The sequence below is a fragment of the Ramlibacter sp. genome (assembly GCF_028291745.1).
GTDB lineage: Bacteria > Pseudomonadota > Gammaproteobacteria > Burkholderiales > Burkholderiaceae_C > Ramlibacter.
The window spans coordinates 1-55,872 of record NZ_JAQGNQ010000056.1 but is presented as its reverse complement, the minus strand read 5'-3'; the positions used below and the strand labels follow the sequence as shown (position 1 = coordinate 55,872).

General features: G+C 68.7%; 51 protein-coding genes, 1 tRNA gene and 1 pseudogene. 35 read left to right on the top strand and 18 right to left on the bottom strand.

Annotation, left to right across the window (positions count from 1 at the left end; all coding sequences use genetic code 11):
• Window positions 1-14: 14 nt before the first annotated feature.
• The gene (locus tag JWP60_RS09335; RefSeq protein ID WP_299789652.1) at window positions 15-3,191 is read left to right on the top strand and encodes an efflux RND transporter permease subunit; all 3,177 of its coding nucleotides are present in this window, start codon (window positions 15-17) and stop codon (window positions 3,189-3,191) included.
• Window positions 3,188-4,711 (top strand): efflux transporter outer membrane subunit, encoded by a 1,524-nt coding sequence (locus JWP60_RS09330; RefSeq protein WP_299789649.1) that lies wholly within the window; start codon window positions 3,188-3,190, stop codon window positions 4,709-4,711. The genes JWP60_RS09335 and JWP60_RS09330 overlap by 4 nt, the downstream gene beginning before the upstream one ends.
• Window positions 4,712-4,963: 252 nt before the next feature.
• Here JWP60_RS09330 and JWP60_RS09325 read toward each other — a convergent pair whose 3' ends face one another.
• A complete protein-coding gene (locus JWP60_RS09325) occupies window positions 4,964-5,416 on the bottom strand; it encodes a response regulator (RefSeq protein ID WP_299789646.1) in 453 nt (150 codons plus the stop codon).
• Window positions 5,417-5,527: 111 nt separating this feature from the next.
• Between JWP60_RS09325 and JWP60_RS09320 the strand changes: the two genes are divergently transcribed.
• The 4 genes from JWP60_RS09320 (at window position 5,528) to JWP60_RS09305 (ending at window position 7,348) form a co-directional block, all read left to right on the top strand.
• Entirely contained in the window at window positions 5,528-6,274 is a 747-nt protein-coding gene (locus tag JWP60_RS09320; RefSeq protein WP_299789643.1) for a response regulator, read from the top strand.
• A gap of 104 nt (window positions 6,275-6,378) precedes the next feature.
• The gene (locus JWP60_RS09315; RefSeq protein WP_299789641.1) at window positions 6,379-6,585 is read left to right on the top strand and encodes a hypothetical protein; all 207 of its coding nucleotides are present in this window, start codon (window positions 6,379-6,381) and stop codon (window positions 6,583-6,585) included.
• 171 nt (window positions 6,586-6,756) lie between these two features.
• Window positions 6,757-7,131 carry a hypothetical protein gene (locus JWP60_RS09310; RefSeq protein WP_299789638.1) on the top strand — a complete coding sequence of 125 codons (375 nt, stop codon included), beginning with the start codon at window positions 6,757-6,759 and terminating at the stop codon, window positions 7,129-7,131.
• Between the two features lie 4 nt (window positions 7,132-7,135).
• Entirely contained in the window at window positions 7,136-7,348 is a 213-nt protein-coding gene (locus tag JWP60_RS09305) for a hypothetical protein (protein WP_299789635.1), read from the top strand.
• Here the strand turns inward: JWP60_RS09305 and JWP60_RS09300 are convergent.
• Complete coding sequence (locus JWP60_RS09300; RefSeq protein WP_299789632.1) at window positions 7,340-7,870, bottom strand: sterol desaturase family protein; 531 nt, start codon at window positions 7,868-7,870, stop codon at window positions 7,340-7,342. The genes JWP60_RS09305 and JWP60_RS09300 overlap by 9 nt on opposite strands.
• 346 nt (window positions 7,871-8,216) lie before the next feature.
• On the opposite strand from JWP60_RS09300, the gene JWP60_RS09295 reads away from it, so the two are divergent.
• The 5 genes from JWP60_RS09295 to JWP60_RS09275 all read left to right on the top strand — a co-directional run bounded on the left by JWP60_RS09295 (window position 8,217) and on the right by JWP60_RS09275 (window position 14,658).
• Entirely contained in the window at window positions 8,217-9,476 is a 1,260-nt protein-coding gene (locus JWP60_RS09295) for a cupin domain-containing protein (RefSeq protein ID WP_299790182.1), read from the top strand.
• Between the two features lie 14 nt (window positions 9,477-9,490).
• Window positions 9,491-10,774, top strand: a complete 1,284-nt coding sequence (locus JWP60_RS09290) for an Nramp family divalent metal transporter (protein WP_299789629.1) — start codon at window positions 9,491-9,493, stop codon at window positions 10,772-10,774.
• Window positions 10,775-11,530: 756 nt separating this feature from the next.
• Complete coding sequence (locus tag JWP60_RS09285) at window positions 11,531-12,745, top strand: VOC family protein (RefSeq protein ID WP_299789626.1); 1,215 nt, start codon at window positions 11,531-11,533, stop codon at window positions 12,743-12,745.
• Between the two features lie 16 nt (window positions 12,746-12,761).
• Window positions 12,762-13,718, top strand: a complete 957-nt coding sequence (locus JWP60_RS09280) for a tripartite tricarboxylate transporter substrate binding protein (protein WP_299789623.1) — start codon at window positions 12,762-12,764, stop codon at window positions 13,716-13,718.
• 7 nt (window positions 13,719-13,725) lie between these two features.
• Window positions 13,726-14,658 (top strand): fumarylacetoacetate hydrolase family protein, encoded by a 933-nt coding sequence (locus tag JWP60_RS09275; RefSeq protein WP_299789620.1) that lies wholly within the window; start codon window positions 13,726-13,728, stop codon window positions 14,656-14,658.
• A gap of 28 nt (window positions 14,659-14,686) precedes the next feature.
• On the opposite strand, the gene JWP60_RS09270 is transcribed toward JWP60_RS09275, so the two are convergent.
• Window positions 14,687-15,604, bottom strand: coding sequence for a LysR substrate-binding domain-containing protein (locus tag JWP60_RS09270; RefSeq protein WP_299789618.1), 918 nt, complete (start codon window positions 15,602-15,604; stop codon window positions 14,687-14,689).
• An 86-nt stretch (window positions 15,605-15,690) separates the two neighbouring features.
• On the opposite strand from JWP60_RS09270, the gene JWP60_RS09265 reads away from it, so the two are divergent.
• The 12 genes from JWP60_RS09265 to JWP60_RS09205 all read left to right on the top strand — a co-directional run bounded on the left by JWP60_RS09265 (window position 15,691) and on the right by JWP60_RS09205 (window position 28,276).
• Entirely contained in the window at window positions 15,691-17,139 is a 1,449-nt protein-coding gene (locus JWP60_RS09265; protein ID WP_299789615.1) for an aldehyde dehydrogenase family protein, read from the top strand.
• Between the two features lie 11 nt (window positions 17,140-17,150).
• A complete protein-coding gene (locus JWP60_RS09260) occupies window positions 17,151-18,932 on the top strand; it encodes a thiamine pyrophosphate-requiring protein (RefSeq protein ID WP_299789612.1) in 1,782 nt (593 codons plus the stop codon).
• 125 nt (window positions 18,933-19,057) lie between these two features.
• On the top strand, window positions 19,058-20,149 hold the full coding sequence (locus JWP60_RS09255; RefSeq protein ID WP_299789609.1) for a porin: 1,092 nt from the start codon (window positions 19,058-19,060) through the stop codon (window positions 20,147-20,149).
• Between the two features lie 25 nt (window positions 20,150-20,174).
• Window positions 20,175-21,254, top strand: coding sequence for an extracellular solute-binding protein (locus JWP60_RS09250; protein WP_299789606.1), 1,080 nt, complete (start codon window positions 20,175-20,177; stop codon window positions 21,252-21,254).
• A 39-nt stretch (window positions 21,255-21,293) separates the two neighbouring features.
• The gene (locus JWP60_RS09245; protein ID WP_299789603.1) at window positions 21,294-22,400 is read left to right on the top strand and encodes an extracellular solute-binding protein; all 1,107 of its coding nucleotides are present in this window, start codon (window positions 21,294-21,296) and stop codon (window positions 22,398-22,400) included.
• 1 nt (window position 22,401) lies between these two features.
• Entirely contained in the window at window positions 22,402-22,887 is a 486-nt protein-coding gene (locus tag JWP60_RS09240; protein WP_299789600.1) for a DoxX family protein, read from the top strand.
• 8 nt (window positions 22,888-22,895) lie between these two features.
• The gene (locus JWP60_RS09230) at window positions 22,896-24,092 is read left to right on the top strand and encodes a c-type cytochrome (RefSeq protein WP_363320835.1); all 1,197 of its coding nucleotides are present in this window, start codon (window positions 22,896-22,898) and stop codon (window positions 24,090-24,092) included.
• 7 nt (window positions 24,093-24,099) lie between these two features.
• Window positions 24,100-24,561 carry a (2Fe-2S)-binding protein gene (locus tag JWP60_RS09225; RefSeq protein WP_299789597.1) on the top strand — a complete coding sequence of 154 codons (462 nt, stop codon included), beginning with the start codon at window positions 24,100-24,102 and terminating at the stop codon, window positions 24,559-24,561.
• A gap of 23 nt (window positions 24,562-24,584) precedes the next feature.
• Window positions 24,585-25,082: a gluconate 2-dehydrogenase subunit 3 family protein gene (locus JWP60_RS09220; protein ID WP_299789594.1), complete on the top strand. Its 498-nt coding sequence runs from the start codon at window positions 24,585-24,587 to the stop codon at window positions 25,080-25,082.
• A 22-nt stretch (window positions 25,083-25,104) separates the two neighbouring features.
• Window positions 25,105-25,470 carry a c-type cytochrome gene (locus tag JWP60_RS09215; protein ID WP_299789591.1) on the top strand — a complete coding sequence of 122 codons (366 nt, stop codon included), beginning with the start codon at window positions 25,105-25,107 and terminating at the stop codon, window positions 25,468-25,470.
• Window positions 25,471-25,479: 9 nt separating this feature from the next.
• Window positions 25,480-27,678, top strand: a complete 2,199-nt coding sequence (locus JWP60_RS09210) for a molybdopterin cofactor-binding domain-containing protein (protein ID WP_299789588.1) — start codon at window positions 25,480-25,482, stop codon at window positions 27,676-27,678.
• A gap of 28 nt (window positions 27,679-27,706) precedes the next feature.
• The gene (locus JWP60_RS09205) at window positions 27,707-28,276 is read left to right on the top strand and encodes an NADPH-dependent FMN reductase (RefSeq protein ID WP_299789585.1); all 570 of its coding nucleotides are present in this window, start codon (window positions 27,707-27,709) and stop codon (window positions 28,274-28,276) included.
• Window positions 28,277-28,487: 211 nt separating this feature from the next.
• Here the strand turns inward: JWP60_RS09205 and JWP60_RS09200 are convergent, their stop codons facing one another.
• The gene (locus JWP60_RS09200; protein ID WP_299789582.1) at window positions 28,488-30,104 is read right to left on the bottom strand and encodes an FAD-dependent monooxygenase; all 1,617 of its coding nucleotides are present in this window, start codon (window positions 30,102-30,104) and stop codon (window positions 28,488-28,490) included.
• A 140-nt stretch (window positions 30,105-30,244) separates the two neighbouring features.
• On the opposite strand from JWP60_RS09200, the gene JWP60_RS09195 reads away from it, so the two are divergent.
• The gene (locus JWP60_RS09195; RefSeq protein ID WP_299789579.1) at window positions 30,245-31,168 is read left to right on the top strand and encodes a LysR family transcriptional regulator; all 924 of its coding nucleotides are present in this window, start codon (window positions 30,245-30,247) and stop codon (window positions 31,166-31,168) included.
• Between the two features lie 289 nt (window positions 31,169-31,457).
• Here JWP60_RS09195 and JWP60_RS09190 read toward each other — a convergent pair.
• The 4 genes from JWP60_RS09190 to JWP60_RS09175 form a co-directional block, all read right to left on the bottom strand.
• A tRNA-Ala gene (locus JWP60_RS09190) sits at window positions 31,458-31,533 on the bottom strand.
• 56 nt (window positions 31,534-31,589) lie between these two features.
• On the bottom strand, window positions 31,590-32,459 hold the full coding sequence (locus JWP60_RS09185; protein WP_299789576.1) for an NAD(P)-dependent oxidoreductase: 870 nt from the start codon (window positions 32,457-32,459) through the stop codon (window positions 31,590-31,592).
• A gap of 59 nt (window positions 32,460-32,518) precedes the next feature.
• Window positions 32,519-33,877 carry a Gfo/Idh/MocA family oxidoreductase gene (locus tag JWP60_RS09180; protein ID WP_299789573.1) on the bottom strand — a complete coding sequence of 453 codons (1,359 nt, stop codon included), beginning with the start codon at window positions 33,875-33,877 and terminating at the stop codon, window positions 32,519-32,521.
• A gap of 1 nt (window position 33,878) precedes the next feature.
• Window positions 33,879-34,760: a phytanoyl-CoA dioxygenase family protein gene (locus JWP60_RS09175; protein ID WP_299789570.1), complete on the bottom strand. Its 882-nt coding sequence runs from the start codon at window positions 34,758-34,760 to the stop codon at window positions 33,879-33,881.
• A 106-nt stretch (window positions 34,761-34,866) separates the two neighbouring features.
• Between JWP60_RS09175 and JWP60_RS09170 the strand changes: the two genes are divergently transcribed.
• A complete protein-coding gene (locus JWP60_RS09170; protein WP_299789567.1) occupies window positions 34,867-35,718 on the top strand; it encodes an alpha/beta hydrolase in 852 nt (283 codons plus the stop codon).
• A gap of 108 nt (window positions 35,719-35,826) precedes the next feature.
• On the opposite strand, the gene JWP60_RS09165 is transcribed toward JWP60_RS09170, so the two are convergent.
• Together JWP60_RS09165 and JWP60_RS09160 are read right to left on the bottom strand one after the other, a co-directional pair.
• A complete protein-coding gene (locus JWP60_RS09165) occupies window positions 35,827-36,804 on the bottom strand; it encodes a GMP reductase (RefSeq protein ID WP_299789564.1) in 978 nt (325 codons plus the stop codon).
• A 122-nt stretch (window positions 36,805-36,926) separates the two neighbouring features.
• The gene (locus JWP60_RS09160) at window positions 36,927-37,586 is read right to left on the bottom strand and encodes a hypothetical protein (protein WP_299789561.1); all 660 of its coding nucleotides are present in this window, start codon (window positions 37,584-37,586) and stop codon (window positions 36,927-36,929) included.
• A gap of 58 nt (window positions 37,587-37,644) precedes the next feature.
• Between JWP60_RS09160 and JWP60_RS09155 the strand changes: the two genes are divergently transcribed.
• A complete protein-coding gene (locus tag JWP60_RS09155; RefSeq protein ID WP_299789558.1) occupies window positions 37,645-40,047 on the top strand; it encodes a UvrD-helicase domain-containing protein in 2,403 nt (800 codons plus the stop codon).
• Between the two features lie 37 nt (window positions 40,048-40,084).
• Here JWP60_RS09155 and JWP60_RS09150 read toward each other — a convergent pair whose 3' ends face one another.
• Genes JWP60_RS09150 through JWP60_RS09135 form a run of 4 tightly spaced genes read right to left on the bottom strand, consistent with a single transcriptional unit; the run spans window position 40,085 to window position 42,615 of the window.
• Window positions 40,085-40,507: a hypothetical protein gene (locus tag JWP60_RS09150; protein WP_299789555.1), complete on the bottom strand. Its 423-nt coding sequence runs from the start codon at window positions 40,505-40,507 to the stop codon at window positions 40,085-40,087.
• A gap of 42 nt (window positions 40,508-40,549) precedes the next feature.
• Window positions 40,550-41,320 (bottom strand): BPSS1780 family membrane protein, encoded by a 771-nt coding sequence (locus JWP60_RS09145; RefSeq protein ID WP_299789552.1) that lies wholly within the window; start codon window positions 41,318-41,320, stop codon window positions 40,550-40,552.
• A gap of 13 nt (window positions 41,321-41,333) precedes the next feature.
• Window positions 41,334-42,305 carry a homoserine kinase gene (locus JWP60_RS09140; RefSeq protein ID WP_299789549.1) on the bottom strand — a complete coding sequence of 324 codons (972 nt, stop codon included), beginning with the start codon at window positions 42,303-42,305 and terminating at the stop codon, window positions 41,334-41,336.
• Window position 42,306: 1 nt separating this feature from the next.
• Window positions 42,307-42,615: a hypothetical protein gene (locus JWP60_RS09135; protein ID WP_299789546.1), complete on the bottom strand. Its 309-nt coding sequence runs from the start codon at window positions 42,613-42,615 to the stop codon at window positions 42,307-42,309.
• A gap of 220 nt (window positions 42,616-42,835) precedes the next feature.
• Here JWP60_RS09135 and polA point away from each other — a divergent pair, with 220 nt between their 5' ends.
• From polA to JWP60_RS09115, 4 genes are all read left to right on the top strand, one after another.
• Window positions 42,836-45,664 (top strand): DNA polymerase I, encoded by a 2,829-nt coding sequence (gene polA / locus JWP60_RS09130; RefSeq protein ID WP_299789543.1) that lies wholly within the window; start codon window positions 42,836-42,838, stop codon window positions 45,662-45,664.
• A gap of 195 nt (window positions 45,665-45,859) precedes the next feature.
• Entirely contained in the window at window positions 45,860-46,384 is a 525-nt protein-coding gene (locus JWP60_RS09125) for a 2Fe-2S iron-sulfur cluster-binding protein (protein ID WP_299789542.1), read from the top strand.
• The gene (locus JWP60_RS09120) at window positions 46,381-47,358 is read left to right on the top strand and encodes a xanthine dehydrogenase family protein subunit M (RefSeq protein ID WP_299789539.1); all 978 of its coding nucleotides are present in this window, start codon (window positions 46,381-46,383) and stop codon (window positions 47,356-47,358) included. Before JWP60_RS09125 ends, JWP60_RS09120 begins: the two co-directional genes overlap by 4 nt.
• Before the next feature lie 10 nt (window positions 47,359-47,368).
• Window positions 47,369-49,594 (top strand): xanthine dehydrogenase family protein molybdopterin-binding subunit, encoded by a 2,226-nt coding sequence (locus JWP60_RS09115; RefSeq protein WP_299789536.1) that lies wholly within the window; start codon window positions 47,369-47,371, stop codon window positions 49,592-49,594.
• A 156-nt stretch (window positions 49,595-49,750) separates the two neighbouring features.
• On the opposite strand, the gene JWP60_RS09110 is transcribed toward JWP60_RS09115, so the two are convergent.
• Window positions 49,751-49,945 (bottom strand): 4-oxalocrotonate tautomerase, encoded by a 195-nt coding sequence (locus JWP60_RS09110; protein WP_299789533.1) that lies wholly within the window; start codon window positions 49,943-49,945, stop codon window positions 49,751-49,753.
• Between the two features lie 140 nt (window positions 49,946-50,085).
• Between JWP60_RS09110 and JWP60_RS09105 the strand changes: the two genes are divergently transcribed.
• On the top strand, window positions 50,086-50,976 hold the full coding sequence (locus JWP60_RS09105; protein WP_299789530.1) for a ZIP family metal transporter: 891 nt from the start codon (window positions 50,086-50,088) through the stop codon (window positions 50,974-50,976).
• On the opposite strand, the gene JWP60_RS09100 is transcribed toward JWP60_RS09105, so the two are convergent.
• On the bottom strand, window positions 50,973-51,317 hold the full coding sequence (locus JWP60_RS09100; protein WP_299789527.1) for a hypothetical protein: 345 nt from the start codon (window positions 51,315-51,317) through the stop codon (window positions 50,973-50,975). The two genes, JWP60_RS09105 and JWP60_RS09100, sit on opposite strands and share 4 nt — an antisense overlap.
• Before the next feature lie 270 nt (window positions 51,318-51,587).
• Here JWP60_RS09100 and JWP60_RS09095 point away from each other — a divergent pair, with 270 nt between their 5' ends.
• From JWP60_RS09095 to JWP60_RS09085, 3 genes are all read left to right on the top strand, one after another.
• Window positions 51,588-53,048 carry a hypothetical protein gene (locus tag JWP60_RS09095; RefSeq protein WP_299789523.1) on the top strand — a complete coding sequence of 487 codons (1,461 nt, stop codon included), beginning with the start codon at window positions 51,588-51,590 and terminating at the stop codon, window positions 53,046-53,048.
• Between the two features lie 74 nt (window positions 53,049-53,122).
• A complete protein-coding gene (locus tag JWP60_RS09090) occupies window positions 53,123-53,755 on the top strand; it encodes a DUF4142 domain-containing protein (protein WP_299789520.1) in 633 nt (210 codons plus the stop codon).
• Between the two features lie 62 nt (window positions 53,756-53,817).
• On the top strand, window positions 53,818-54,381 hold the full coding sequence (locus JWP60_RS09085; RefSeq protein WP_299789517.1) for a DUF4142 domain-containing protein: 564 nt from the start codon (window positions 53,818-53,820) through the stop codon (window positions 54,379-54,381).
• Here the strand turns inward: JWP60_RS09085 and JWP60_RS09080 are convergent.
• Both JWP60_RS09080 and JWP60_RS09075 read right to left on the bottom strand, forming a co-directional pair.
• On the bottom strand, window positions 54,366-54,842 hold the full coding sequence (locus tag JWP60_RS09080; RefSeq protein ID WP_299789514.1) for a DUF4019 domain-containing protein: 477 nt from the start codon (window positions 54,840-54,842) through the stop codon (window positions 54,366-54,368). The two genes, JWP60_RS09085 and JWP60_RS09080, sit on opposite strands and share 16 nt — an antisense overlap.
• A gap of 124 nt (window positions 54,843-54,966) precedes the next feature.
• Window positions 54,967-55,113 (bottom strand): annotated as a pseudogene (locus tag JWP60_RS09075) (DUF72 domain-containing protein); the annotation flags it as partial.
• A 35-nt stretch (window positions 55,114-55,148) separates the two neighbouring features.
• Here JWP60_RS09075 and JWP60_RS09070 point away from each other — a divergent pair.
• On the top strand, window positions 55,149-55,872 hold a 724-nt coding region (locus JWP60_RS09070; RefSeq protein WP_299789511.1), incomplete at its 3' end, for an ATP-dependent helicase.

The following is a 55,872-nucleotide window of genomic DNA, read 5'->3' as shown; positions in this document are numbered from 1 at the left end:
GGACGGCGCACACCATGGCAAAGTTCTTCATCGAGCGGCCGATCTTCGCGATCGTCGTCGCCGTGCTCATGATGCTGGCCGGCGGGCTGTCCATCCTCCGGATGCCGATCGAGCAATACCCCACGATCGCACCGCCCACGATCCAGGTCATGGCCAGCTACGTGGGCGCCTCCGCCGACACCACGACCAACACGGTCGTCCAGGTCATCGAGCAGCAGATGAGCGGGATCAACAACCTGATCTACCTGTCCTCGAATGCCGACGACACCGGCACGGCCACGATCAACCTGACCTTCGCGGCCGGAACCAACCCGGACATCGCCCAGGTCCAGGTGCAGAACAAGCTGCAGCTCGCCGTCCCCCTGCTGCCCCTGCAGGTGCAGCAGGCCGGCATCCGCGTCACGCAGTCGAGCAACGGTTTCCTGCTGATCGCCGGCCTGGTATCGACCGACGGCAGCATGTCGCGCTACGACATCGCCAACTACCTGGTCTCGCACCTGCAGGACCCGCTGAGCCGGGTCAACGGCGTCGGCAACTTCAACGTCTTCGGCACCCAGTATGCGATGCGCATCTGGCTCGATTCGGACAAGCTCAACAGCTTCCAGTTGACGCCGGTCGACGTCAGCAACGCGATCCTCGCGCAGAACGTGCAGGTCGCCGGCGGCCAGATCGGGGGGACTCCCGCGCCTGCGACCCAGCGGCTCACCGCCACGATCACCGAAGCCACGCTGCTGCGCACCCCCGAGGAGTTCGGCAACATCCTCCTGAAGGTCTTGCAGGACGGCTCGCAGGTGCGCATCCGCGACATCGCGCGCGTTGAACTGGGCGCCGAAACCTACTTCATCGATTCGCGCTACAACGGGCAGCCGGCTTCCGGCATCGGGATCCAGCTGGCCCCGGGCGCCAATGCCCTCGACACCGCGAAGGCGGTGCGGGCCAAGATCGCCGACCTGCAGCCGTACTTCCCCCACGGGCTGCAGGTGGTGTACCCCTACGACACCACGCCCTTCGTGACCATCTCGATCACCGAGGTCGTCAAGACGCTGCTCGAGGGCATCGTCCTGGTGTTCCTGGTGATGTACCTGTTCCTGCAGAACTTCCGCGCCACGTTGATCCCCACCATCGCGGTGCCGGTGGTGCTGCTGGGAACCTTCGGCATCCTCTCGGCCTTCGGCTTCACGATCAACACGCTGTCGATGTTCGGCCTGGTGCTGGCGATCGGGCTGCTGGTCGACGATGCGATCGTGGTGGTCGAGAACGTCGAGCGCGTGATGTCCGAGGAAGGGCTGTCCCCGCGCGAGGCGACCCGCAAGGCGATGGGGCAGATCACCGGCGCCCTGGTCGGGGTCGCGGTGGTGCTCAGTGCGGTGTTCGTGCCGGTGGCCTTTTCCAGCGGCTCCGTCGGGGCGATCTACCGGCAGTTTTCGCTGACGATCGTCTCGGCGATGCTGCTCTCGGTGTTCGTCGCCCTGTCGCTGACGCCGGCCCTCTGCTCCACGATCCTCAAGCCGGTGAGCCAGGGGCATGCGGGTCCGAAGAAGGGCTTCTTCGGCTGGTTCAACCGCAGGTTCGATCAGGGGCGGGATCTGTACGTGGGCGGCGTGCGCCACGTGATCCGGCGGCTCGGGCGCTGGATGCTGATCTACGGCGCCCTGGTCGCCGCTGTCGCCTGGCTGTTCCTGCACCTGCCGGCCGGCTTTCTCCCGGTCGAGGACCAAGGGGTCGCCTACGTCCAGGTGCAGACGCCGATCGGTGCCTCGCAGGGACAGACGCAGCTCGCGCTCAACGACGTTTCCAACTACCTGCTGAAAGAGGAGTCGTCCGCCGTCGATGTCGCATTCGCGATCAACGGCCTCAATTTCGCAGGCCGCGGACAGAGCCAGGGCATGGTCTTCGTCCGGTTCAAGGACTGGTCGGCCCGGACGAAGAAGGAGCTGAGCGTGCCCGCGGTGCTGGCGCGCACCGCCGCGCATTTCGCGACCTACCAGCATGCGACCGTGGTGCCGATCAATCCGCCTTCCATTCCCGCCCTGGGGACCGCGTCCGGCTTCGACCTGGAGATCGAGGACCGGGCGGGGGTGGGACACGCCAGGCTGATGCAGGCGCGCGACCAACTGGTCGCGCTGGCCAGGAAGGACCCCAACCTGTCGCTCGTGCGCCCGAACGGCCTGAGCGACAACCCGCAATACAAGATCGACATCGACCGCGAGAAGGCCAGCGCGCAGGGAATCCTCCTGACCGACGTGGACCAGACGTTTTCGATCGCCTGGGGGTCCCGCTACATCAACAACTTCCTGGACACCGACGGCCGTGTCAAGAAGGTCTATGTCCAGGCGGAGGCGCCGTTCCGGATGAACCCGTCCGACCTGGACACGCTGTTCGTGCGCAACACGATCGGCAGCATGGTGCCCTTCAACTCCTTCGCCACCGGGAAGTGGACCTTCGGATCGCCGAAGCTCGAGCGCTACAACGGCGTGCCATCGGTCGAGATCCAGGGGCAGGCGGCGCCGGGCCAGAGCACGGGGCAGGCGATGACCGTGATGGAAAACCTCATGAAGCAGCTGCCGGCCGGGATCGGCCACGAGTGGACCGGCATCTCGCTGCAGGAGCAGCAGTCGGGTTCGCAGGCGCCCCTGTTCTACGCGCTGTCGCTGCTGGTCGTCCTGCTCGCGTTGGCCGCCCTGTACGAGAGCTGGTCCATACCGGTGTCGGTGATCATGGTGGTTCCGCTGGGCATCTTCGGCGCGCTGACCGCCGCCACGCTGATGCACCTGGAGAACGACGTCTATTTCCAGGTCGGCCTGCTGACGACCATCGGCCTGTCCTCGAAGAACGCGATCCTGATCGTCGAGTTCGCGCGCGAACTCCAGGCCCACGGCAAGTCCGCGCTGGAGAGCGCGCTCGAGGCGGCGCATATGCGTCTGCGGCCGATCCTGATGACATCGCTGGCGTTCGTCCTCGGCGTGTTGCCGCTGGCCATCGCCAGTGGCGCGGGCTCGGGCAGCCAGAACGCGGTCGGCCGCGGCGTGATCGGCGGGATGCTGAGCGCCACGTTCCTGGCCCCCTTCCTGATCCCCATGTTCTATTTCCTGGTGATCGAGAAGATCTTCAAGCCCAAGGCCAGGCCCGCAACGCCCGCGCCGGCGCAGGAGCCGGGCCAGCCCGAGTCGGCTGACGGGAGCGCCGCATGACCCGCAGCCACTTGTCCAACCGTGCCCGTCACGCCGCGGTGAAGCTGCGCCGAGGGGCGGCCGCGATGGCCGTCGCAAGCCTGCTCGGCGCCTGTTCCCTGCAGCCGATCTATCACCGGCCCGATGCTCCGGTGACAGGCACCTACCCCGCGGGCGCGGCGTACGGGCCGCCGGGGACCGGCACCCTGCCTGCCACCGAGATCGGCTGGCGCGACTTCCTCACGGATGCGCGGCTGCAACGGATGGTCGAGATCGCGCTGGCGAACAACCGCGACCTGCGGGTGGCGGCGCTCACCGTCCGGCAGGTGCAGGCGCAGTACCGGATCCAGCGGTCCACGATGTTCCCGCAACTCTCCGCAGGGGCGAGCGAAGCGGCATCGCGCACGCCCGGCAGCGTCGGCAGCGCCGGCAGCGTCGGCAGCACCGGTCGCGCGCAGGTCGTCCATGACTACAACGTGGGTCTGTCCGCATCCTGGCAGATCGATTTCTTCGGCCGCCTCGAGAGCCTGAAGGACCAGGCCCTGCAGCAGTACCTCGCCTCGGCGCAGGCGCGCAAGGCCTTCGAGATCCTGCTCGTGTCGCAGGTCGCCGACCAGTACCTGAGCATGCTCGCGTTCGACGAGTTCATCGCGGTCACGCAGCGGACGCTCACCGCGGCGCAGGAGTCCTTGCGGCTCACGCAGGCGATGTTCCAGGCCGGCGCCGGGACCGAGCTGGCCGTGGCCCAGGCCCAGACCATCGTGGAGCTCGCCAGGGCCAACTACACGGCGCAGGTCCGCGGCCGCGCCCAGGCCGAGAACCTGCTGGTGCTGCTGATCGGCCAGCCCTTGCCGGCCGACCTCCCGCCCGCCGTGCCGCTGAACGCGCAGGCGATCGTCGCCGACATTCCCGAAGGCCTGCCCTCCGACCTGCTGACGCGGCGTCCGGACGTCATGCAGGCGGAAGCGTTGCTGCGGGGCGCGAACGCCAACATCGGCGCCGCCCGCGCGGCCTTCTTCCCGGCCATCAGCCTGACCGGCAACCTGGGCACGGCCAGCGCCGCGCTCGGTGGCCTGTTCGGCGCCGGCTCGCTCGCCTGGAGCTTCCTGCCCTCGATCACCGCCCCGATCTTCACCGCGGGCCTGCTGCGGGCCGAACTGGATGTGGCGACCTTGCAGAAGGACATCTTCGTCGCCCAGTACGAGAAGTCCATCCAGGTGGCATTCAGCGAAGTGGCGAACGGCCTGGCGGCGCGCGGCACCTACACCGACCAGCTCGCATCGATGGAACGCTACACGGCAGCCGAACAACGCTCCCTCGACCTTTCCGTCGCGATGTTCAAGACCGGCGTGGCGGACTACCTCTCCGTCCTCACCGCCCAGACCCTGCTGTACGACGCGCAGATGCAATTGGTGGCGACGCGGCTGGCACGGCTGACGGCATTGGTCGACCTCTACCAGTACCTTGGTGGCGGCTGGATCGAGCGGACCGGCGACGCGCCGCGGCCCGCCGACGTCGTGACGGGTGCCCACACGCCTTGACCGACGCGAGCAGGTCCTCGTTCACCTGGTCCCTGTCCGTCGTGCACAGGGCATGGGAGCCGCCTTGGTCGACGTTCGGCGCCGCGGCTTCCATCCGCCTTGGCGGCAGCACTCCGGAGCCGTCCGGCGACAGCGCCGGGTCGTCGCCGCCGTGCAGGACGAGTGTGGGAACGTCGAACTGCTTGAGGTCCTCGGTCTGGTCGGTTCGCGAGCAGGCCTCGATCCGTCACGGCTGAAACGCCGCCGCCGGCGTCAGCCGTCCAGGAGCTCGGCGACGGCCTGCAGCAATTCCCCGCGCCTGAAGGGTTTGGCCAGCACCCGCGAAGCGCCGAGCGCCAGGGCGTCGGTCACATCGATGCCGTGCGCGCAACCGAAATGGCCGGATATGGCGATCACGGGGACTGCGGGGTGCAGCCGCCGCATTTCGGTGAGCACCCCCCAGCCGTTCATTCCCGGCATGTGCATGTCCGTCACAACCAGCCCGGGTTCGACGGAACCGACCGCCGCCAGGCCGGTACTGCCGTCGACCGCCTGGCACACGCCGTAGCCCGCCGCTTGCAGCCAGTCGGACAGGGCTTCCCGCATGATTGCATCGTCGTCGATGACAACGATGGTGGGCGTGGACATGTTGATGCCTGAGGTGGAACGAGCGCCCGGAAACCGCCGGGCCACGCGCAACGCGAACTCACTGCGCATGATGCCCATGATTGAACCCGAGCGGCATTGCCAACATGTGCGGCCCAGCGGCAGGCAGGTCACATCTGTGACCGGGAGCGATGCCGCTGGCTATACTGGTCTCGTCAGCACCCCACCATCATGAAGGCGCCTGCCCCCACGCCACCGACGGTGTCGGCACATGTCCTCGCCGTCGACGACGATCCGATCATCCGTGAGGCCATCGGCGACTATCTCGGCCGCAACGACCTCCGCGTCACGGTCGTGGCCGACGGCCGGGCCATGCAGGCGGTGCTGGATCGCGAGGTCGTCGACCTCGTGGTCCTGGACCTGAAGCTGCAGGCGGAGGACGGGATGGCCATCGCCCGGCGGCTGCGCAACGACTCGGCGATCCCGATCATCATGCTCACGGGCCGGCTGGAGGAGGCGGACCGGGTGATGGGGCTGGAGCTCGGCGCGGACGACTACCTGACCAAGCCCTTCAGCCCGCGCGAATTGCTCGCGCGGATTCGCGCCGTGCTGCGGCGGCGCCGGCCGGAAGTCCAGCAAGGCCGCCCCGAGGGCATTCGTGCGTACCGCTTCGATGGCTGGGAGCTGAACCTCAACACCCGGCGCCTCAAGAGCCGGCAGGGTGACGCGGTGCCGCTCAGCAACGGCGAGTTCAGCCTGCTGGTGGTGTTCCTCGGCGCGCCGCACCGCATCCTCACGCGGGATCAGCTGCTCGACCTGTCGCGCCTGCACGGCGATGACGTCTACAACCGGTCTGTCAACACGCAGATCCTGCGGCTGCGGCGCAAGCTGACATCGGACCCGGCGCAACCGAGCTACATCCGCACCGAGCGCGGCGCGGGTTACCTGTTCGGCGTCCCGGTCGAAATCGTCTACTGAGCTCCGGGCCCGCGCGGCCGCGCGGCTGAGCCAGGCTACCGATGTCACCGAACACCCGGTCAAGGTAGCCGACCCGTCACGGGGGGCGCGCAAATTTGCTCCCCATGACCAAGCCCCCGATCCATGGCGACCGCTGCCGGCGTTGCGGTTGCGACAACGCGTTGATCGCGGGCCCGCGCATGGCCGTGGCGATGGCCGACTACCCCCTGATGCCGATCATGACTCACTGCCAGCGTGAGCAGGTCGCCGACCTCGCGAGCCTCGCCGGCTCGCGCAGCCTCGGCATCGATCGGACCTTGTCCGCCACCTGACGCCTGCGCGCGATCGCTTTTCTCCGAGGAGTTCACATGAACATCAGCCGATCGTATGGGGACAGGCACCTCGTCCTCGAAAAACTTGCAGCGGACCGCGCGATGCGGCCTGGGGCATCGTCCTCGCGGGGCCGCGCGGTGCACCCGCGCGGAATCCACCAGCATCTCGCGATGATCCAGACCTATCAAAGGCAGGGCGGGCTGGTCAGTTGGGACGAGGCAGCGATGCTCCTGGGCAGGCACCGCGACCAGCCGATCTCCGTGCTGGCCCGCTGGATCGTCGCGCGCGACGTGTTGAGCTTCGTGTGGCAGACGGAGACGCTGGTGCCGCTGTTCCAGTTCAGGATTGCCGACATGACGCTGCGGGGCGGTGCAAGGGAGGTGATGGCGGAACTGGCAGGCGCCTTCGACGACCTGGATCTCGCGGCCTGGTTCGCCAGCCCGAACTGCTGGCTGGACAACGTCGCGCCCGTAGTCGTGATCGAGACGAACCAGCCCGCGGTGCTGCAGGCAGCGCGCGCGGACCGCTACCTTGTCAGGAGCTAGAGAGATGAACCGCGAATCGCTCGCCGAAGTGTTCGGCTTCGAAAGCTGCATGGAACGGACGCTGGAGCACATGCCCGGCCAGCTGGCGCCGCTGCATGGCGATCCCGGGGCCTCGAGGCCGAACAGCCGCGAAGCGCAGGTCTTCGCTTGCCTGGCCAAGGCGCTGGCCGAGGGCCCGCACCGCGAGTTCGTTCGCGAGATCGATCGCTCAGCGTGAACGGGTCCGGAACACGTGGTCCCACACCGGGGTCGTCACCCCGAAGTTCGCGGTGGCGTCTCGGTGGTGGTGGATCGCGTGCAGCCGCTTGAGGCGCGACAAGGCGGTGCCGGGCGCCGCATGCCAGTGGTGCACCAGGTAGTGCACGGCCACATACCACAGGTAGCCCAGCACCAGGCCCGCGGTGAAACTGCAGCCGACCGGGACGCCCCATTCGACCAGCGAAGGGGCCATGACCAGCGCTGAAAACGCCAGCAGGCTCAGCCAGGTCGGCGTTCCGACGAAGGCCTTGGGATCGCGGTGGTGCGCGTCGTGCTGCTCGCAGATCCACGGAACGTGGTGGAAGACCCAGCGATGCAGCACGTATTCCAGGAGAGTCCAGCTTGCCAGCCCGGCGCCGGCGGCGACGCCCAAGGCGAGCCAGGGGCGCGGCCCTGGTGCCAGCGCGAGCGCGGCAAGCGTGAGCGCAAGGCCCGGGTAGACATAGAAATCGGCGAGGTAGGCGGCACGCGTCAGTTGCATGAGCGTGAGCCTAGCCAGCCACTGTCGTCGCGTGATTGCGCCGCCTGTTTCGGATGTGATGTGCCAGCCGCGCCATGAAACGCCTGGCCGGTCACCTGTTGCCACAGCTCCGGGAGGGGACGATCTGGCAGCTTCTGAGCGGGGAGTTCGTCTAGCGGCGGCCCGATGCGCGCTGCAGGCGCAACTACACGTGTCGTCGGGTCGAGTTGCCGCGGAAACGGCTTCGACATGCACCGACTGGATGATGGCCACACAGCGCCCCCGGCGCGTGGATCCGCCAACCATCGGAAGGAAAATGGACATGAAGCTGATTTCATCGGACAAGCGCGCTGGCGTCGGCGCGAACATGGAGGTGAGCCTGCCGCGCCGCCGTATGCTGGCCGGCGTGGCGCTTTCAGCGGCGGCGGTCAGCGTGGCCGCGTCCGCGAAGGCGGCCTCGTTCGGCAACCCGGACAGCCCGCCGGAAGGCAGGATCAACGGGCGCAGCCCCACCAGCGTGGACAATCCGGGCCCGCAGAATCCGGCGCTGGCCGGCCAGTTCCCGTCCTTCCAGGACCCTCCGGCAACCGACGTCAACGGGATGCCGATCTTCTGGGCCTCGTTCAACAACGCGCACAAGCGCATCCAGGACGGCGGCTGGGCGCGCGAGGTCACGCAGGCCGACTTTGCGATCTCGTCGGACATCGCCGGCGTGAACATGCGTCTGTCCCGGAACGGCATCCGCGAGCTGCACTGGCACCAGCAGGCGGAGTGGGCGATCATGGTGGACGGCCGATGCCGCGTCACGGCGCTGGACGAACAGGGCCGCCCGCAGGTGGCCGACGTGCAGACCGGGGACCTCTGGTACATCCCTGCGGGCCTGCCGCATTCGCTGCAGGGACTGGGAGCCACCGGCGCGGAATTCGTGCTCGCCTTCGACAACGGCAGGGCCACGGAATTCAACACCCTGATGCTCACCGACTGGATTGCCCATACCCCGCCGGATGTGCTCGCATTGAACTTCGGCGTGCCGGCCGAGGCCTTCGCGAACATCCCGCTGGAGCAAAGGTGGATCTTCCAGGGAGAGGACCCGGGTCCTCTCGCCGCCGATCAACAGGCGGTGAAGGCCGGGCGAGGGGCGCCCCCCCACCCCTTCGTGTTCTCGCTCAGCCGCAAGGCACCGGATCGCCAGACCCGCGGCGGCTTCGTGCAGATTGCCGACAGCAGCAACTTCAACGCGTCGACGACCATCGCGGCCGCCCTGGTGACGGTCAGGCCGGGGGGCATGCGCGAGCTGCACTGGCATCCGCACGCGGATGAATGGCAGTACTACATCAAGGGCGCCGCCCGGATGACCGTGTTCGACACCGGCCCCAGGGCGCAGACCGCGGACTTCCGCCCGGGCGACGTCGGCTACGTGAAAAAGAGCCTCGGCCACTACGTGGAGAACACGGGAAGCACGGATCTCGTGTTCCTGGAGCTGTTCAAGTCCGCCCGCTACGCGGAAGTGTCGCTGTCGGACTGGCTGACGCACGTGCCGCCGCAGCTCGTGATGGAGCACCTGAACATCGACCGGGAAACGCTGGCGCGGTTCTCGCGGACGCGCCCTGACATCGTGCCGGTCTAGCCCGCGCGGCCAGCATGACCGCCGTGACTTCCGCAACCACGCCCCAGACGCAGCTCGCTGCGCGCGACGCGCTGGCCGGCCGCCGCAAGGGGCTGCGCGCACTCCTGCCCCTCGCCGGACCGGCGGTCATGGCGTCGGTGGCCTACATGGACCCCGGCAACTTCGCAACCAACCTCGAGGCCGGCTCCACCCACGGCTACGAGTTGTTGTGGGTGGTGCTGCTCGCCAACCTGGTGGCGATGCTGTTCCAGGCGATGTCGGCGAAGGTCGGCATCGTCACCGGGCGCAACCTGGCGGAGGTCTGCCGGGATGAGTTCTCGCGACCGGTCGCGATCGGCATGTGGGTCGCATCCGAGATCGCCGCCGTGGCCACCGATGTGGCGGAGCTCCTCGGCGGCGCGCTGGGCATCTCCCTGCTGTTGCATCTGTCGCTGCTGTGGAGCCTGGGCATCACCGGCGTGCTGACCCTCGGGATCCTGCAGCTTGACCGCGGAGGCTTCCGGCCGCTCGAACTGACCATCGCAGCCCTGGTCGGTTGCATCGGCCTGGCCTATCTGGTCGAACTGGTGTTCGCGGCGCCGGACTGGCACGCCGCCGTGTTCCACACGCTGGTGCCGCACCTGCCCGGCGGGTCCGGCCTCAGCCTGGCCGCCGGCATCGTCGGCGCCACCATCATGCCGCACACGCTCTACCTGCATTCGGGACTCACGCAGCACAGGACCGTCGCGCGCAACGACGGCGAACGCCGGCGCCTGCTGCGGTTCTCGAACCAGGAGGTCGTGGTCGCACTCGGCCTCGCCGGCGTGGTCAACCTGGCGATGGTGATCATGTCGGCATCGGTCTTCAGCAAGTCGGCGCCGGGATTGGCGGATCTGGGCGTCGCGTACCGGACGCTGATCCCGGCCCTCGGTGCCGGCGCGGCTGGCGTGTTCCTGCTGTCCCTGATCGCCTCCGGGATCTCCAGCTCGGTGGTCGGCACGATGGCCGGCCAGATCATCATGCAGGGCTTCGTGGGTTTCAGCGTCCCGCTGTGGCTGCGGCGCCTGATCACCCTGCTGCCCGCGTTCACCGTCGCTCTCATGTTCGACACGACCCGGGCAATGGTCGTCAGCCAGATGGTGCTGAGCCTGGTCCTGCCGCTGCCGCTCGTGGCGCTCGTCCTGCTGTCGTCGCGCCGGTCCGTCATGGGCGACTTCGCCACGGGCAGGGCGACGGCCATTGCAGCCATCGCCGCGACGGTGCTGATCGTCGTGCTGAACGCCGTCATGGTGGAACAGCTGTTGCACATCGGGCTCTGACCGGCCCGCAGGGCGCGTGCCAACCGGGAGCGGTGTCCGGATGCATTTTTTTGGCCGTTTTTCTGACGAGAGTGGGACCTCTCATCGCGCAATCGGTAGTAGGCGTTGCGGTTGACGCCGTAGCCCGCCGCCAGCTCGCGCTCGGTCAGCAGCTTGGCCCCGCGCGGAAAGCGCCCGCCGAGGATGTCGAGCCGGAGGTCTTCCAGGCTGCGTTGGGCGGCGTTGCCCCGGTCGAGCGGGCGCGATGGGGCCCAGGATAGCTTGCTGGAGGTGCCCATTGCGTTGGCGGAAAAGGCTGCTACAGTGTCACTAAGTCACCAGGTGACTTAGTGACACGACCACAAAGACAACAGCATTCTCTGACATGCCGCCGCCTGCCGCCGCCTGCCGCAGCGCTGCCGCTGGCGACCGCGGCACCCATCGTCGAAGCCGCGCTGCGCGAAGCGCGCGCAGCGAAGCTGCAGGTCGCCGGCGCGGAGTCCACGTCCACGCAGCTGCGTGTCAACGACATGTTCGACACCTTCGTCCGCCACGGCTCGGGTCGCTGGCGCTTCGCGGCGCGACGTCGAGCGCGCGATCGGCCTGACGCTGTAAAGCGGCCGACGGGACGGCGGCTGCGGCGTCGCCGGACGTATGCCGTGCAATGCATGGACCAGACGAAAAAGTCATTGGACCGGTCATACCTGCGTCCCGGACACTGGCGCGCAGATTCATCGACGCGTCCGCTCACCGACGACGCAGGAGACAAGTCCAACCATGCAAGCAAGCACCTTCGACGTCGGGGGGGTCTGGCTGCCCCAGCCCTTCAAGATCCGGCGTCTCGGCCATTTCGGCATCAATGTGCAGAACCCCGAGCGCTCGCTGGATTTCTACCAACGGCTGCTGGGCCTGCGCGTGTCCGACCCGATCGACTTCGGCGCGCGCCTGCCGCCCGAACAGCGCGACCAGCTGGGCCCGACGCGCGGCTATTTCCTGCGCCATGGCACCGATCACCACTCGTTCGTGCTGTTCCCGCGGCGCGTGATGGAGGTCGTCAGCCCGCACTTCCGCGAGCATCCGCAAAGCACCGTCAACCAGATCACCTGGCAGGTCGGCAGCCTGCAGGAAGTGGTGCGCGGCTTCGAATGGTTCGCGGCCAGCGGCCGCAAGGTCCTGCGCGCCGGCCGCGACGTTCCCGGTTCCAACTGGCACTTCTATCCGCCCGACCCGAACGGCCACATCAACGAGCTGTACTACGGCATCGAGCAGATCGGCTGGAGCGGCCACGCCAAGCCGCGCGAGGCGCACAAGCTGCGCCATGAGACGACTCCGGCGCTGCCGCAGCGCTCCGAATATGCGGAGGTCTCCGAGGCGTTGCAGGCGGGTTTGCGGCCGGACGCCGGACTGCGCGGCATGGAGACCGCGCCGGAAGTGCACGACGTCGAGGGCGTGCTGCTGGCACGGCCCTTCAAGGTCGCGCGCGTCGGGCCGGTGCGGCTGTTCGTCGACGATGTCGCGCAGGCCCAGGCGTTCTATCGCGACGCGCTCGGCCTGCGCGTCACCGAGGAGGTCGTGCATGAAGGCCATCGCTGCGCCTTCCTGCGCGCCAACACCGAGCACCACTCGGTCGCGCTCTACCCGCTGGCCCTGCGCGAGTCCCTGCAACTGAGTGCATCGACCACGCTGATGTCGTTCGGCTTCCAGCTTGGCAGCTATGCCCAACTGCGGCAGGCACTGACCTTCCTGAAGGCGGAGGGCGTGACGATCCGGACCTTGCCCGCGGCGCTTTTCCCCGGCATCGACTACCAGTTTTTCGCCATCGATCCGGACGGCAACGCCATCCAGCTGTACTACCGCATGGACCAGATCGGCTGGGACGGCCGCCCGCGGCCTACGCAAGCCATTGAACAGGACCCCGCGGCGTGGCCCGCCATCGCTGCCGCCACCAGCGACGTGTACGAGGGCGAAGCGTACCTGGGCCCCTTGAACTGACTTATCAGGACTCCCGATGAAGACAATGACCCGCCGCTTCCTTGCGGCTCTTGCGCTGTGCTTCTGTGCCGCCGCATCGGCGCAGAAATTCCCGGACAAGCCCATCCACATCGTCGTGCCGTTCCCGCCCGGCGGCACGGCCGACCTGCTGCCGCGCCTGCTGGTGCCCGAGCTCTCGGCCGACCTGGGCGTGCCGGTGGTGGTGGACAACCGGGCTGGCGCCGGTGGCGTCCTCGCCGCCAACGTGGTCGCGCATGCCGAGCCCGACGGGTACACCTTGATGGTGGTCCCGGTCGGCTTCTTCTTCACCGAGCTGCTGTACAAGGTCAGCTTCGATCCGATGCGCTTCATGGGCATCACCATCCTGGCCTCGTATCCGAGCGTGCTGCTCGGAAGCCCCAAGCTACCGGCGAAGGACGTGCGCGAGTTGTTGTCCCTGGTCCGCGACAAGGGCGCCAGGCTGACCTATGCCAGCCCGGGCGCCGGCACCAACCAGCACCTCAGCGCCGAGATGATGAAGAGCGCCGCCCACATCGACATGACGCACGTGCCGTATCGGGGCGTGGCTGGCGCAGCCAGCGACCTGATCGGCGGCACGGTCGACGTCATGTTCGACAACCTGATCTCGGCCACGCCCTTCATCCAGTCGGGCAAGGTCAAGCTGCTGGGCGTCGGCAGCGCCAAGCGCAACCCCGCCTATCCGGACACGCCCGCGATCGGCGAGGTGCTGCCTGGCTACGAGTCGGAAACCTGGATGAGCGTCGTCGCGCCGCCCGGCACGCCGGCCGCCATCGTCAACCGGCTCAACGCGGCGTTCGTCCACGCGCTGGCCAACCCGGCCAACAACCAGCGCATTCGCAGCTGGCAGGCCCAACCCGTGGGCAACACGCCGGCGCAGATGGCCGCTGTCGTCAAGCGCGACGCGGCGCGCTGGACGCAGGTGATCCGCGCCATCAACCTCCAGCCCGAGTGAGCCGCCCATGACCAGCAACTACAGGATCCTGCGCTTCCGTGACGAACACGGCGCCGCCCGCGCCGGGGTGTTGCAAGGCGCCCGGGTCCTCGCCTTGCGCGACCTGGCGGGCTTCGAGGACGCCGATGCGGCCGACCCGCTGGCCGACTGGCCGGCTTTCGACCGGCGCTTGCGCGCCGCGCTTGCGGCCAGCGACAGCGCCAAGTTGCCGTCGCAGCCGCTCGCCGGCACCACGCTGCTCGCACCGCTGGCGCGCTTCGGTGCGCTGTACTGCGCCGGCGTCAACTACCGCGACCATGTGCAGGAGATGGCGCGCATCCAGAACCGCACGCCCGAACCCGACCCCAAGGTGTCGGGCTTTGCGCCCTGGCACTTCATCAAGCCCGCGCGCAGCTGCGTCGCCGATCCGGGCGCCAGTGTGGAGCGGCCGGCCGGCTGCGAGCGTCTCGACTGGGAGGCCGAACTGGCGGTGCTGATCGGCACGGAGGCGCGCCGTGTCGCGCCCGAAGACGCGCTGGCCCATGTCGCCGGCTACATGGTCGCCAACGACCTGTCGGCGCGCGACCTGAGTCGCCGGCCGCAGGTCGGTGCCGAGTCGGCGTTCCGTTTCGACTGGCTGGCGCACAAGGGCTTCGAGGGCTCGTGCCCGCTGGGCCCGTGGCTCACGCCGGCCCACGCCGTCGCCGACCCGCAGCGGCTCGCGATCCGGCTCTGGGTCAACGATGCGCTGAAGCAGGACTCGAGCACCGCCGAGATGATCTACAGCGCCGCCGAACAGATTGCCCACCTGTCGCAGCTGCGCACGCTCTACCCGGGCGACGTGGTGCTGACCGGCACGCCTTCGGGCGTCGGCAGCGCGCACCAGCAGTTCCTGCAGCCGGGGGACGAGGTGATCGTCGAGATCGAGAGCCTGGGCCGGCTCAGGACCCTGATCAGTTGACGATGGACCTCGCAGCCGGCAGCGGGCTTCAGGCCCGCGCGCCGGCGACGGATCGCAGGCAGGCGATGGCCTCATCGACCGCGGCGGAGCGCAACACGTCGCTGCGCCAATACATCGCGACGGTGCCGTGCGCGTGCAGCCGCAAGGGCAGGCGGCGCAGGATCTTCAGCTGCTCGTAACGAGCCGCGGCGCGGTCCGACACGATGCTGAGCATGTCGCTGCCGGCCAGCAACGCCAGGTTGGCGGTCATCGAGTTCAGCTGCAGGTGATCGTCGGGCGCAATCTCACCGGCATGCGCCAGCGCCGCGTCGAAGATGGCGCGGATCGGCGTGCCGTTGGGCCACAGGATCCAGCGGTAGCGGCGCAGGTCGGCCCAACCGAGCTGGCGCCGCCGGTGCAGCGGATGTCCGGCGCGCGCGACGAAGTGGACTTGCTCGTCGTGCAGGTCCTCGGACTCCAGCATTGCCTGGTTGTGCTCCGGCGCCGAACGGCCCACCACCAGGTCGAGCTCGCCGCGTTGCAGTTGCCGGATCAATTCGTCCATCGTGTTCTCCACCAGGCGCACGCGAACTTGCGGCATCGCCTGCAGCAAGGCCAGCACCGCCATCGGCGCCGCGTCGGGCGCGGCGGCGCCGGAGGCACCGATCATCACCAGCCCGCTGGCGCCTTGCCGCAGCGCCGTCATCTCGTCGCGGCCGCGATCGAGTTCGGCTTCGACGCGGCGCGCATGGCGCAGCAGCGCTTCGCCGTACGCAGTGGGCCGCAGGCCGCGCGCGTGGCGCTCGAACAGCGGCAGTCCGATGTCGGTCTCGATCTCCTTCAGCCATTTCGACAGACCCGGCTGGGTCGTGTGAAGCAGTTCGGCGGAGCGGCTGACGTTACGCGTCTCGGCGAGGCTGATCAGCATCTGCAGGTTGCGCAAGCGCAGCCGGTGGGTCCAGTCCATCGTTCTCTCGGTATGTTCTGTGAGACATGGATTAGATCAAAAAATCATTGGTCGGTGCATACCTCGATCTCCATACTCGCGCCGCAATGCAAACCGCCCTTCACTACATCGACGGCCACTGGCTGCCCTCCATCGACGGCCAGGAACGCGTGGGCATCGCCGTCGATCCCGCCAGCGGCGAGCCCGCTTGCCACTTCAGCGAAGGCGGAGCGCCGGAGGCCGAGGCCGCCGTCGGCGCCGCCCTCCAGGCTTTTGAAGCCGGCCTGTGGGCGCACAGCCCGCGCCTGCGCGCCGACGTGTTGCTGGGCTTCGCCGACCGGCTCGATGCGTCCAAGGACCGGGTGGCCGATTGGCTCGTGACCCTCAATGGCAAGCTGTGGCGCGAAGCCATGGGTGAAGTCGTGGCCGCCATCTCGGAGCTGCGTTACTACGCCGGCCTGGCGCGCAACCTGTTCGGCCGCGTCATCGAGGTGGCGCCCGGCTGCCATGCCTCGCTGGAGCGCGAGGCCGCCGGCCTCGCCGTGATCATCCTGCCCTGGAACGCGCCGATCACGCTGCTGGTGCGCTCGCTGGCGCCGGCGCTGGCCGCCGGGTGCACGGTGGTCATCAAGCCGGCGCCCCAGACTGCGCTGGCGCACAACCTGGTGCTGGAAGCGCTGGTCTCCGACCCGTTGCTGCCGCCCGGCGTCGTCAACTCGGTGATCGAGTCGGGCTCCGAGGTGTCGCGCACGCTGTGCGCCTCGCCCGATGTCGACGTGATCAGCTTTACCGGTTCGACCGCGGTCGGCAAGGCGATCGCGATGAGCGCGTCCCACACGCTGGCGCGGCTGTCGCTGGAGCTCGGGGGCAAGGCGCCGGCGCTGGTGTTCCGCGATTGCGCGATCGACCGCACCATCGCCGGCATCGTGTCCGGCGCGCTGGTCCTCGCGGGCCAGCAATGCACCGCGATCGCCCGCGTGCTCGTCGACGACGCGATTTATCCCGATTTCTCCAGGCGACTCGCCGATGCCCTGAAGGCGGTCAAGGTCGGCCGCGGCCGCGACCCCGGCTCCGACATGGGCTGCCTGATCGACCGCGGCAACCGCGACCGCATCGACGCCCTCGTGACGGAGGCCGGGCGCAATCACCGCGTCCTGTTGCGCGGCCGTGCGCCCGGTGGCTTGCCGCTGGCCGGCGCGTTCATCGAGCCCAGCCTGGTGGAGGTCGAAGACCTCGCCAGTCCGCTGGTGCAGCAGGAACTGTTCGGGCCGCTGCTGGTGATCGAACGCTTCCGCGACGAAGACGAGGCGGTGCGGCGCGCCAATGCGACGCGCTACGGCCTGGCGGCGAGCGTGTGGACCGAGGACGCGCGCAAGGCCCGGCGCGTCGCCGGCCGGCTGCGCAGCGGCACGGTCTGGAGCAACACGCACAACCGCCTGTTCGCCGAAGCCGAGACCGGCGGCCAGCGTGACAGCGGGTACGGCCGGCTGCACGGCGCCGAAGGTCTGAACGACTTCCTCGCCACCAAGCATTACTACCACGAGACCCTGGCCTGAACCAACGGCCCATGAGCACGAAAGAAATGACCTACTCGGACACCCACGCGGCTGCGGCCGAAACGGCGGCCGCTGCGCATCACAGCAGCGCCCACTACTTCCTCGAAGGGCTGGCGGAACTCGGCCTCGATTTCGTGTTCGCCAACTTCGGTACCGACCACGTTTCGCTGATCGAGGAACTGGCGCGCTGGCGCAAGGAAGGGCGGGCCCACACCGACGTGGTGCTGTGCCCGCACGAGAACGTGGCCATCCACATGGCCGCCGGCTATGCGGCGGTCACCGGCCGCGGCCAGGCCGTGATGGTGCACGTCGACGCCGGCACTGCCAACGCGGCGATGGGCATGCATAACCTGTTCCGCAGCCGTTTGCCCTGCATGCTGATCGCGGGCCGTGCGCCGTTCACGATACGGGGCGAACTCGAGGCCTCGCGCGACAACTACGTGCACTTCGTGCAGGACCCCTTCGACATCGCCAGCCTGGTGCGGCCTTACGTCAAGTGGGAGTACTCGCTGATGAGCGGCGTGGTGACCAAGGAGGTGCTGCGGCGCGGCCACTCCGTGATGCAGAGCGACCCGCCGGGCCCGGTCTACCTGACCCTGCCGCGCGAAGTGCTCGCCGAGTCCTGGCAGGCCTCGCAGGTGCAGAGCTTTCCGGCCGAACGCTTCGGCTCCGTGCAGCTGGGAGGGATCGATGAAGCGCGCGCGCAGGCCATCGCCACGCGCCTGCTCGAGGCCGACAACCCGATCGCGGTGACCTCTTATCTCGGGCGCAGGCCCGAGGCGGTCGAGGCCCTGGTGGAGCTGGCGGAACTGGCCGGCGTGCGGGTGTTCGACTTCATCCCGACGCAGATGAACTTCCCGCGCAACTCGCCGTGCTTCGGCGGCTTCGACCCGGCCGAAGCGCAGCGCGGCGCCGACGTCGGCCTGCTGCTCGATGTCGACGTGCCATGGCTGCCGCAGTTCGTGCGGGAGAACACGGCGCTGCGCTGGGTGCACGTCGACGTCGACCCGATCAAGAAGGACTTCCCGATGTGGGGCTTCGCCACCGACCTGCGCGTGCAGGCCGATTGCGCGAGCGTGCTGCGGCAGGTCGCGCGCCTCGTCCGCGCCCAGGCCGATGCCGGCTTCCATGCCAGGGTCAAGGCCCGCATCGCGAGCTGGGCGGCCGCCGGCCAGGCGCGCCGGGATCAGGCCGCGCGGCTGGCCGACCACCCGGGCGAACGCGGCGCCATCTCGCCGGCCTTCGTGTGCGCCGCCGTCGGCCGCTTGCTCGACCCGCAGGACATCGTCGTCAACGAGGCGGTCCGCAACATGCCCGCGGTGTGGAACCAGATTCCGCGCAGCCAGCCGTCGACGCTGATCGGCTCGGCCGGCGGCGGCCTCGGCTACAGCGGCGGCATGGCCCTGGGCGCCAAGCTCGCGAAGCCGAATGTGCGGGTGGTCCAGATCGTCGGCGACGGCGGCTTCCATTTCTCGACGCCGGACTCCGTTTACGCGGTGGCGCAGCGCTATCGGCTGGCGATCCTCACGATCGTTCTCGACAACGGCGGCTGGCAGGCGGTCAAGGACGCGGTGCTGCGCGTCTATCCCGACGGCTCGGCGGCGCAGACCGACGACTACCAAGCCCGGCTGCAAGGCCCGCAACGCCATTTCGAAAAGATCGGCCAGGCCTTCGGCGCCTATGGCGAACGCGTCGACGACCCGATGGAGCTCGAAGCGGCGCTGGCCCGCGCGCTCGCGGCCGTCGACAGCGGCCAGGCGGCCGTGCTCAACGTGCAGGTCGGCTTGCAGTGAACGCAATCGCACGGGCGAGCCTGGGCTAGGAGGGCTCGCCCGAAAACGCAGCTGCGGAGGCGGGCGCCCCACGCAGCGAAGACCAGGGATGTGGCGCCGTTCCCCAAAAACGACTCGGAGACAAATTGAAGAAACTTATCGTATGTGCGCTCGCTTGCGGCGCTTCGACCCTGGCGCTCGCGCAATCGAACGTGACCATTTTCGGCTTCGTCGACGCGACGGTCGGCCACTACAACGTAGCCGGCGTCCAGTCGGTCACCAAGATGGTCAGCGGCGGCAACCAGGCCAGCCGGCTGGGCTTCCGCGGCACCGAAGACCTGGGCGGCGGCCTGGCCGCGGGCTTCTGGATCGAGGGGCAGTTCGCCACCGACACCGGCGCCGGCAGCGGGAGCAACACCAACAACACGGCCTCCGGCAACGGCACCGGGCAATCGGGGTTCTCGTTCAACCGGCGTTCCACCGTCAGCCTGTTCACTCCGGCCGGCGAACTGCGCTTGGGCCGCGACTACAACCCCACGGTCTGGCAGAACGTGTGGTGGGACCCGTTCCTGGCCAGCGGCGTCGCGAGCGCGACCAACCTGGCTTTTGCCGGCACCTCCGGTGCGGGCGTCAACGCGATGCGCAACTCCAACAGCATCGGCTACGTCTACAACTCCTCCGTCTATGTCGACAACCGGGTGGGGCTGTACGGGCAGGCGCAATACGCCATGGGCGAAGGCACCTCCGGAACGGCCACGGCCTCGGACGGCGATGTGGTCGCGGCGCTGGTCGGCTATCGCTACGGCGCCTTCAACGGCTCGATCGCCTATTCGAAGACCAAGCTGGCCTCGGTGCGGGACTACACCCAGACCAACGCCGGCGGCGCCTGGGACCTCGGCGTCGTCAAGCTGTACGGCGAATACGGCATCGCCAACAGCGGCATGCCGGGCACCCGCTACAGCAGCTACATGATCGGCGCCAAGATCCCGCTGGGCTCCGGCTACATCCCGGTGGCGCTGCAGACCGTGTCGCAGAACAACGCCGCGGACTCGAAGGCCAACCAGTACGCGATCGGCTACGTCTACAACTTCTCGATCAAGACCGCGATCTACGCGTCGTACGCCCGCATCGCCAACAAGAGCGGCATGGGGCTCACCGTCGGCAACGGTTCGGGCCTGCCGGGCTCGCCCAACGCGACCTCGTCGGGCACGGAAATCGGCCTGCGCACGACCTTCTGACGCGTCGCGCCCAAGGAGACCCCACATGTCCATGCATCAAGAGGCCGGGCGGCGGCAGTTCCTGAAGACCGCGCTGGTCGCCGGCGGCGCGGCCGCCGGCCTGCCCGGCTGCGCCACGACGGCGCCCGACACGCTGGCCCAGTTGTACGCCAGGGCCAGGCAGGAAGCATCGGTGGTCTATTGCGGCGGCGGCCCCGCGGCCGCGCACCGCAATTCGATCGAGCAGTTCACCAAGGCCTACCCGGGCATCGAGGTCAAGCTGGTGAGCGGCTACAGCCGCGACCTGGTCACCGGCATCGACCAGCAGCTGGCCGGCAACCGGGTCGAGACCGACCTGGCCACGCTGCAGACGATCCAGGACTATGTGCGCTGGCGGCGCGCCGGCGCGCTGCTGCCCTACCGCGGGCCGGAGTTCGGCCGCGTGGCCGACACCTTCAAGGACCCCGACGGCGCCAGCGTCGCGGTGCGCGTGTTCGCGCTCGCCTACGGCTACAACCCCGATCTCGTGGCGCCGCAGGACGTGCCGAAGTCGGCGCTGGACTTCCTGCACCCGAGGTTCAGCGGCAAGGTCATCTCGACCTACCCGCACGACGACGAGATCACGCTGTACCTCTATTACACGATCGTGCAGAAGTACGGCTGGGGCTGGCTGGACCGACTGCTGGCCAACCAGCCGCGCTTCATCCGCGGCCACCTCGGCACCGCGCAGGAAGTCGCGCGCGGCCGCGCGGCGGTGTCGTTCGACATCTCCGCGGGGAGCACCGCCGCGATGACCGCTGCCGGCGGCGGCCGGATCCTGGTGGCGTTCCCGGCCGAGGACCAGGTGCCGATCTGGGAAACCCGCTGCGGCATCTTCAAGCAGGCGAAGCACCCGAATGCCGCCAAGCTGTTCCAGGCCTTTTTGCTTTCGAGCGACTACCAGGCGCGCCAGGGCGTGTGGTCGACCCGCACCGACGCCACGCCGGCCGGCGGCCTGAAGCCCATCGCCTCGTACAACGTGGCCTCGCAGTTCAAGGACTTCATCATGAACGAGCCGCTGGTCGCCGACCTGCGCAAGCGCTTCGAGGCCGCCATCGGCCCAGTGGCTGGCGACATCGTGCTGTAGCCAGGCCACACAACGACAACAACATCCAGGAGACCCAGCTTGTCCTCACATGAATTCCAGGGCGGCCCGCGCCGCCGCTTTCTCACTTCCGTGCTGGCCGCGGGCGGCGCCGCCTACCTGCCCGGCTGCGCGACACTCGCACCCGCCGACACGCTCGAAAGCCTGTACGCCGCGGCCAGGCGCGAAGGCAGCATCACCTACTACGGCGGCGGCCCGATCGCCGCCCACCGGCAGGCTGCCGACGGTTTTTCGAAGATGTTTCCCGGCATCCAGGTGAACATCGCGTCCGGCAACAGCAACGAGCTGGCGCCGCGCATCGACCAGCAGCTCGCCGCCCGCAAGCTGGAGGTGGACGTCACGCTGCTGCAGACCGTGCAGGACTTCGACCGCTGGAAGCGGGCCGGCGCGATGGCGCTCTATCGCGGCCCCACCTACGGCGGCGTGCACGAAGCTTTCAAGGATGCGGACGGCGGCAGCATCGGCGTGCGCGTCTCGGCCATCGTCTATGCGTACAACGGCAGCCTGCTGGCGCCTGCGGACGTGCCGAAGTCGGCGCTGGACTTCCTGCATCCGCGCTTTCGCGGCGGCAAGATCATCTCGAACTATCCGCACGACGACGACGTCTCGCTCTTCAACTACCACACGATCGTGCAGAAGTACGGCTGGAAGTGGATGGACGGCCTGATGGCCAACCAGCCGCGGTTCATTCGCGGCCACGTCGGGGTGGCGGAGGAGATCGCCCGCGGCCGTGCCATCGCGTCCTTCGACGCCACCGTCGCCACCGCCAACATGCCGACCAACAAGGGCCGCACCAAGGTGTCCTTCCCGGTCGACGACCTGGTGCCGATCTTCACCCTGCGCTGCGGCATCTTCAAGGACTGCCCGCATCCGAACGCGGCGCGCCTGTTCGAGGCCTGGCTGCTGTCCAAGGACTACCAGGCGAGCGCCGGCATGTGGCCGACGCGCGCGGATGTGCCGGCGACCGGCGGGCTGCAGCCGATCACCAGCTACCGCCTGGCCAACAATTTCCGCGAGTTCGTCGAGGACGAGGCGCTGGTCGCCGATCTGCGCAAGCGCTTCGAGTCGTACATCGGCCCGATCAAGGGCGAGCCGGTGCTGGGCCCGACGCCGGAGCCGGGGAGCTGAGATGCCGGCCATTCCCGCCAGCAAGGCGCTGCTCCTCTACCTGCGCCTGGCGATGGCCTGGACCTTCCTCTACGCGGGATGGAGCCAGGTCTTCGCCCCCGGCTTCAGCGTGGCCGGGTTCCTGGGCCACACCAGGACCTTCCACGACTTCTTTGCCGTCTTGGCGGCGCCGGCGGCGGCGCCGCTGGTCAGCACACTGGTGGCCTATGGCCATCTGCTGATCGGCCTGTCGCTGCTGGCCGGCCTCATGGTGCGGGTCAGCGCGCCCTGCGGCGCGGTGCTGATGCTCCTGTACTGGCTGGCGCACATGGACTGGCCCTACATCGAGAACCGGACCGACTTCATCGTCGACCAGCACCTGGTCTATGCGGGCGTCCTGCTGTACCTGGCCGCGGCGCGCGCCGGCCATCTGGCCGGCCTCGATGCGCTCGCCGGGCGCGGCAGCTTCGTGCAGCGTCACCGGCGGCTGCGGCAGCTGTTCGCCTGAGTCCGGCCATGCGGTTGATCCTTCTTGTGGGGGCCGCGCTGGCCCTGGCGCAGGCCGCGCCGGCGCAGGCCAACCTGGACCTCGCGCGGCAGAAGAACTGCCTGGCTTGCCACGCAGTGGACCAGCGGCTGCTGGGCCCCTCGTACCAGGACGTGGCGGCGCGCTACCGCGGGCAGCCCGAGGCGGTCGACAAGCTCACCGCCAAGGTTCTGCAGGGCAGCGCGGGTGCATGGGGCACGATGCCCATGCCGCCCAATCGGGTGACGCCGGCGGAGGCCCGCCAGCTGGTGCTGTGGGTGCTGAGCCTGGCGCCCGGCAGCGCCCAGGCAGCGCCGCTCGCGCAGCCGTCGCAGGCGGCTGCACCGGCCTGGACCACCGCGGCGGCGTCCACCGCCTCGCTGAAGAAATCGGAGCGCCCCGCCGACCCGCGGGTCCTCGAACGCGGCCGCTACCTGGTCAACTCCGTGCTGTCCTGCGGCAACTGCCACTCGCCGCGCGACGACGACAACAAGGTCATCGCCGGCCGCGAACTTTCAGGCGGCCGGACCTACGACACGCCGATGTTCCGCGTCACGCCCGGCAACCTGACGTCGGACCCGGAGACCGGGCTGGGCGGCTGGTCGGCCGAGGACCTCAAGCGCGCGCTGACGCAAGGCGTCCGGCCCAACGGCCTGCCCCTGGCGCCGATGATGCCGGTGGCCTTCTTCAAGGCCATGACCGAGGAGGACCTCGACGCCGTGGCGGCCTACGTGCTGTCGCTGCCACCGCAGCGCAACCCGATCCCCGCGCCGGTGTACCGCCAGCCCTTCCACGCCGAGGAGGTGCCCGATGCGCGGCGTCCGTTCACGGCGCAAGAGGTCCTGGCCGACGAGGCCACCCGCGGCCGCTACCTCGCGACCCTGGGCCACTGCCTCGACTGCCACACGCCGGTGGTCGGCGGCAAGACCGACATCGCGGCCGACGGCGGCCGCGGCGGCAAGCGGGTCGGGCTGCAGAAACTGCTGGTGCCGAACATCACCTCGCACCCGACCGCCGGCCTGGGCGGCTGGACCGACGCCGAGATCAGGCGGGCGCTCACCAAGGGCATCTCGCGCGATGGCCGCCCGCTGCAGTACCCGATGCCGTGGCCCTTCCTCGCCACCCTCCAGGGCCGTGACGTCGACGCGCTGATGGCCTGGCTGCGCCGGCTGCCGGCCAAGGAATGAGAACCCCATGGCCACTTTGAAAGTCAACGGCAAGTCCGTCCGCAGTGAGGGGCCCGACAGCACCGCGCTGCTGTGGGTGCTGCGCGAGCAGATCGGCCTCACCGGCACCAAGTTCGGCTGCGGCATCGGGGTGTGCGGCGCCTGCACCGTGCATGTCGACGGCCAGCCGGCGCGCGCCTGCGTGACGCCGGTGGGCGAGGTGCGCGGCAAGGCGATCACCACGATCGAAGGGCTGGCGCCGCGCGGCGACCATCCGCTGCAGAAGGCGTGGATCGCCGAGCAGGTGCCGCAATGCGGCTACTGCCAGTCGGGCCAGATCATGCAGGCCGCGGCCCTGCTGCGGCAGGTCAAGGCGCCCACGCGCGAGCAGATCGTCGAGCACATGGACCGCAACCTGTGCCGCTGCGGCACCTACAGCCGCATCGTGCGCGCCGTGGAGCGGGCGGCGAAAGACGGCGACGGCGCCTGACGCAGAGCCGGGAAGACATCACGATGACCGAAAGACACGCCGGCCAGCGCCGGGGATTCCTCAAGCAGGTGGTGGGCGCCACCGGATCGCTGCCGCTCGTGCAAGCGCTCGCGATTGCCGGCACGGCGACGGGCTCCGCGCAGGCGGTGGCGGCCACGCCCTCCGCGCCCGCGGCGACACCGCAGGTCGGCTACCTGTGCTTCGGCCAGGACGAGGCCGCCTTCGTCGAGGCCCTGGTCAACGTGATGTGCCCGGCGGATGCGTACACACCGAACGGCGTCGACTGCGGCCTGGCCGTGTTCATGGACCGCCAGCTGGCCGGGGCCTTCGGCCGCGGCGCCAAGCGCTATATGCAAGGCCCTGGCTGGCCGGCAAGCCGCAGCACGGCAACCCTGTTCGTGGTCGGCGCCTCGGTCTTCCCGCACAACGCCGGCTACAACCCGACCGGTCCGCTGGCGGCGATGGCGCTGCGGGTCGGCGACGACATCGCGTCGTACGTCGAGCGCCCGCGCGTCCTCTGACGATGGGTCGCGGAGCCAACCCATGCTGAAAATCTTCCGGCACAACGTTGCCGTGCTGCTTGCCGCTGCCGCCGGCGCCGCCCTGGCGCAGGACCCGACGGCCGGCCAAGCCGCCTTCGCCCAATGCGCCGCCTGCCATTCGGTCGATGGCAGCCTCGGCACCGGCCCCAGCCTGCGGGGCATCGCCGGCCGCAAGGCCGGCAGCGTCGAAGGTTTTCGCTACAGCCGCGCACTGAAGAACGCCGGGTATGTCTGGGACGCCCGCTCGCTGGACGCCTTCATCGCCGAGCCCCAGAAGGCGCTGGCCGGAACCCTGATGCCGTTTGCCGGGGTGCCGGACGCGCAGCAACGGGCCGACCTGGTCGCCTTCCTGTTGACGCTCCACTAGAGAACATCCATGAATCTGCTTCCCATCGTGACGCGCCGCGGCTTTCTCGGCGGCAGCGGCGCACTGAGCCTCGCGGTGCTGGCGGGCGGCGCGCTGGTGTTCGAGTCCGGCGCATCCGCGCAATCGGGCGCCGCACCGGCCAACGTCTGGGTCAGCATCAATGGCGACGACAGCGTCACGATCCGCCTGGCGGCGATGGAAATGGGCCAGGGCGTCATGACGGCGCTGCCGCTGATCCTGGCCGAGGAACTCGATGCCGACTGGTCCAAGGTGCGGGTCGAGGCCGTGACCCACGACCCCGCCACCTACGGCAACAGCAAGCTCGGCGGCGCGCTCTACACCGCCGGCAGCACCTCGGTCGAGGCCTATTACGACATCCTGCGCAAAGCCGGCGCGACGATGCGGCGCGCGTTGATCTACACGGCGGCGCGGCACTGGTCGGTGCCGCCGGCGACGCTGGTCTCCGAGCCCGGCGCGATCGTCGACCGCGCCAACGGCCGGCGCCTGCGCTTCGGCCAGGTCGTCGCACTGGGGTTGCCGCTGACCGCGGTGCCTGCCGTCACCGAGGCCGACCTCAAGCCCGCCAGCGCGTATCGCCTGATCGGCCGCGATGTGCCGCGGCTGGAACTGCCGGCCAAGACCCGGGGCGCGACGCTGTATGGCATCGACGTGCGCGTGCCGGGCATGGTCTACGCCTGCGTCGCGCGGGCGCCGGTGGAAGGCGAGACCGTGGTGTCGGTGGACGATGCGCGCGCCAGGGCCTTGCCCGGCGTGCTGGCGGTGGTGCGCCTGCCCGGCGCCGTGGCCGTCGTCGCCGAACGCTGGGACACGGCGCTGGCGGCGCGCGCCGTGCTGGCGGTCGAATGGACGACCAGCTCGCCCTTCCGCAGCGCCGACAGCACCGTCGACCTGGCGCACGACGTGGCCGTCGCGGCCGATCCGGCGCAGCGCGGCGTGCCCTGGTTCCCGCGCGGTGACGCACCCGGCGAGCTGGCGCGCGCGGCCACGGTGGTGGAGGCCAGCTACGCCACCGAACACGTTTATCACGCGCAGATGGAACCGCTGGCGGCCGTCGCGGCGGTGGACGCCGACGGCAAGGGCGCGGAGATCTGGCTCGGCACGCAGGCCCAGACTTCGTCGCTGGCGATTGCCACCGAGCTGCTCGAGACCACGCCCGAGCGCATCCGCTTCCATGCCTTGCAGATGGGCGGCGGCTTCGGCCGCCGCACCACCTTCGCGCGCGAACTACTGCGTGACGCGCTGCTCCTGTCGCGCCAGCTGGGCCGGCCAGTCAAGTTGATCTGGACGCGCGAAGACGACATCAAGAACGGCTGGTTCCGTCCGGCCACGGCGCATCGCCTGCGGGCCGCGCTCGACGTCGACGGCCGCGTGATCGCCTGGCACCACCGGGTGGCGAGCCCGTCGATCGTCGGCTACGACACGCCGCAGATGCTGGCGAAGATGGGCAACCGCGATCCCCTGGTGATGGCCGGTGCCGACGGTTCGCCGTACACCGTTCCACATTTCCTCGCCGAGCACCTGCTCACACCGCGGCGCGCGCGCGTGGCCGCGTGGCGCGGCATCGGCCGCGGCCACAACAGCTTCGCCAGCGAATGTTTCGTCGACGAGCTCGCGGCCGCGGCGAAGCTGGACCCGGTGAGCTTCAGGCGGCGCATGCTGGCCGGCCATCCCCGTGCCGGCGCGGTGCTCGACAAGGTGCTGGCGATGTCGAACTTCGGCGCCGCGCCGGCCGGCCGCGCCCATGGCCTGGCGCTCGCGCCCCTGAAGAACTCGATGGCTGCGGGTGTCGCCGAAATCTCGGTCGACCGCGCCAGCGGCGTGATCCGCGTGCATCGCTTCTGGGCCGCGGTCGACGTCGGCCCGGTGATCCAGCCGCGCAACCTGGCCGCGCAGGTCGAAGGCGGCATCGTCTTCGGCCTGTCGGGGCTGCTGAAGGAGCGCATCACGATCCGGCAGGGCGAAGTGCAGCAGAACAATTTTCACGACTACCCGCTGCTGCGCGCCAGCGAAGTGCCCGACATCCAGGTGGCGATGCTGGCATCGGACGGCCCGCCCAGCGGCGCCGGCGAACTCGGCGTGCCGATGACGGGCGCCGCCGTCGCCAACGCGTTCCACGCGCTCACCGGCGTTCGGCTGCGCCAGATGCCGTTCGACCCGGCGCGGGTCAAGTCCGCGCTGGCGACCTGACCTTGACCGTTCATTCAGGAGAATCGAGATGACGAAGCTCGACATCGTCGGCCTGTGCGGCAGCCTGCGCGCAGGCTCGCTGCATCGCATGGTGCTTGGCCTCGCCGCGGAATCGATGCCGGCCGGACTGGAGCTAGAGATCGCCGAATACCGCGACGTTCCTTTCTTCAACGCCGACCTCATGGCCAACGGCTTCCCGCCCGCGGTGACCGCGCTGCGCGAGCGCATACGCAAGGCCGACGGCGTGGTGATCGCCACGCCCGAATACAACTTCAGCATCCCCGGCGTGCTGAAAAATGCCCTGGACTGGGTCAGCCGGGGCGACGACCAGCCGTTCGCGCTCAAGCCGGTCGCCATCCTGACGGCCTCGCCCGGCCTGCTCGGCGGAGTGCGGGTCCAGTACGAACTGCGGCGTGTCATGCTGTTCCTGAACGGGCAGGTGCTCGCCAAGCCCGAAGTCTTCATCGGCAGTGCCGCGGCCAAGTTCGACCGGGAGGGTCGCTGCACCGATGACACAACCCGCAAGTTCGTCGCCGAGCAGATGGCGTCCTTCCACCGCTGGATCCTCGCGGTCCGGCGCATGGCCTCCGCCGAGTGAGGATCCGGGGCGCGGCCGGCCCGATCCATCTTCCGCGCCGAACCCGAGACGCAGTACGTCCCGCCGGCAGCCGTTCCCCGGGCGGGCCCGGCGCGGGTGCTGCCAGGCCACTCGTACAGTCGTGGCGCGCCTGCAGGACCTGGCGATCGGTTCCTGTGTGGCGCTGGGCCGACGTCACATAACCGATGGCGCCCTGCCGCTCGCGTGAGCATCAGCCCGTGATCAGGCTGATCACAGTACGCGCTTGTTCCGGCGTCACGTCGCCTCGTTGGCTGCTCCAGGCGACGAACTGGTCGGGGCGCACCAGGATCATCTTCACCTCGTAGCGTCCCGTGTCTCCCCCGGCCGGGTCGTCCACGACGGTCAGCGGCAGCCCCCGGGCCGCGGCCGCATCGCGGAAGGCCTGTACGGCGTGCGGGGGCGCCCCGAGCGCCAGCAGCGTGAAGCCCGGGCCCAGATCCTCGAACACGTCGCGGCCGGATGACAGGGTGGCGGGGGCAAGATGGTGGCCGGCCCGGGCGTCGAAGCGGTGCGATCCCTTGGCGCTGCTCACCCGTCCTTGGCCTCCGGAGACGACCGGGGAGCCCTCGTAGTTCGGCTCGAAGGCATGCACCTCACCCACCGCCCCTTGGGCTCGCGCCTGCCAGGCCTGTTCGAACGCCGCGCGATTGCGCTCAGGGTCGTACGCTTCCAGGAACTGGTGGTCGGTCTCGATCGACTTTGCAATGAAATCGCGCATCGTCGACTCGAACACCGGCCGCCGTTCGCCGTCGTACGAGTCGAGCAGGCGCTCGCCGCCCCAGCCCTGGAGCACAGCGCCCAGCTTCCAACCGAGATTGCGCGAATCTTCCAGCCCGGAGTTCACCCCGTACCCGCCATAGGGCGGATGGCTGTGCGCGGCGTCGCCGGCGACAAAGACGCGACCCTTGCGATAGGAGTCGGCGAGCATGAACCGCAGGTCCCAGAACCCGATGTGCTCGAAGTCCACATCGAAGGGCGCACCAACAGCTTCCTGCAGGTACGCACGGAAATCGAAGTTGTCCCTGGTCGTGCCAGGCGGAACGGGGGCGTGGAAGAACCAGGTGCTGCCCAGGTCGACCCGGCCGAAGAACTTCCAGTAGCCTTTGAGCTCTGGCTGCAGCACGTTGTAGTAGGACTTGCCGGGGTAGCGCTCCAGCAGCTTGTGCAACTCGTGCGAGCGGAACACCAGCAACACCATCATGCGATCGTGGTCGGTACGCGTCTGGGTGATGCCGGCCTGTTCTCGCACCAGGGAGCGGGCACCGTCCGAACCCACGGCGTAGGCGCAGCGCAGCACGCGGCGGCCCTCGGAACCACGCTCGGCGATGGAGATCGAGACACCGTCGGGGTCCTGCGCCACGGCTTGCGCCTCCCATCCGTACAGCGTCTGCACGCAAGGCAGTTCGGCCACCCGGTTGCGCAGCACCGCCTCGGTTGCGTACTGCGGAAGCCGCTCGTTGGAGGTGTAGTAATAGGGCTTGACCAGGTCGCGCTGCAGCCAGTCGTAGGTATGCGGGCCCAACAGCGTGCCGTACGCCGTCAGCCCGCCGATGCCGTACTCGGGCGGGATGGTGCGGGCGGCGCGCAGCTGCTTTTCCGCGCCCCAGAAGTGGAAGTGCTCCATGGTCCGCTGGGTCAGGTTCTGGCCCTTGGGGATGGGTTGCGGCTGCGGATAGCGTTCCACCACGATCGTGCGGATGCCGCGCTGGCCGAGTTCGATGGCCAGGCCCATGCCTACGGGGCCGCCGCCGACGATCACCACCTCGGCGTCGCGTTGCGCGGCGCCTGCTTGCTGTTCACTGCTCATTTCTTTCCTTGTTCCGCGGTGATGCCCTGCGCGTTGAGCAGGTCGGCCCAGCGCCTGGCGTCGCCCGCCATCAACTCCGGAATTCGGGATGATCGACAATTGGAGCCCGTTCCTTGACTTGAAGCAAACGGAACATTCTGATGAACTCGTCAAGAACCCTGATCAATGTGAGCAGCCGGCAGCTGCTCGCCTTCCTCGAGATCAGCCGCCTGCAAAGCTTTGCGAGGGCGGCCGACCGGATCGCGTTGTCGCCTTCCGGCATGAGCATGCTTGTGAAGGAATTGGAGGACCAGGTCGGCGCGCGGCTGTTCGACCGCACGACGCGCTCCGTGACCCTGACCGATGCCGGCCGGCGACTGCAGCCGGTAGCCCAGCGCATCGTCGACGAACTGCGTGCCTTGGCCAGCGTGATCGGCGGCACCGAAGCGGCGGTGCGTTCCCGGCTCGATGTGGCCGCCACGCCGATGGTCTCGGCCAGCCTTCTGCCGCGTGTCGTGCGCGAGTTCGCGGCCAGCCATCCGCAGGTGCGCGTGCATCTGGCCGACGTGGACGTGGCCACGGTGCGCGCGCGGATGCTGGAGGCCGAAGCAGACATCGGGCTGGGCTTCTTTGTCAAGCCCGCGGTCGGCCTGGTGCGCCAGCCGCTCTGCAAGTTCCGGCTCATGCGGATCAGCCCGCCCGGGTCCGAGCCTCCGGGCCTGGGGTCCAGCCGACCCTGGAGCAGCCTCGCCGACCTGCCGCTGGTGAGCCTGCCCCCGGACAATCCGATCCAGGCGCTGATCGAGACGCATCTTGCGCGTGCGGGCGGCGCGCACGAGGAGCGTCCGGTGATGAACCTGCTCGGGACGCTGATCGCCATGGTCCAGGCGGGCCTGGGCCATGCGGTCATTCCCTCCTTCGCGCTGGAGGAGTGCGTGCGGCAGGGCCTCGGCGTCGCGATGCTCGTGGAGCCGGCGGTGAGCCTCGACCTGTTCCTCGTGCAGCGCCGCGGTACACAGCCCAAGCCCGCGGCGCAAGAATTCGCGGCGGCGTTGAAGCGGGCAGCCTCACGCCTGGGCCACTAGCGAGCGGACTGCAACCGGCGCGCCGTAGCTGGAATTGCCAGTCGCACGTAGAACGCCCCATTCGCTGCTCGAGACAGGTGGGATGCGGACAGGCGCGAGGCCGCCACGCGGGCGACCGCTGGGGAACGCTGCTGGCTGCCCGCCAGACTGACAGTTGGACGAGGGTGTCCAACTTCGGGATCGATGGGGATACATTTTCGGCGGTTCCTGGACGAGAACCTGGACGCCACATCGAAGTGACCGCCGGAAAAAGAAGAAGGCCTTGTACGACAAGGCCTTCTGAAAGATGTGGTGGAGAGGAGGAGGATCGAACTCCCGACCTTCGCATTGCGAACGCGACGCTCTCCCAGCTGAGCTACCCCCCCACAACGAATTGCATTGTAGCAAAGCCGCGCAGCCGTTTCCGGCGCGCGTGCCTCCATCAGCGCAGTCCGTTGCGCGAAGCGAGTTCCACGAACAGGCCCGCGTGGTCCAGGTCGGAGAGTCCGTGCTCACCGGCTTGCGCATACAGCTGCTCGAACAGGGCGGTCACGGGCGCTTCGAAGCCGATTTCCTGCGCGGTGGCCAGCGCGTTGCGCATGTCCTTCAGCTGGATGGAGATCTTGGCGCGCGGGGCGAAGTCGCGCTCCACCATGCGCTGGCCGTGGACCTGCAGGACGCGGCTTTCCGCGAAGCCGCCGCCGATGGCCTCGCGCACCTTGGCCATGTCGGCGCCGCCCTTCTGGCAAAGCAGCAGCGCTTCGGCGACCGCGCCGATGGTGATGCCCACGATCATCTGGTTGGCGAGCTTCGCCAGTTCGCCCGCGCCCGTGGGGCCGACATGCGTGGCCCGACCCAGCACCTGGAACACCGGTGCCGCGCGTTCGAAGTCCGCCGCCTTGCCGCCGACCATGATGGCAAGCGTGCCGTTCTCGGCGCCGCCAGTGCCACCGGAGACCGGCGCATCGAGCTGTTGCACTTGCCGCGCCGCCAGCCGCGCGGCGTGGTCGCGCGCCTCGCGCGGCTGGATGGAGGCCATGTCGATGAAGAGCGTGCCCGGGCGCAGCGCCTCGGCCGCGGCTTGCCGGAACAGCACGTCCTCGATCACCGGACCGCTCTCCAGCATGCAGACCACGATCTCGGCCTCGCGCAGGGCCGCAGCGGCCGTATCGTGCACGATCGCACCGAAGGGCGCGAGCCGCTGCGCCTTGTCGCGGCTGCGGTTCCACGCATGGACGGTGTGTCCCGCTTCGCACAGCCGGCGCGCCATCGGAAATCCCATGGCACCCGTTCCCAGCACCGCCAGCTGCATGCTCGTCTCCTTTGGCTTTGTCAGGCCCCCATGATGGCGGGCGCGCGCCCGGCTCCCTGTCACGCTGCTTGCAGGAAGGCCGGCGCGAACTGCGCCTCGAGTTCCCGCCGGATGCGGTACGCACGGGTCGACGGGTCGATGGCGACATCGCTCCAGCCCAGGGTCTCCCCCTTCCTCACCGGGCGCAGCACCTTCACGTCGTGTGCCAGGCCCAGCGGCAGGCCGCCCAGGCGCACCGAGGTTTCGGCCGGCAGCAACTTGCCCCAGACCGTGTAGCCGCCCTCGCCATCGAGCAGTTCGCCCGGCTGCAGGTCGCGCTTGGCGGTGGCGACCACGTCGGCGTTCCAGCAGGTGGCGACGCCGGTGGCCTCGCCGCGCAAGGCCACGCTTGCCACCGACATGCCCACCTCCAGTCCGATCAGGTGCCAGCGCTTGTACAGGGTGAAGTAGCGCCCGCCCGGGTCGGTGTGCGCGTTGTATTCCTCGAAGCAGTTGCGGATGTACTCGGTCTCGCCTTCCACCGTCACCCACACGCCCATGCGGATGTCGTACGGAATGGCGCGGCCGTCCGCCTCGAGCGAGGACACCACTTCGACCATGCCCTTGCGTTCCAGCACGCCGCCTTCGCTCTTCGGGCGGGTGACGTAGGGGATGTCGGCGACGCTGGCCGGCGGATAGAGCAGGCCGTTGCCGGGCACGGTGAGGCCGGTGGCGTTGGCCACCGCAGTGCTTTCGATCGAGGGCTTGGAGCCGTCCAGAAAGCTGTTGAACATCTTCGGGTTGAGGCCGCCGCGCCTGGCCTGCTCCGGCGTCAGCCCGTAGTGGCCCCACACCGTCTCGGGAGTCGACTCGCAAAAGTGCGGCAGCCACTTGTGGCCGCGGCCGGCGGCCACCACCGGGAAGCCGCAGGTGCGCGCCCAGTCCACCAGATCGCAGATCAATGCCGGCTGGTCGCCGAAGGCCAGCGAATAGACCACGCCTGCTTCGGCTGCCTTGCGGGCGAGCAGCGGTCCGCAGAAGGCGTCGGCTTCCACCGTCACGTTGACCACGTGCTTGCGGTGCGCGAACGCTTCGAGGCAGTGGTCCACGGCGGCGATCGGATGCCCGGTGCACTCCACCACCACGTCGATGGCTGGATGGCGCACCAGCGCCTGCCAGTCGCTGTCCACATGGGTGGCGCCGGTTTTCAGCGCGTCGTCGATGGACGTCGCCTGGGTGCGTTGCGCTTGCCAGCCCACGCGTGCGAGATTGGCGCGCGCGTTGTCCGGCGCCAGGTCGGCGATCGCGGCCAGGTGCACGCCGGGCGTGCGCGGCACCTGCGCCAGGTACATGGAGCCGAACTTGCCGGCGCCGATCAGGCCGACGCGCACCGGCCGGCCCTCGGCCGCGCGTTGCTGCAGTTTTGCGAACAGGGACATGTCAGGCCGCCATCCGGATCTGCGCGAGGGGATCGGAGGAGGTGGCGAGTGCGCTCGCCGGCATGCCGTCCCGCCACGGGAGGTCCACCGGATAGTCCTTGGTGAGGCAGTCATCCGGCAGGCAGGCTATGGGCGTGAAGTCGCGATGCGCGATGTACTCGGGCCGCTTGCAGCGCCGGATGTGATTCGAGACCGCGCACAAGCTCAGGTAGACGCTCACGCGGTTCCACGGCGACAGGTTGCTGCTGGAGGCATGCACCAGGCAGCTGTGGAAGACGATCATCGAACCGGCGGGCCCTTTCGGGCTGACGATGCCGCCCTCCTTGCCGCCTGCGCGTTCCACCAGCTTTGCGATCACGCCGTCGTCGATGGTCCACAGCGGATAACTTGTGGTGGTGAGGTCGTGCCTGGCCTCGACCACGCCCTTGCGGTGGCTGCCCGGGATGAACATCAGCGGGCCGTTGTATTCGTTGACATCGTCCAGGAAGACGGCGACGTTCATCGCGCGTTCGGTGGGCATGAGGTCGTCATTGAGCCAGGTGCCGTAGTCCTGGTGCCACTGCCAGACGTCCCCTTCGAAGGCCATCTTCCCGTTGATCTTGAACTGGTGCATGTACACCTCTTCATCCAGCAGTTCGGTCACCGGCTGGACCATGCGCGGATGGCGAGCGAGCCGGGCGAAGGGCGCGCTGTACAGGTGCGCCGCGAAGTTGGTACGCACCGTATCGCTGTCCTTCTCGCGCACGTTGAAGGCCTCGCGCCGCGCATACAGGGCGGGCACCGCAGCGACCAGCGTGCGGGCCTCCGCCGGTGTGAACAGGCCCGGGAAGAAGAGATAGCCATCGCGGTCGAACTGCTCGCGCTGCGCTTGCGTCAGTCTCACGGTGTCTCCTCGGTCGTTGCGGGCACGCTTGGAGCAAGCTTACGCGACCGATCGACGCCCCATGAAATTGTGTCAAGATGTTGCCAATAGATGAGTTGGGGGGGATATGGAGTTACGCAAGGGGCCTTGGTACGACCGGATGTACAACAACCGGGAGCTGGTGCCGCAACATCCGGAGTTCTTCGAACGGTGGGAGAAGGACTCCGCGAAGGCACGCGCCGAAGGTCCGTGCGAGCTGGACATCGCCTATGGCGCAGGGCCCGGCGAGACCCTGGATGTCTTTCCCGCGCCGCACGCGGGTGCGCCGGTGCTGGTGTTCGTGCACGGCGGCTACTGGCGCGCGCTGGACAAGCGGGGCCACTCCTTCATCGCGCCCGCCTTCACGCGGCACGGTGCCTGCGTCGTGATCCCGAATTACGCGCTCGCCCCGGCGGTGACCGTGCCGCAGATCACGCTGCAGATGGCGCATGCCCTGGCCTGGACCTGGCATCACGTCGGCCGCTACGGGGGCGATCGGCGCAGGATCATCGTCGTCGGCCATTCCGCTGGCGGGCAACTCGCGGCCATGATGCTCAATTGCCTGTGGCAGCAACTGGACCCGGCCCTGCCGCGCGACGTGGTGGCGAGCGCGCTGGCGATCTCCGCGCTGCATGACCTGGATCCGATCATGCAAGCACCTTTCCTGCAGGCGACGCTGCAGCTCACCCCCGAACAGGTGACGCAGGCCAGCCCGGCGCGCCTGCCGGCGCCGCGGCACGGCATGCTGTATTCGGTGGCGGGTGGAGAAGAGAGCGAGGAATACCACCGGCAGAACCGGCTGATCCAGGAAGCCTGGGGCCCGCGCCGGGTGCCGGTCTGCGAGACGCTGCCGGGGCTGAACCACTTCAGCATCGTGGACGCACTGGTGGAGCCGAGCCATCGGCTGCACCAGCTGGCGCTGGATCTGCTGCGGGCTTGAGGCAAGGCGTGGGGGGGGGAATCGGTGGGGTGCGCTCGCGCATCCCACCCTACGAATCCGCGGTCGCCCGCGTAGGGTGGGACGCGCGAAGCGCGCCCCACCATCCGGTCACATCAACAGGTGTTCCCCCGCGTTGTCCCCGCCCAGGATCACGTAGTTCACCTTCCGGATGTCCGTGAGCCGGGTGCCGCCCGCATAGCTGATGGAGCTTTGCAGGTCTTCCTCCATCTCGCGCAGGGTATCGGCCAGCTTGCCCTTCACCGGCTCGAGGATGCGCTTGCCTTCGACGTGCTTGTACTCGCCCTTGTTGAAGTCCGAGGCGCTCCCGTAGTACTCCTTGAACAGGCGCCCGTCCACTTCCACCGTGGCGCCCGGCGACTCTTCGTGGCCGGCAAGCATGGAGCCCACCATCACCATCGTCGCGCCGAAGCGGATGCTCTTGGCGATGTCGCCGTTCTCGCGAATGCCGCCGTCCGCGATGATGGGCTTGGTGGCCACCCGCGCACACCACTTCAGCGCCGAGAGCTGCCAGCCCCCCGTGCCGAAGCCGGTCTTCATGCGCGTGATGCACACCTTGCCCGGGCCGATCCCCACCTTGGTCGCGTCGGCGCCCCAGTTTTCCAGGTCGATCACCGCTTCCGGCGTGCCGACGTTGCCGGCGATGATGAAGGCCGCGGGCAGCTTGTTCTTCAGGTGGAAGATCATGTTCTTGACCGTGTCGGCATGCCCGTGGGCGATGTCGATGGTCACGTATTCGGGCACCAGGCCCTCGGCGGCCAGCTTGTCGACCGTCTCGTAGTCGGTCGGCTTGACGCCCACCGAAATCGAGGCGAAGGCGCCGGCCTCCTTCATGCGCCGGACGAACTTCACGTTGTCCAGGTCGAAGCGGTGCATCACGTAGAAGTAGCCGTTCTGCGCCAGCCAGAGGCAGATCCTCTCGTCCAGCACGGTCTTCATGTTGGCCGGCACCACCGGCAGCTTGAAGCGGCGGCCGCCGAACTCGATCGAGGGGTCGCACTCGGAGCGGCTTTCCACGCGGCACTTGCGCGGCAGCAGCAATACTTTGTCGTAGTCGAAGATTTCCATTTCCAGGCTCGGTAAGTCTGTTGCAGAACAGTGAGCGCTTGGACTGTGGGTGGCCGGCTTCCCAGAAGGAAAAACCGGACCACAAATGCTTGGGCCCGGTGATTGATTCTACGGCCCGGCCGCTAGTCGCGACATTCGGTCTGGGAGATAGCCCTGATACGGCCTCGCCCATCCTGCAGCACGCCCACCAGCCGCAGCCGCTCCGGCCGCGCCCCCGGCGGCACCTGCATGGACCGGGTCTCGGCGAGCTCGCCGGTGCCGCGGCCCACGCGCGCCCAATCGGGCCGGAACACCTTGCGCACGATGTTGCGCGCGATCGGGCTGCCGTCCTGGCCGGGCGGCACTTTTTCCACCAGCAGCAGCCAGGCATGCCAGACCTCGTCGCCGGCCTGCCGCAGTTGCATCGACGTGCCGATGTAGTCGTTGAAGGCCTGGCCATGCGCCAGGCGCAGCCTGAGGGGATCGCCCTCGCGCCGGGTGCTGACGACCTCGGCGCCCTTGGGCGTGGGCCGGCGCAGGTAATCCAGGCGGTCCATGGCGTCGTCGCTGGCGTCGCTGGCCAGGGCGGCGCCTTCGGCCTTCAGGCCGGGGACGATCCAGTCCAGCGCCAGCGTGCCGGCTGCGCCCTGGGGCGTGTTGCGGTCGCGCCAGCAGGCGAGGCAGTCGGCGCTGGTGAAGCGCTCCATCAGCAACTCGGGCTGCGGCACGTCGTCGCTCGTGCACAGCGCATGCCCGGCGAGGGGCAGCGCAACCAGGAGGGAAGTGAGGAGAAGTCGTAGCACAGCGTTTGAGATGTCGTGGTCGGCGGATCCGTTCCCGCCCGGCTTTCTACAATGCCACATGTTTCCAGAAGTCGCCGCCGATTCGCCACTGCTCGCCAATCTCAATCCCGAGCAGCGCGCCGCCGTCACGCTGCCGGCCGAGCACGCACTCATCCTTGCCGGCGCCGGCTCCGGCAAGACGCGCGTGCTCACCACCCGCATCGCGTGGCTGCTGTCCACCGGGCAGATCGGTCCGGGCAACGTGCTGGCCGTGACCTTCACCAACAAGGCCGCCAAGGAGATGATGACGCGGCTGACCACCATGTTGCCGGTCAACGTGCGCGGCATGTGGATCGGCACCTTCCATGGCCTGTGCAACCGCTTCCTGCGCGCGCACTACAAGCTGGCCGGCCTGCCGCAAAGCTTCCAGATCCTGGACACGCAGGACCAGCTCTCGGCCATCAAGCGGCTGATGAAGCAGCACAACGTGGACGAGGAGCGCTTCCCCGCCAAGGAGACGCAGTGGTTCATCGCCGGCCTCAAGGAAGAGGGCAAGCGTGCGCGCGACGTGGACGTGCGCAGCGAGGAAGACCGCCGCAAGGTGGAGATCTACCAGCTGTATGACGAGCAGTGCAACCGGGAGGGCGTGGTCGACTTCGCCGAGCTGATGCTGCGCAGCTACGAGGTGCTGCGCGACAACGATCCCATCCGCGAGCATTACCGCCGGCGCTTCCATCACATCCTGATCGACGAGTTCCAGGACACCAACAAGCTGCAGTACGCGTGGATCAAGATGTTCGCGGGAGACCCGGGAGGAAGCTCCGGTTCCGGCAACTCCGTGTTCGCGGTCGGCGACGACGACCAGAGCATCTATGCCTTCCGCGGCGCCCGGGTGGGCAACATGGCGGACTTCGTGCAGGAGTTCCACGTCCGCCACCAGATCAAGCTGGAACAGAACTACCGCAGCTTCAGCAACATCCTGGATTCGGCCAACGCGCTGATCGCGCACAACAAGACGCGGCTGGGCAAGAACCTGCGCACCGACCAGGGCCCGGGCGAGCCGGTGCGCGTGTACGAAGCGCCGACCGACATGGCCGAGGCGCAGTGGCTGGTGGAGGAGATCCGGCAGCTGGTGCGCGAGGGCATTGCGCGGCACGAGATCGCCATGCTCTATCGCAGCAACGCGCAGTCGCGGGTGATGGAGACGGCGCTGTTCAATGCCGCGGTGCCTTACCGCGTGTATGGCGGCCTGCGCTTCTTCGAGCGGGCCGAGATCAAGCACGCGCTGTCCTACCTGCGGCTGCTGGAGAACCCGCAGGACGACACCAGCTTCCTGCGCGTGGTGAATTTCCCCGCGCGCGGCATCGGCGCCCGCACCATCGAGCAACTGCAGGACGCAGCGCGCGTCGCGGGCGCGTCGCTGCATGACGCGGTGAAGGCCACGAGCGGCAAGGGCGGCGCCAACCTCGCGGCCTTCGTGCAGAAGATCGACGCGATGCGGGCCGAGACCGAAGGGCTCACGCTGCGCGAGATCATCGAGGTGATGCTGCAGCGAAGCGGCCTGATCGACCACTACAAGGCGGAGCGCGACGGCGGCGACCGGGTCGAGAACCTGGAGGAACTGGTGAACGCGGCGGAGAGCTTCGTCACGCAGGAGGGCTTCGGCCGCGATGCCGTGGCCCTGCCGGTCGACGAACTCGGGGGCGCCACCATCCTGCGGCAGTCACCGGCCAGCCAGGGGCTCGATCCTTCGCTGCCCGAAGTGAACGAGCCCGCGCCCGACTACATCCCGCCCGATGCCGAGACCGGCGAGACGCTCTCGCCGCTGGCCGCCTTCCTCACGCATGCGGCGCTCGAGTCCGGCGACAACCAGGCGCAGGCCGGGCAGGACGCGGTGCAGCTGATGACGGTGCATGCGGCCAAGGGCCTGGAGTTCGACTGCGTGTTCGTGACCGGCCTGGAAGAGGGCCTGTTTCCCAGCGAACGCTCGCTTGCCGATTACCAGGGGCTCGAGGAAGAACGCCGCCTGATGTACGTGGCGATCACGCGGGCGCGCCAGCGCCTGTACCTCAGCCACTCGCAGACGCGGCTGCTGCACGGGCAGACGCGCTACAACGTCAAGAGCCGCTTCTTCGATGAATTGCCGGAGCACGCACTGAAGTGGCTGACCCCGAAGAACCAGAGCTTCGGCGGCTCGTCCTTCGGCTTCGGCATGGGCTATCCGACTTCGCGCAGCAACTCGGGTTCAGGCAGCTACGGTCGCGGCAGCGAGACCTTCGCCAGCCCACCGGTGCCGCCGCAGAGGGCGGATGCCGGGCACGGTCTCAGGGCCGGAATGAAGGTCTTCCACGCGAAGTTCGGCGAGGGGACGGTGCTGACGCTGGAGGGCTCCGGGCAGGACGCGCGGGCCCACATCGAGTTTCCGCGGCACGGGGCGAAGTGGCTGGCGCTGGCGGTGGCCAAGCTCACGCCGGTGCCTTGAGGCTTGGGCGGGCAAGGCGCCCGGCCGGCACGGCTTCTCAGCCCATGCTGCAGTGCCACTCCGTGTCGGGCAGGTCGTTCAGGAATTCCGAGGCCTGCTGCAGGCAGTGGTGGTTGGCCGCCCACTCCACCTGCTCGCGAAAGCACATGCGCTTGGCCGACGCGGGCGTGGCCGCCCAGGCGGAACCGGTCAGCGGCGGGGCGGGAAGCGGCGCCCCGGCCGACCCCTCCTGCAGGATGCGATAGAACTCCAGCCAGCGCGTCGGTTGCGGGCAGACGCGATTGTCCTTGCGGATGGCGGCCATCACCTCGTACAGGCTGGTCTCCACCGGAGCCAGGCTCAAGCCGCCGAAGTTGGCCACGGCGGGAGCGGGCGGCACCTCGGGCAGCGGCATCGGCTCGGTGTCGGCGTAGGCGGCATCCGCCGGCTTGTTGGTACCGTCGCGAAACCACTTTGTCATGCGACTCCTCCTTGGCTGCTCGATGGGCAGTGTAACGACAATTTACAAGATGACATCGGGCAGTTCCTGGGGGTCTTCGGCCTGGAAGCTGTCGCGAAAAGTGAAGTAGAGCGAGGTCGAGAACATGGCGACCAGCACCAGCACCGTCGGCATCATGATGCTGCGCGCCACGCCCAGGCCGCCCATCAGCATGCCTGCCGCGCTGACGGCGAACCCGGCCAGCAGGAACAGGAGCACCCAGGCAAAACCGTAGACCAGCAGCGCGCCGATGTTGCGCAGGCAGGCCACCGCGCTGAAGAACAGGCTCTTGACCGGCGGCACGCCGTGCCAGTGCACCAGCGCCGGGGCATGCCAGAACAGCAGCACCAGCGGCAGGTGCAGCACCAGCACGGCGACGGCGCGGAGATCGACGGTCTGGCCCGACGCATCGCCACCGGCACTGGCGCCGCCGCCGCCCGCCACCAAGCTGCCGAGGAGTGTCGCAACGAGCGAGCCGACGGTGTAGATCGCGCCCAGCACCAGCATGGCGCGCCCTCGCTGGCGGCCGGCGCGAAACGCGCTGAGCAGGACGGTGGGCATGGGGAAGCGACCGGTCGAGGCTTCGGCGGTAGCGGCCATCAGGCCCAGCGTGGCCGCCGGCACGATCATGGCGGCCAGCACCATCCCCAGCACCGGCACCTGCAGGATCACCAGCACCGCGGCCATGTACATGAAGAACAGGCCGGTCAGCGCCAGCGGCTGCCGCAGGAAGGTCATGACGCCCAGCTTCACCCAGGTGAGGCCGGTGCGGGCGGGGACGATGTTGAGTTTCACGCCTGGGCTTGGCTCACAGCGATGCGGCCAGGATCGGGTGCGCGACCCGTTGGCGCAGCACGCGTTCGAAATGCGCGGGATCGTGCGGCTTGAGCAGCGAGGCCTCGCGCGGCAGGTGGAAATCCCACAGGCGCGAGATCCAGAAGCGCAGGGCCCCGGCCCGCAGCATCGCCGGCAGCAGCTGGCGCTCGGCGGCCGAGAGTGGGCGCACGGCGGCATAAGCTGCGACGAAAGCGGCCGCGCGCTCCGCATCGTGCCTGCCGGTCGCCAGCTCGATCGCCCAGTCGTTGAGGCACACGGCGATGTCGAACAGCCAGCTGTCGACGCCGGCGAAGTAGAAGTCGAAGAAGCCGGTGAGGCGGCCCTCGTCGAACATCACGTTGTCGCGAAACAGGTCGGCATGCACCGGGCCGCGGGGCAGCGCGGCATAAGCGGAGCTGGCGGCCACGTGGTTCTGGAAAGCGAGCTCGCCCTGCAGCAGCGCCGCCTGCGCGGGGCTCACGAAGGGCAGCACCACCGGCACCGTCTCGTTCCACCAGGCCAGGCCGCGCAGGTTCGGCTGCTGGCGCGGGTAGTCGCGGCCGACGAGGTGCATGCGCGCGAGCATCGCGCCCACCTGGGCGCAGTGGTCGAGCCCGGGCGCGAGTTCGTGCTTGCCGGCCAGCTTGTTCACCAGCGCGGCCGGCTTGCCGCCGAGGGTGTGCAGGATGTCGCCGTTGCGGTCCGCCGCCGGGTCGGGCACGGGGATGCCGTGCTGCGCCAGGTGCTTCATCAGGTGCAGGTAGAAGGGCAACTGTTCGAAGGTGAGCCGCTCGAACAGGGTCAGCACGAATTCGCGCTCGCCCAGCATGTCCTGCGCCGTGACGAAGTAGTTGGTGTTCTCGATGCCGCTCTGGATGCCGCGCAGTTCGCGCAGCTCGCCCAGTTTCAGCTCGCGCAGCAGCATGCCTGCCTCGCGTTCCGAGACTTCCGTGAAGACGGCCATGCTAGAAACCGAAGACGTTCCAGACGCGCTGCTTGCGCTCCGCGAAGCCGTCGCGGCCCTCGGGGGGGCGGCTGTGCGCCAGGTCGTCGGTCTGGATCTCGTACGCCGGCACCTTGGCCTTGGGCTGCACGGTGATCGCCTCGGTCTGGCCGCCGACGCGCAGTTCATCGATGGTGTTGCCGCCATCCTCGACGTGGATGCGCTCGATCTTCTGGTTCTTGCGCGGATCGGGCGTGCCTTCACGTTCGATGGTCGCCTGGGCCAGGCAAGCCAGGGGGAGGAGGGCGATGATGAAAAAGCACGCGCGCATGGCCGGATTGTAGGCTGGCGGTGAGGCCGTCGAATTCGAGGCCGGGCCGCGGACGAAGAAGCTCAACGCAGAAGCCGCAGAAGTTGCGCAGAAGACGCAGAAGAAAACCACAGAAGGTTTTCACTTGTCTTTTCTGCGTGTTCTGCGTACTTCTGCGCCTTCTGCGTTCAAGAAGTCCGCGTCCCGCCCGCGGCCGTCCTACCGGGCACAATCCCGGCCCATGAGCGAGACGGACGAAGTTCCCACCCCTGAACCCAAGGTGCTGCTGCTGGTCGACGGATCCAGCTACCTGTACCGCGCCTTTCATGCCATGCCGGACCTGCGCGCCGTGCCGGGCGATCCCGCGAGCCCGGCGACCGGGGCGATCCGGGGGATGATCAACATGATGCAGAAGCTGCGGCGCGACGTGCGCGCCGACTACGCCTGCTGCGTGTTCGACGCCCCGGGCCCGACCTTCCGCGACGAGCTCTACCCCGAGTACAAGGCGACCCGCTCGCCGATGCCCTCGGACCTGCGCTCGCAGATCGACCCCATCCACGAAGTCGTGCGCCTGCTCGGATGGAAGGTGCTGCACGTGCCCGGCGTCGAGGCCGACGACGTGATCGGCACACTGTCCTGCATGGCCACGCAGGCCGGCGTGCAGACCATCATCTCCAGCGGCGACAAGGACCTGTCGCAGCTGGTGAACGAGCACGTGACGGTGATCGACACCATGAACGACCGCCGCCGCGACCTGCAGGGCGTGGAGGCCGAATTCGGCGTGCCGCCGCGCCTGATGGTGGACTACCAGACGCTGGTGGGCGATGCGGTCGACAACGTGCCGGGCGTCGACAAGGTCGGGCCCAAGACGGCGGTGAAGCTGCTGACGGAATACGGCTCGCTGGACAACCTGGTCGCCAACGCCGACAAGGTGAAGGGTGCGGTGGGCGAGAACCTGCGGCGTTCCCTCGAGTGGCTGCCCAAGGGACGGCAACTGCTGACGATCCGCACCGACTGCGAGCTGAAGGACCACATCGCCGGCTTCCCCGAACTGCAGGACATCGTGATCGGCGGCCAGGATGTCGAGCGCCTGAAGGAGTTCTACGAGCGCTATGGCTTCAAGGGCCTGGTCAAGCAGCTCGAGTCGCACGACGTGCCGCCGGAGCTGATCGAGGAACTGCGCAGCAAGAAGAAGGTGGGTCCCGGCCACCAGCCGCCCGCCGGCGTGTACGAGGAGCCGGATCTCTCCGGCCTCTCGCAGGCCACCACGCTGCACTACGAGACCATCTTCAGCTGGGAGCAGCTGGAGCCCTGGCTGGCGCGCATCGAGGCGGCCTCGCTGGTGGCGCTGGACACGGAGACCGATTCGCTCGACGAGATGCTGGCCTGCATCGTCGGCCTGTCCTTCAGCACCGAGCCCGGCATGGCCTGCTACATCCCGCTGACGCACGACTACCAGGGGGCGCCCGACCAGCTCTCGCGCGACGAGGTGTTGGGCCGGCTGAAAGCCTGGCTGGAGAACCCGGAAAAGAGGAAGCTGGGCCAGCACGTGAAGTACGACCGCCACGTGTTCGCCAACCACGGCATCGAGGTGCGCGGCTATGCGCACGACACCATGCTGCAAAGCTACGTGCTCGAAGTGCACAAGCCGCATGGCCTGGCCAGCCTGGCCGAGCGCCACCTGGGGCGCACCGGCATCGACTACGAGACCATCGCCGGCAAGGGCGCGCACCAGATCACCTTCAACCAGGTGACTATCGACAAGGCGGCCGAATACTCCTGCGAGGACTCGGACCAGACGCTGGACGTGCACCTGGCGCTGTGGCCCAAGCTGGAACGCGACACCCGGCTGGCCTTCATCTACGACCTGGAGATGCAGTGCAGCGAGGTGCTGTACCGCATCGAGCGCAACGGCGTGCTGATCGACGCGCAGGCGCTCTCCCACCAAAGCCACGAACTGGGCCAGCGCATCATGCAGCTGGAACGCGAGGCGCACGAGCTGGCCGGACAGCCCTTCAACCTGGGCAGTCCCAAGCAGATCGGCGAAGTGCTCTTCACCAAGCTGGGGCTGCCGGTGGTGAAGAAGACCGCCAGCGGCGCCCCGAGCACGGACGAAGAAGTGCTGGAGAAGCTGGCGGAGGACTATCCCCTGCCGGCGAAGCTCCTCGAGCACCGTGGCCTCTCCAAGCTCAAGGGCACGTACACCGACAAGCTGCCGCAGATGCAGCACCCGAGGACCGGCCGCGTGCACACGCACTATGCGCAGGCGGTGGCGGTGACCGGCCGGCTTTCCAGCAACGACCCCAACCTGCAGAACATCCCCGTGCGCACGACCGAAGGCCGCCGCATCCGCGAGGCCTTCGTGGCGCCGCCGGGCCACCGCATCGCCAGCGCGGACTACAGCCAGATCGAGCTGCGCATCATGGCGCACATCAGCGAGGACGAGGCGCTGCTGCGCGCGTTCCGCGATGACATGGACGTGCACCGCGCGACCGCCTCCGAGGTCTTCGGCGTGGCGCTCGACCAGGTGTCGAGCGAGCAGCGTCGCTATGCCAAGGTGATCAACTTCGGCCTCATCTATGGCATGAGCAGCTTCGGCCTGGCGCGCAACCTCGGCATCGAGACGGTCGCGGCCAAGAACTACATCGAGCGTTATTTCCAGCGCTATCCCGGCGTGAAGCAGTACATGGACGAGACGCGCCTCTCGGCCAAGAGTCGCGGCTATGTGGAGACGGTGTTCGGCCGGCGCCTGTACCTGCCCGAGATCAACTCGCCCAACGGGCCGCGCCGCGGCAGCGCCGAGCGGCAGGCGATCAATGCGCCGATGCAGGGCACGGCCGCCGACCTGATCAAGCTGTCGATGGTCCATGTGCAGAACGTGCTGGAGCGCGAGCAGCGCCGCACGAAGATGGTCATGCAGGTCCACGACGAACTGGTGTTCGAGGTGCCGGAAGACGAGGTCGAGTGGGTGCGTACCGAGGTCCCGCGATTGATGGCTTCCATCGCAGAGTTGCGCGTGCCCCTGTTGGCGGAGATCGGCATCGGGGCGAACTGGGAAGAGGCGCATTGATCTCGCGCTGCGGCCGGCGGCATTCGTAGGCTGGGCTGCGCGTAGCGCACCCCAGCTTCCGGCGCCTCATCGCTGGGGTGGCTTCGCCAGCCCAGCCTACATAGCCCGTCAGCCGTCGCCAACACGGCGTAGGAGCACGCTGACCATCCGGAGCCGCATCCGCTCCTAGACTGCGCACTTCGCATTGGAGAGCGCATGAACGACACACCGCAGCTGCTGCAAGTGCAGCTCACCGTCAATGGCGAGGCGCGCCAGCTCAGCGTCGACAGCCGCACCACCTTGCTCGATGCCTTGCGCGAGCACCTGCACCTCACCGGCAGCAAGAAGGGCTGCGATCACGGCCAGTGCGGCGCCTGCACCGTGCTGGTCGAAGGCCGCCGCATCAACAGCTGCCTGTCGCTGGTGGCAATGCACGAGGGCGAGCAGGTCACCACGATCGAAGGGCTCGGCCAGCCGGGCAAGCTGCATCCGCTGCAGCAGGCCTTCCTCACGCACGACGGCTTCCAGTGCGGCTACTGCACGCCTGGCCAGATCTGTTCGGCCGCCGGCATGCTGGAGGAGGCCAGGAACGGCACGCCGAGCCACGTCACCGAAGACCTGCAGCAGGCGCCGGCACTGAGCGACGCGGAGATCCGGGAGCGCATGAGCGGCAACCTCTGCCGCTGCAGTGCCTATCCCAACATCGTGGCGGCGATCCGCGAAGTGGCGGAGGCGCAATGAAAGCCTTCAGCTACGAACGCGCCACCAGCGTCGAAGCGGCGGCGAAAGCCGTGGCCGCGCATCCGCACGCGAAGTTCATCGCCGGCGGCACCAATCTGCTGGACCTGATGAAGCTGCAGATCGAGGCGCCCACGCACCTGGTCGATGTGAACCGCCTGGGGCTCGATCGCGCCGAGGACACGCCCGAAGGCGGCCTGCGCATCGGCACGCTGGTGCGCAACGCCGACCTCGCGGCGGATGCGCGGGTGCGTGCGAAGTACCCCGTGCTCAGTCGCTCTCTGCTCGCTGGTGCCTCCGCGCAGTTGCGCAACAAGGCCACCACGGGCGGCAACCTGCTGCAGCGCACGCGCTGCTACTACTTCTACGACCCGAGCAAGCCGTGCAACAAGCGCACGCCGGGCTCGGGCTGTTCCGCGATCGGCGGGTTCACGCGCAATCACGCCGTGCTCGGGGCCAGCGAGCATTGCATCGCCACGCATCCCTCCGACATGGCGGTGGCCATGCGCGTGCTCGACGCGCAGGTGGAGACCGTCAACGGCGCTGGCCAGCGTCGCGTGATCCCGATCGCCGACTTCCACCAGCTGCCGGGCGACACCCCCCACGTGGAGACGGCGCTCGCCCATGGCGAGTGCATCACCGCCGTGGTGCTGCCATCGCCGCCGCCAGGGCGGCAGGTCTATCGCAAGGTGCGCGACCGCGCCTCCTATGCCTTCGCGTTGGTGTCGGTGGCGGCGATCGTCGATGGCGCCGGTGGCTCGGTCCGCAGCGCGCGCTTTGCCTTCGGGGGACTGGCGCACAAGCCCTGGCGCATCGAAGACGCCGACCGCGCCGCGACCGGCGCAGCTGCCGATGCGGCACAGGCCGCCGCCGACCGCCTCCTGCAGGGCGCGAAGGGCCAGGGCGACAACGATTTCAAGATCCCGCTGGCGCGCCGCGTGCTCGCGGGCGTGCTTGCCGAAGCGAGCCAGTCCTGAGGAACGCGCCATGGAAATGAACCAGCCCGCGCCGCGCAATCCGCTGGACGAGAACCGCCACGGCAACATCGGCCGTGCCCTCGACCGGGTCGATGGCCCGCAGAAGGTGACCGGCACCGCGCCCTACGCCTACGAGGTGCAGGAGGCACCCTCGCAGCCCGCCTATGGCTTCATCGTCGAAGCCGCGATCGGCAAGGGCCGCGCGCGCGAGATCGACACCAGCGCCGCCGAGCGCGCCCCCGGCGTGCTGCTGGTGCTGACCCACCGCAACACCCCCGGGCAGGCCTCGCACCGCCTGACCGAGAGCCAGCGCTTCGACCGGCCGCATCCGATGCTGGGCGATCCGCTGGTGCCGCACTATGGGCAGCCGGTCGCGTTCGTGGTGGCCGAGAGCTTCGAGCAGGCACGCGCCGCCAGCCTGCTGGTGCGCGTGCACTACGAGGAGCTGCCGGCGCACTACGTGATGAAGGACCACCTCGCGGATGCCGAGAAGCCCTCCGAGGACGAAGGCAAGGAGCCGGACAGCGAGGTGGGCGATTTCGAGACCGGCTTCGCCGTTGCGCCGGTGCGGATCGACGTGCAGTACACGACGCCCGTGCACATCCACGCGCAGATGGAGCCGCATGCGGCGCTCGCCTGGTGGGAAGGCGAGCGCGTGATCGTGCACTGCTCCACCCAGATGCTGGAAAGCGCGCAGAAGCGCATCGCCAACACGCTGCGCATGCCCGAGGAAAAGGTGCGCGTGTTCAGCCGCTACATTGGCGGCGGCTTTGGCGGCAAGCTGCCGGTGTGGGCCGACGTGATCCTTTCGGTGCTGGCCTCCAAGGTGCTGCAACGGCCGGTGAAGACGGCCCTCACCCGCCAGCAGATGTTCCACGTCACCAGCCACCGGCCCGACACCGTGCAGCGCGTGCGGCTCGGGGCGGAGCGCGACGGCCGCCTGCTGGCCATCGGCCACGAGGCGTGGTGCCACTCGGCGCGCCTGGACGACTACCTGGAGCCGGTGTGCACGTCCACGCGCAACCTGTACGCCGCAGCGAATCGCATGACGCGCCAGCGTCGCGTCAAGCTCGACCTGCCGGTGGCGGATTCGTGCCGCTCGCCCGGCGAGGCGGTGGGCATGCCGGTGCTGGAATGCGCGATGGACGAACTGGCGCTGGCGCTCGGCATGGACCCGGTGGCGCTGCGCATCGCCAACGAGCCGAAGGAGGATCCGGAAAAGCACATTCCCTATTCGACGCGCCAGCTGATTCCCTGCCTGGAGGAGGGCGCGCGCCGCTTCGCCTGGGAGCGGCGCAACCCGCAGCCGGGACAGATGCGCGAAGGGCGCTTCCTGATCGGCATGGGCATGGCCTCGGCCTCGCGCTCCAACAAGTTGCAGCAGGGCAAGTGCAAGCTGAAGATCGGCAGCGACGGCATGCTGGTGGCGCGCATGTCGATGACGGACATCGGCACCGGCAGCTACACGGTGTTCACGCAGATCGCCGCCGAGATGTTCGGCCTGCCGGTCGAGCGGGTGCGCATCGAACTCGGCGACAGCGACTTCCCGGCGACGGCGGGCTCGGGGGGATCCTTCGGCGCAGCGACTGCGGGCTCCGCGCTGTTCGTCGCCTGCGAGAACCTGCGCCGCAAGCTCGCGCAGGCGGCCGGCATCGCGCCCGAACAGGCGGAGTTCGCGGATGGCCACGTGCGCGGCGGCGGCAAGAGCGCGCTGCTGGCCACGCTGGCGGGCCAGGAAGGCATCGAGGCCGAGGGCGAGATCAAGCCCGGCGCCATGGACAAGCGCTACACGCAGATGTCGTACGGCGCGTTCTTCTGCGAGGTGTCCGTCGACACCGAGACGGGCGAGGTGCGGGTGCGCCGCATGCTGGGCGTGTTCGCGGCCGGGCGCATCCTCAATGCGAAGACGGCGCGCTCGCAGTTGCTGGGCGCAATGATCTGGGGCGTGGGCACAGCGCTGCACGAGGAGGCCGCGCTCGATGGGCGCTACGGCTACTTCGCCAACCACGACCTGGCGGAGTACCACGTGCCGGTGCATGCCGACATTCCGGCGATCGATGCGATCCTGCTGCCGGAAGTCGACGACAAGGCCAATCCGCTGAAGATCAAGGGCGTGGGGGAACTGGGCATCAGCGGCGCCGCGGCTGCCGTTGCCAATGCCGTCTACAACGCCTGCGGCGTGCGCGTGAGGGAGTTTCCCATCACGCTGGACAAGGTGCTGGCGGGGCTGCCGTGAAGGACATTGCGGGCCGGACTCGCAATGAGAAACCATGTCATTGCGGGCTTGACCCGCAATCCATGCGGCGGTGGATGAAGCGCCGCATGGATCCCGGGGCAAGCCCTGGACGACATCCTTCAGTCCCGGGATGACATCCTTCCCACATCCTGTCGCTCACCCCTTCTTCTTCTCCGACCACAACTCCCCGCCGGTGGCCCAGTTCGAGGGCGATACGTCGAACAGCAGCACGTCGACCGATTCGGGCTTGCTGCCCAAGGTGTCGACGCAGGCCTGCGTCAGGGCGTGAACGAAGTTCTTCTTCTGCTCGGGCGTGCGGCCCTCGAACAGCTCGACGCGGATGGTGGGCATGGGTTCTCCTGACAAGTGAAACCCCGTAGTCTGCCCGACGCGGTTGCTAAGATCGAAGGCTCCCGTTGTGTTCGCACCGCGTCGCCGGGCCCTAGAACAACAATCCTGGAAGCGGCCGCACCAGGGGCGGCAATTCGTCTGTGACCCTCATCGCCATCCTGTTCGCCACCCTCGCCGCCGGCATCGGCAGTGTCTGGGTGGCGGCCGCCCTCATGCGCCTGGGCTGGAACGACACCGGCCATGGTCCGCAATCGCGCGGCCTCGCAGAGCAGCATCTGCTGAGCCTCGCGGCCGGCGCGCTGTTGTCGACCGCCTTCATGCACCTGCTGCCCGAGGCGCTGGAAAGCGGTCACCAGGCGCACCAGTTGTTCGCGACGCTGCTGGTGGGCCTCGTGTTCTTCTTCCTCCTCGACAAGGCGGAGCTCTGGCACCACGGCCACGAGCATCATCATGAGACGCCGGGCGGCGCAGCGCCTCCCCACGCGCACGACCTGCACCGGCACGGCGGCCACTCCCGCGCGCACGAGGCGCACGGGCACACCCACGGCAACGAGCCGCGCGCGCGCACCGGTGGCTGGGCCGTGCTGACCGGCGACAGCGTGCATTGTTTCGGGGACGGGATCCTGATCGCGTCGGCCTTCATGGCGGGGCCGAGGCTGGGGGCGGTGGCGGCGCTGGCCGTGCTGGCCCACGAGGTGCCGCATCACATCGGGGATCTCGCCGTGCTGCGGCAGACCAGCGGTGGCAGCCGCAAGGCGGCGCTGTTGAAGGTGTCGCTCGCGGGGGCGGTCACGCCGCTCGGAGGGCTGATCGGGTGGTGGCTCGTGGACCGGCTGGTCGACTACCTGCCGTTCTTCCTGGTGGTGGCCAGCAGCAGCTTCATCTACGTGGCGCTGGCCGACCTGATCCCGCAACTGCAAAGGCGACTGGGCGCGCGGGAGACGCTGGCCCAGATCGCCTGGCTGCTGCTCGGCATCCTGCTCGTCGCGGGCGTGAGCACGCTGGCCCACGCCCAGGGAGCTACCGCTTAGCGACGGTCGAAGCGGCGATGGTCGCCGTCGCGCCAGCCGTTGCGGTGGCCGTAACCGTAGCCATAGCCATAGCCGTAGCTGGGGCCGATGTAGATGTTCGGCTCGGCCACGACATAGCCCGGCTGCGCGTACGCGTACGGCTGGGTATAGACGGGTTGCGGGTACACGGCCTGCGGATACACCGGTTGCGAATACACCGGCTGCCCGTAGCCGTAGCCGTACACCGGTGCGGGCACGCCCAGCGACAGCACCACGGAACCGCGCGCCTGTGCCGGCGCCGACATCAGCGCAGCCGAGGCCGCGACGACGGCCGCAATGGCCAGCAATGTTCTCTTTCCCATGACGTCTCCTTGAATAACTTCCGATCGATACATGAATGGTGGGGGCGGGACGTCAAAAACTCACCCACCCTCGTGCAAACGTCCGGTGAAGCCTGCTGCAGCGCGTTTCCGCATGGACCAGCAGTCCTACATGCCAGCGGATGTTGTCCGACAGGACTGCTGTCCATGCAGTCCTACGCTGATCGCGCCGATGGAGGCAAGGCCCCTTCCATGCAGTCGCGGGGAGCGCCTTCGTCATGGACAGCGACAACCATCCAGAAGGAGAATCACATGGCTTCCCGTGAGTACGACGACCGCGAACGGCAGAGCCGCTGGGGCAGCAGCAGCGACCCGCAGCAGGACCGCGGGCAAGGCAGCGGCCAGGGCAGCGGTGGCACCGAATCGTCGCGGGGCTGGGGCAGCAGCAGCGGACAGGGCGGCAACTACGGCGGCTCGCAAGGCCAGGGCGGCCCAGGCTCGCAAGGCGGCTACGGCCGCTCGGGTTCGGAGTTCGGTTCGCAGCAGTCCTCGGGTTATGGCGGTTACGGTGGCGAGGGCCACGGCTACGGGCGCGAGTACGGTGGCCAGGGCGGCCAGGGTGGCCAGGGCTACAACCCCTCCGGCCAGGGCTATGGCGGCGGCAGCCAGGGTGGCCAGGGCAGTTGGGGTGGCCAGGCCGGCCAGAGCGACTGGCAGCGCTACGGAGCGCAGCAGGGCGCGTGGAACGGCGGCCAGGGTGGCGGCATGCATGGCAGCTATGGCCAGGGCAGCGGCATGGGCGGCAGCAGCTACGGCCAGATGGGCAGCAGCGGCGCCGGCGGCAACAGCAGCTATGGCCAGATGGGCGGCGGCAACCCCGGCCAAGGCGGTGGCGGGCATTACGGCGGCGGCACGTATGGCCAGAGTGGCGGCGGCTACGGCGGCTCGCAGGGCGGCTACGGCAGCACCCAGGGCTGGCAGGGCGGACAAGGCCACAACCAGCCCGGCTACGGCGGCCAGGGCGGCCCGAACCAGGGCAGCCAGGGCGGCAGCATGGGCCAGGGTGGCTATGGCCAGTCAAGCCAGGGCTACGGCGGCAGCCAGGGCAACTTCGGCGGTGGCGGCATGGGCAGCTACGGGCAGTCCGGCCAGGGCGGCGCGGGCTATGGCCAGAATGAGTGGGGCCAGGGCGGCGGCGCTTACGGCGGCCAGGGCTCGAGCTCGGGCCAGGGTGGCACCGGCAGCCAGACGCACACGGGCACCCACAGCCAGGGCCACCACGACCCCGACTACCACCAGTGGCGCGAAGAACAGATCCGCAACCTGGACAACGACTACCAGTCGTGGCGCCAGGAGCGCTTTCGCAAGTTCAGCGACGAGTTCAGCACCTGGCGCAACAGCCGCAGCGGCGGCCAGGGCCAGAACGACGTAGGGGGCTCCGGCGCCGGCCAGGGGCAGGGCGGTTCGTCGGGCGGCAGCATGGGCGCCTCCGGCAGCAGCCATGGCCAGGCCGGTTCCAGCGGCAGCAGTTCCGGCATGGGCAGCGGTGGATCGGGCGGCGCCAGCGGCGCGTCTGGAGGCTATGGCTCGACGGGGCAGAGCGGCTCCAGCAGCCTCGCCGGCTCCAGCGGCATGGGCAGTGCCGGCACGTCCATGAGCGGCGGCACCGGCAATCCGGGTTCGGTGGGCAGCAATGCCGGCAGCGGTGGCTCCGGCGGTGGCGGCAGCAGTGGTCAGGGCAGCAGCAGTCCGGGCAGCAGCACGAAGAAGTAAGGCAGCCAGTTCCAGCGGCGCCGGAGTCCGGCGCCGCCTTTTTTTTCGCTTGACCGACAACCGGGAGATCCACCATGAAATTTGTTCTTCTCACCGTGCCGGCCGTCATCGCGCTGGCGTTCTCGTTCGGGGCCGCGCAGGCGCAGACGCCGGGCGCAGGCACCTCCGCCACCGGTGGCCAGTCGGCACCCGTGGCGCAGCCCGGCACCGGCACGCGCAACCTGCCGGCCAAGAGCAAGGTCGCGCGCGGCGACCGCAAGTTCATCGAGGAGGCCGCCAGCAGCGGCATGTTCGAGGTGCAGGTGGGGCAGCTCGCGGCCAGCAAGGCGACCGATGCCAACGTCAAGAGCTTTGCCAGCATGCTGGTCGACCAGCACACGGCCGCCAACAACGAGCTGGTGAAGATCGCCAATGCCAAGGGCGTGGAACTGCCCGCGGCGCCCAAGCACTCGATGCGCCGCGAGATCGAGAAACTGGGCAAGAAGACCGGCGACGCGTTCGACCGCGACTTCGTGCGCGAGGTGGGCATCAAGGACCACAAGAAGGACATCAAGGAGTTCGAGAAGGCCAGCAAGGACGTGAAGGACCCCGAGCTCAAGGCCTTCGTCGACAAGACCCTGCCCACGCTGCGTGAACACCTGGCCGCCGCCGAAAAGCTGCCGCAGTCCGGCAAGAATGCGGCAGCAATGGGCGCGAACAAGAAATAGCCGCCACCCGGCGGTGCGCGCGCACGCGGAGGTGCACCATGCGCAGAACAACGATGATGAGAATGATGCTTGGCGTCGGCGCCCTGCTGCCCGCGGCGATCGCCTGGGGCGCGCCGCCCCCCTCGGCCTATGCGGCTTCGGCCGCGGCCCAGGCCAGGCCGCTGGCGCCCGCGCAGCGGCTCGAGCGCCGCTTCCTGCAGATCACCGCCGCCAACCTGCGCTTCCAGTCGGAGGCTTCGCGGCTGGCGGCGGCGCGCTCGAATAATCCGGCGGTGAAGGAGCTGGCGAACACCGTGCTGGCGCGCCAGCAGACGGTGCAGCCCGAGCTGCTGCGCCTGCTGCACCTGCGCGGCATGGCCATGCCCATCCCGAGCAACGAGCACAACAAGGTGCTCAAGCAACTGGGCAAGCTCAATGGCGCGAAGTTCGACCGCCTCTATGTCGACGAGGTGGTGCTGCGGTCCGCCCAGGCCGACATCACCAACTACGAGAAGCTGGCGACGCAGGCCGAAGACCCGGTGCTCAAGGCGTGGATCGAGCGGCAGCTGCCGACGCTGCGCCAGGAGTTCGCCAAGGCCGGACGCGCACTGCCGAACGCGTCACTGCACGGTCAGCGTGCGGTGTAGCCGGTCACGCGCCAGCGGCCATCGGGCTCGCGCACGGTGGTCACGGTCTCCGTCACGGCCGCCTGCTTGGCGAACTTGCTGTTGAAGAACACGGTGACGAAGTCGCCCTGGCGCGTGCCCAGCGTCTTCTTGTAGACGGCTTCGCCGGCATCGCGTTCGACGAAGTTGCCGAACGGGTCGCGCAGGCGCGGCACGTTGTCCATCCATGCGGCCAGGGGCACGTTCTCGCGGAACACGCTACTCGAGGCGTCCCAGGCCGTGCCCCAGTCCTTGCGATCGAGCAGCAGCAGCCACGCATTGGCGGCGATCTGTCCCGCCTTCTCGTACTCCGGGTTGGCCACGATGCCGGTGTCGGCGGGCGCCTGGGCCAGCTGCGTGGCGGCTTGCGCGGGTGCCAGCCCGGCGCAGGCCGTGGCAATCAGGGCCGCGGCCAGCAGGTTGAGGCGGAAACTCGGCTTCATCTCGAACACTCCAGGACTGCAATCGAACAGCAGGCAGTCTAGCGGCTTGCCGCAGGACCCCGCCGCGCGCGGTCGCCTTTACCGCGCATTGCAGCTCGCGCGGCAACATGGTGGACAACGCCGGGTGGCCGGTGAAGAGGCGATAGGCCTTGATGTTGAAGACGAAGTCGGCGGGCGTGCGCTCGACCCACAGCTGCGTCGTCTGGCAGTGCGCGGGATAGAAGCGGCCGCAGGCGATCAGGGAGGGATCCGTCCACGAGGCGGTGCCCACGGGATGTTGGCAGTCACTGTATTAATATACAGGCGATGCAGTCCCCCGATCCGCTGGAATCCCTGAACCCGCAGCAGCGCGAGGCCGCCACCCACGGCACGGGCGACACAGCGGGCGACACGCGTCCGCTGCTGGTGATCGCGGGCGCCGGCTCGGGCAAGACCAATACGCTGGCGCATCGGGTGGCCACCCTCATTCGCCACGGCGCGGACCCGCAGCGCATGATGCTGCTCACCTTCAGCCGGCGCGCGGCGCAGGAGATGGAGCGGCGCGTCGGCGGCGTGCTGCAGAAGGCGCTGGGGCTCGCGGGCACGCAGGCCCTGCCCAACCTGCCGTGGAGCGGCACCTTCCACGGCATCGGCGCGCGCCTGCTGCGCGAGTACGCGCCGCGCATCGGCCTGGAAGGCAGCTTCACCATCCACGACCGCGGCGACGCGGAGGACCTGATGGGACTGGTGCGGCACGAGATCGGCCTGTCGGACAACAAGAAGCGCTTCCCTCTCAAGGGCACGTGCCTGGGCATCTACTCGCGCGCGCTGAACACGCGCGACCCGCTCGCGCTGGTGCTGCAGTCGCTGTACCCCTGGTGCACGCAATGGGAGGACGAACTGAAGAAGCTGTTCGGCGCCTACGTCGAGGCCAAGCAGCAGCAGAACGTGCTCGACTACGACGACCTGCTTCTGTTCTGGGCCGAGATGATGGCCGAGCCGACGCTCGCCCAGGAGATCGGCGAGCGCTTCGACCATCTGCTCGTCGACG

Excerpts from the sequence above, each read along its gene's own strand:
- JWP60_RS09335 (WP_299789652.1), top strand. The coding sequence starts at position 15 with ATGGCAAAGTTCTTCATCGAGCGGCCGATCTTCGCGATCGTCGTCGCC.
- JWP60_RS09330 (WP_299789649.1), top strand. The coding sequence starts at position 3,188 with ATGACCCGCAGCCACTTGTCCAACCGTGCCCGTCACGCCGCGGTGAAG.
- JWP60_RS09325 (WP_299789646.1), bottom strand. The coding sequence starts at position 5,416 with ATGGGCATCATGCGCAGTGAGTTCGCGTTGCGCGTGGCCCGGCGGTTT.
- JWP60_RS09320 (WP_299789643.1), top strand. The coding sequence starts at position 5,528 with ATGAAGGCGCCTGCCCCCACGCCACCGACGGTGTCGGCACATGTCCTC.
- JWP60_RS09315 (WP_299789641.1), top strand. The coding sequence starts at position 6,379 with ATGACCAAGCCCCCGATCCATGGCGACCGCTGCCGGCGTTGCGGTTGC.
- JWP60_RS09310 (WP_299789638.1), top strand. The coding sequence starts at position 6,757 with ATGATCCAGACCTATCAAAGGCAGGGCGGGCTGGTCAGTTGGGACGAG.
- JWP60_RS09305 (WP_299789635.1), top strand. The coding sequence starts at position 7,136 with ATGAACCGCGAATCGCTCGCCGAAGTGTTCGGCTTCGAAAGCTGCATG.
- JWP60_RS09300 (WP_299789632.1), bottom strand. The coding sequence starts at position 7,870 with ATGCAACTGACGCGTGCCGCCTACCTCGCCGATTTCTATGTCTACCCG.
- JWP60_RS09295 (WP_299790182.1), top strand. The coding sequence starts at position 8,217 with ATGGAGGTGAGCCTGCCGCGCCGCCGTATGCTGGCCGGCGTGGCGCTT.
- JWP60_RS09290 (WP_299789629.1), top strand. The coding sequence starts at position 9,491 with ATGACCGCCGTGACTTCCGCAACCACGCCCCAGACGCAGCTCGCTGCG.
- JWP60_RS09285 (WP_299789626.1), top strand. The coding sequence starts at position 11,531 with ATGCAAGCAAGCACCTTCGACGTCGGGGGGGTCTGGCTGCCCCAGCCC.
- JWP60_RS09280 (WP_299789623.1), top strand. The coding sequence starts at position 12,762 with ATGAAGACAATGACCCGCCGCTTCCTTGCGGCTCTTGCGCTGTGCTTC.
- JWP60_RS09275 (WP_299789620.1), top strand. The coding sequence starts at position 13,726 with ATGACCAGCAACTACAGGATCCTGCGCTTCCGTGACGAACACGGCGCC.
- JWP60_RS09270 (WP_299789618.1), bottom strand. The coding sequence starts at position 15,604 with ATGGACTGGACCCACCGGCTGCGCTTGCGCAACCTGCAGATGCTGATC.
- JWP60_RS09265 (WP_299789615.1), top strand. The coding sequence starts at position 15,691 with ATGCAAACCGCCCTTCACTACATCGACGGCCACTGGCTGCCCTCCATC.
- JWP60_RS09260 (WP_299789612.1), top strand. The coding sequence starts at position 17,151 with ATGAGCACGAAAGAAATGACCTACTCGGACACCCACGCGGCTGCGGCC.
- JWP60_RS09250 (WP_299789606.1), top strand. The coding sequence starts at position 20,175 with ATGTCCATGCATCAAGAGGCCGGGCGGCGGCAGTTCCTGAAGACCGCG.
- JWP60_RS09240 (WP_299789600.1), top strand. The coding sequence starts at position 22,402 with ATGCCGGCCATTCCCGCCAGCAAGGCGCTGCTCCTCTACCTGCGCCTG.
- JWP60_RS09230 (WP_363320835.1), top strand. The coding sequence starts at position 22,896 with ATGCGGTTGATCCTTCTTGTGGGGGCCGCGCTGGCCCTGGCGCAGGCC.
- JWP60_RS09225 (WP_299789597.1), top strand. The coding sequence starts at position 24,100 with ATGGCCACTTTGAAAGTCAACGGCAAGTCCGTCCGCAGTGAGGGGCCC.
- JWP60_RS09220 (WP_299789594.1), top strand. The coding sequence starts at position 24,585 with ATGACCGAAAGACACGCCGGCCAGCGCCGGGGATTCCTCAAGCAGGTG.
- JWP60_RS09215 (WP_299789591.1), top strand. The coding sequence starts at position 25,105 with ATGCTGAAAATCTTCCGGCACAACGTTGCCGTGCTGCTTGCCGCTGCC.
- JWP60_RS09210 (WP_299789588.1), top strand. The coding sequence starts at position 25,480 with ATGAATCTGCTTCCCATCGTGACGCGCCGCGGCTTTCTCGGCGGCAGC.
- JWP60_RS09205 (WP_299789585.1), top strand. The coding sequence starts at position 27,707 with ATGACGAAGCTCGACATCGTCGGCCTGTGCGGCAGCCTGCGCGCAGGC.
- JWP60_RS09200 (WP_299789582.1), bottom strand. The coding sequence starts at position 30,104 with ATGAGCAGTGAACAGCAAGCAGGCGCCGCGCAACGCGACGCCGAGGTG.
- JWP60_RS09195 (WP_299789579.1), top strand. The coding sequence starts at position 30,245 with ATGAACTCGTCAAGAACCCTGATCAATGTGAGCAGCCGGCAGCTGCTC.
- JWP60_RS09185 (WP_299789576.1), bottom strand. The coding sequence starts at position 32,459 with ATGCAGCTGGCGGTGCTGGGAACGGGTGCCATGGGATTTCCGATGGCG.
- JWP60_RS09180 (WP_299789573.1), bottom strand. The coding sequence starts at position 33,877 with ATGTCCCTGTTCGCAAAACTGCAGCAACGCGCGGCCGAGGGCCGGCCG.
- JWP60_RS09170 (WP_299789567.1), top strand. The coding sequence starts at position 34,867 with ATGGAGTTACGCAAGGGGCCTTGGTACGACCGGATGTACAACAACCGG.
- JWP60_RS09165 (WP_299789564.1), bottom strand. The coding sequence starts at position 36,804 with ATGGAAATCTTCGACTACGACAAAGTATTGCTGCTGCCGCGCAAGTGC.
- JWP60_RS09155 (WP_299789558.1), top strand. The coding sequence starts at position 37,645 with ATGTTTCCAGAAGTCGCCGCCGATTCGCCACTGCTCGCCAATCTCAAT.
- JWP60_RS09150 (WP_299789555.1), bottom strand. The coding sequence starts at position 40,507 with ATGACAAAGTGGTTTCGCGACGGTACCAACAAGCCGGCGGATGCCGCC.
- JWP60_RS09140 (WP_299789549.1), bottom strand. The coding sequence starts at position 42,305 with ATGGCCGTCTTCACGGAAGTCTCGGAACGCGAGGCAGGCATGCTGCTG.
- JWP60_RS09135 (WP_299789546.1), bottom strand. The coding sequence starts at position 42,615 with ATGCGCGCGTGCTTTTTCATCATCGCCCTCCTCCCCCTGGCTTGCCTG.
- polA (WP_299789543.1), top strand. The coding sequence starts at position 42,836 with ATGAGCGAGACGGACGAAGTTCCCACCCCTGAACCCAAGGTGCTGCTG.
- JWP60_RS09125 (WP_299789542.1), top strand. The coding sequence starts at position 45,860 with ATGAACGACACACCGCAGCTGCTGCAAGTGCAGCTCACCGTCAATGGC.
- JWP60_RS09120 (WP_299789539.1), top strand. The coding sequence starts at position 46,381 with ATGAAAGCCTTCAGCTACGAACGCGCCACCAGCGTCGAAGCGGCGGCG.
- JWP60_RS09115 (WP_299789536.1), top strand. The coding sequence starts at position 47,369 with ATGGAAATGAACCAGCCCGCGCCGCGCAATCCGCTGGACGAGAACCGC.
- JWP60_RS09110 (WP_299789533.1), bottom strand. The coding sequence starts at position 49,945 with ATGCCCACCATCCGCGTCGAGCTGTTCGAGGGCCGCACGCCCGAGCAG.
- JWP60_RS09100 (WP_299789527.1), bottom strand. The coding sequence starts at position 51,317 with ATGGGAAAGAGAACATTGCTGGCCATTGCGGCCGTCGTCGCGGCCTCG.
- JWP60_RS09095 (WP_299789523.1), top strand. The coding sequence starts at position 51,588 with ATGGCTTCCCGTGAGTACGACGACCGCGAACGGCAGAGCCGCTGGGGC.
- JWP60_RS09090 (WP_299789520.1), top strand. The coding sequence starts at position 53,123 with ATGAAATTTGTTCTTCTCACCGTGCCGGCCGTCATCGCGCTGGCGTTC.
- JWP60_RS09085 (WP_299789517.1), top strand. The coding sequence starts at position 53,818 with ATGATGCTTGGCGTCGGCGCCCTGCTGCCCGCGGCGATCGCCTGGGGC.
- JWP60_RS09080 (WP_299789514.1), bottom strand. The coding sequence starts at position 54,842 with ATGAAGCCGAGTTTCCGCCTCAACCTGCTGGCCGCGGCCCTGATTGCC.